46 protein-coding genes, 1 tRNA gene and 1 pseudogene are annotated in these 52,235 nt (G+C 68.9%); 34 read left to right on the top strand and 14 right to left on the bottom strand.

What is annotated here, in order from left to right:
- The first annotated feature begins 811 nt into the window (after positions 1-811).
- From BM236_RS16985 to BM236_RS19540, 7 genes are all read left to right on the top strand, one after another.
- A complete protein-coding gene (locus tag BM236_RS16985; RefSeq protein ID WP_342714201.1) occupies positions 812-2,227 on the top strand; it encodes a dipeptidase in 1,416 nt (471 codons plus the stop codon).
- Positions 2,228-2,365: 138 nt separating this feature from the next.
- Positions 2,366-2,671 carry a hypothetical protein gene (locus tag BM236_RS19630; protein ID WP_425434212.1) on the top strand — a complete coding sequence of 102 codons (306 nt, stop codon included), beginning with the start codon at positions 2,366-2,368 and terminating at the stop codon, positions 2,669-2,671.
- Positions 2,569-2,985, top strand: a complete 417-nt coding sequence (locus tag BM236_RS19625; protein ID WP_425434211.1) for an acyl-CoA dehydrogenase family protein — start codon at positions 2,569-2,571, stop codon at positions 2,983-2,985. The genes BM236_RS19630 and BM236_RS19625 overlap by 103 nt, the downstream gene beginning before the upstream one ends.
- A gap of 259 nt (positions 2,986-3,244) precedes the next feature.
- Positions 3,245-4,570, top strand: a complete 1,326-nt coding sequence (locus BM236_RS16975; RefSeq protein WP_139230146.1) for an amino acid permease — start codon at positions 3,245-3,247, stop codon at positions 4,568-4,570.
- Positions 4,567-5,757: an amidohydrolase gene (locus tag BM236_RS16970; RefSeq protein ID WP_091126278.1), complete on the top strand. Its 1,191-nt coding sequence runs from the start codon at positions 4,567-4,569 to the stop codon at positions 5,755-5,757. The genes BM236_RS16975 and BM236_RS16970 overlap by 4 nt, the downstream gene beginning before the upstream one ends.
- 76 nt (positions 5,758-5,833) lie before the next feature.
- Positions 5,834-7,318 carry a class I adenylate-forming enzyme family protein gene (locus BM236_RS16965; protein WP_091126275.1) on the top strand — a complete coding sequence of 495 codons (1,485 nt, stop codon included), beginning with the start codon at positions 5,834-5,836 and terminating at the stop codon, positions 7,316-7,318.
- Between the two features lie 871 nt (positions 7,319-8,189).
- Entirely contained in the window at positions 8,190-8,315 is a 126-nt protein-coding gene (locus tag BM236_RS19540) for a hypothetical protein (protein ID WP_281247691.1), read from the top strand.
- Positions 8,316-8,323: 8 nt separating this feature from the next.
- On the opposite strand, the gene BM236_RS16950 is transcribed toward BM236_RS19540, so the two are convergent.
- From BM236_RS16950 to BM236_RS16940, 4 genes and pseudogenes are all read right to left on the bottom strand, one after another.
- Positions 8,324-9,712 carry an L-serine ammonia-lyase gene (locus tag BM236_RS16950; RefSeq protein WP_091126273.1) on the bottom strand — a complete coding sequence of 463 codons (1,389 nt, stop codon included), beginning with the start codon at positions 9,710-9,712 and terminating at the stop codon, positions 8,324-8,326.
- Positions 9,709-9,918: pseudogene (locus BM236_RS19270) on the bottom strand (thiolase family protein); the annotation flags it as partial. The gene BM236_RS16950 and the pseudogene BM236_RS19270, both read right to left, overlap by 4 nt.
- A 91-nt stretch (positions 9,919-10,009) precedes the next feature.
- Positions 10,010-10,369 carry a thiolase family protein gene (locus tag BM236_RS19265; RefSeq protein WP_217645389.1) on the bottom strand — a complete coding sequence of 120 codons (360 nt, stop codon included), beginning with the start codon at positions 10,367-10,369 and terminating at the stop codon, positions 10,010-10,012.
- A 65-nt stretch (positions 10,370-10,434) separates the two neighbouring features.
- Entirely contained in the window at positions 10,435-11,400 is a 966-nt protein-coding gene (locus BM236_RS16940) for an alpha/beta fold hydrolase (protein ID WP_091126271.1), read from the bottom strand.
- Positions 11,401-11,759: 359 nt separating this feature from the next.
- On the opposite strand from BM236_RS16940, the gene BM236_RS16935 reads away from it, so the two are divergent.
- The 5 genes from BM236_RS16935 (at position 11,760) to BM236_RS16915 (ending at position 17,100) form a co-directional block, all read left to right on the top strand.
- A complete protein-coding gene (locus BM236_RS16935; protein ID WP_091126269.1) occupies positions 11,760-13,436 on the top strand; it encodes an ABC transporter substrate-binding protein in 1,677 nt (558 codons plus the stop codon).
- A complete protein-coding gene (locus BM236_RS16930) occupies positions 13,433-14,407 on the top strand; it encodes an ABC transporter permease (RefSeq protein WP_091126267.1) in 975 nt (324 codons plus the stop codon). Before BM236_RS16935 ends, BM236_RS16930 begins: the two co-directional genes overlap by 4 nt.
- Before the next feature lie 218 nt (positions 14,408-14,625).
- Positions 14,626-15,315, top strand: a complete 690-nt coding sequence (locus BM236_RS16925) for an ABC transporter permease (protein ID WP_245750397.1) — start codon at positions 14,626-14,628, stop codon at positions 15,313-15,315.
- Between the two features lie 13 nt (positions 15,316-15,328).
- Positions 15,329-16,297, top strand: coding sequence for an ABC transporter ATP-binding protein (locus tag BM236_RS16920; RefSeq protein WP_175507725.1), 969 nt, complete (start codon positions 15,329-15,331; stop codon positions 16,295-16,297).
- Positions 16,261-17,100 carry an ABC transporter ATP-binding protein gene (locus BM236_RS16915; RefSeq protein WP_139230145.1) on the top strand — a complete coding sequence of 280 codons (840 nt, stop codon included), beginning with the start codon at positions 16,261-16,263 and terminating at the stop codon, positions 17,098-17,100. Before BM236_RS16920 ends, BM236_RS16915 begins: the two co-directional genes overlap by 37 nt.
- Positions 17,101-17,143: 43 nt before the next feature.
- On the opposite strand, the gene BM236_RS16910 is transcribed toward BM236_RS16915, so the two are convergent.
- Together BM236_RS16910 and BM236_RS16905 are read right to left on the bottom strand one after the other, a co-directional pair.
- A complete protein-coding gene (locus BM236_RS16910) occupies positions 17,144-17,815 on the bottom strand; it encodes an enoyl-CoA hydratase-related protein (RefSeq protein ID WP_091126259.1) in 672 nt (223 codons plus the stop codon).
- A gap of 183 nt (positions 17,816-17,998) precedes the next feature.
- Positions 17,999-18,913, bottom strand: coding sequence for a LysR family transcriptional regulator (locus BM236_RS16905; protein WP_091126256.1), 915 nt, complete (start codon positions 18,911-18,913; stop codon positions 17,999-18,001).
- Between the two features lie 138 nt (positions 18,914-19,051).
- Between BM236_RS16905 and BM236_RS16900 the strand changes: the two genes are divergently transcribed.
- The 3 genes from BM236_RS16900 (at position 19,052) to BM236_RS16890 (ending at position 23,043) form a co-directional block, all read left to right on the top strand.
- A complete protein-coding gene (locus BM236_RS16900) occupies positions 19,052-20,173 on the top strand; it encodes a diaminopropionate ammonia-lyase (RefSeq protein WP_091126255.1) in 1,122 nt (373 codons plus the stop codon).
- Between the two features lie 713 nt (positions 20,174-20,886).
- Positions 20,887-22,302 (top strand): sialidase family protein, encoded by a 1,416-nt coding sequence (locus BM236_RS16895; RefSeq protein WP_139230144.1) that lies wholly within the window; start codon positions 20,887-20,889, stop codon positions 22,300-22,302.
- Between the two features lie 336 nt (positions 22,303-22,638).
- Entirely contained in the window at positions 22,639-23,043 is a 405-nt protein-coding gene (locus BM236_RS16890) for an ester cyclase (RefSeq protein WP_175507724.1), read from the top strand.
- Between the two features lie 63 nt (positions 23,044-23,106).
- Here BM236_RS16890 and BM236_RS16885 read toward each other — a convergent pair whose 3' ends face one another.
- The 6 genes from BM236_RS16885 to BM236_RS16865 form a co-directional block, all read right to left on the bottom strand.
- Positions 23,107-23,577 carry a hypothetical protein gene (locus BM236_RS16885; RefSeq protein ID WP_139230143.1) on the bottom strand — a complete coding sequence of 157 codons (471 nt, stop codon included), beginning with the start codon at positions 23,575-23,577 and terminating at the stop codon, positions 23,107-23,109.
- Positions 23,578-23,681: 104 nt separating this feature from the next.
- The gene (locus tag BM236_RS16880) at positions 23,682-24,074 is read right to left on the bottom strand and encodes a VOC family protein (RefSeq protein WP_091126244.1); all 393 of its coding nucleotides are present in this window, start codon (positions 24,072-24,074) and stop codon (positions 23,682-23,684) included.
- A gap of 89 nt (positions 24,075-24,163) precedes the next feature.
- A complete protein-coding gene (locus BM236_RS16875; RefSeq protein WP_091126242.1) occupies positions 24,164-25,618 on the bottom strand; it encodes an MFS transporter in 1,455 nt (484 codons plus the stop codon).
- Positions 25,619-25,715: 97 nt separating this feature from the next.
- Positions 25,716-26,159, bottom strand: coding sequence for a hypothetical protein (locus BM236_RS16870; RefSeq protein ID WP_139230142.1), 444 nt, complete (start codon positions 26,157-26,159; stop codon positions 25,716-25,718).
- Complete coding sequence (locus BM236_RS19100; protein ID WP_175507723.1) at positions 26,125-26,277, bottom strand: hypothetical protein; 153 nt, start codon at positions 26,275-26,277, stop codon at positions 26,125-26,127. The genes BM236_RS16870 and BM236_RS19100 overlap by 35 nt, the downstream gene beginning before the upstream one ends.
- Positions 26,277-27,473, bottom strand: a complete 1,197-nt coding sequence (locus BM236_RS16865; protein ID WP_091126237.1) for a flavin-containing monooxygenase — start codon at positions 27,471-27,473, stop codon at positions 26,277-26,279. Before BM236_RS16865 ends, BM236_RS19100 begins: the two co-directional genes overlap by 1 nt.
- A 430-nt stretch (positions 27,474-27,903) precedes the next feature.
- Here BM236_RS16865 and BM236_RS16860 point away from each other — a divergent pair, with 430 nt between their 5' ends.
- From BM236_RS16860 to BM236_RS16790, 14 genes are all read left to right on the top strand, one after another.
- Positions 27,904-29,433: an MFS transporter gene (locus BM236_RS16860; protein WP_091126235.1), complete on the top strand. Its 1,530-nt coding sequence runs from the start codon at positions 27,904-27,906 to the stop codon at positions 29,431-29,433.
- Positions 29,434-29,551: 118 nt separating this feature from the next.
- The gene (locus tag BM236_RS16855) at positions 29,552-29,776 is read left to right on the top strand and encodes a heavy-metal-associated domain-containing protein (protein WP_091126232.1); all 225 of its coding nucleotides are present in this window, start codon (positions 29,552-29,554) and stop codon (positions 29,774-29,776) included.
- 59 nt (positions 29,777-29,835) lie between these two features.
- Positions 29,836-33,153 carry a heavy metal translocating P-type ATPase gene (locus BM236_RS16850; RefSeq protein ID WP_091126231.1) on the top strand — a complete coding sequence of 1,106 codons (3,318 nt, stop codon included), beginning with the start codon at positions 29,836-29,838 and terminating at the stop codon, positions 33,151-33,153.
- 156 nt (positions 33,154-33,309) lie between these two features.
- Positions 33,310-34,065, top strand: a complete 756-nt coding sequence (locus BM236_RS16845; protein ID WP_245750398.1) for an ABC transporter ATP-binding protein — start codon at positions 33,310-33,312, stop codon at positions 34,063-34,065.
- A complete protein-coding gene (locus BM236_RS16840) occupies positions 34,065-36,596 on the top strand; it encodes an ABC transporter permease (protein WP_091126227.1) in 2,532 nt (843 codons plus the stop codon). Before BM236_RS16845 ends, BM236_RS16840 begins: the two co-directional genes overlap by 1 nt.
- 274 nt (positions 36,597-36,870) lie before the next feature.
- Positions 36,871-37,482 (top strand): flavin reductase family protein, encoded by a 612-nt coding sequence (locus BM236_RS16835; protein WP_091126225.1) that lies wholly within the window; start codon positions 36,871-36,873, stop codon positions 37,480-37,482.
- Entirely contained in the window at positions 37,479-38,186 is a 708-nt protein-coding gene (locus BM236_RS16830; protein WP_217645388.1) for a cysteine hydrolase family protein, read from the top strand. Before BM236_RS16835 ends, BM236_RS16830 begins: the two co-directional genes overlap by 4 nt.
- Positions 38,187-38,493: 307 nt before the next feature.
- Entirely contained in the window at positions 38,494-38,913 is a 420-nt protein-coding gene (locus BM236_RS16825) for a GNAT family N-acetyltransferase (protein ID WP_091126219.1), read from the top strand.
- A 300-nt stretch (positions 38,914-39,213) separates the two neighbouring features.
- Positions 39,214-39,771 (top strand): GNAT family protein, encoded by a 558-nt coding sequence (locus BM236_RS16815; RefSeq protein ID WP_139230141.1) that lies wholly within the window; start codon positions 39,214-39,216, stop codon positions 39,769-39,771.
- Between the two features lie 35 nt (positions 39,772-39,806).
- Positions 39,807-40,001, top strand: coding sequence for a heavy-metal-associated domain-containing protein (locus tag BM236_RS16810; protein ID WP_139230140.1), 195 nt, complete (start codon positions 39,807-39,809; stop codon positions 39,999-40,001).
- 51 nt (positions 40,002-40,052) lie between these two features.
- Positions 40,053-42,983, top strand: coding sequence for a helix-turn-helix transcriptional regulator (locus BM236_RS16805; protein ID WP_091126210.1), 2,931 nt, complete (start codon positions 40,053-40,055; stop codon positions 42,981-42,983).
- Positions 42,984-43,285: 302 nt separating this feature from the next.
- Positions 43,286-43,927, top strand: coding sequence for a GrpB family protein (locus BM236_RS16800; RefSeq protein ID WP_217645387.1), 642 nt, complete (start codon positions 43,286-43,288; stop codon positions 43,925-43,927).
- A 328-nt stretch (positions 43,928-44,255) separates the two neighbouring features.
- Positions 44,256-44,945, top strand: coding sequence for an aspartate/glutamate racemase family protein (locus BM236_RS16795; protein WP_091126209.1), 690 nt, complete (start codon positions 44,256-44,258; stop codon positions 44,943-44,945).
- 36 nt (positions 44,946-44,981) lie between these two features.
- Positions 44,982-45,575, top strand: coding sequence for a GNAT family N-acetyltransferase (locus BM236_RS16790; RefSeq protein ID WP_091126206.1), 594 nt, complete (start codon positions 44,982-44,984; stop codon positions 45,573-45,575).
- A 540-nt stretch (positions 45,576-46,115) separates the two neighbouring features.
- On the opposite strand, the gene BM236_RS16785 is transcribed toward BM236_RS16790, so the two are convergent.
- Positions 46,116-47,102, bottom strand: a complete 987-nt coding sequence (locus tag BM236_RS16785; protein WP_091126205.1) for an ArsR/SmtB family transcription factor — start codon at positions 47,100-47,102, stop codon at positions 46,116-46,118.
- A gap of 56 nt (positions 47,103-47,158) precedes the next feature.
- On the opposite strand from BM236_RS16785, the gene BM236_RS16780 reads away from it, so the two are divergent.
- From BM236_RS16780 to BM236_RS16770, 4 genes are all read left to right on the top strand, one after another.
- A complete protein-coding gene (locus BM236_RS16780; protein WP_175507722.1) occupies positions 47,159-48,412 on the top strand; it encodes an MFS transporter in 1,254 nt (417 codons plus the stop codon).
- A 304-nt stretch (positions 48,413-48,716) separates the two neighbouring features.
- A complete protein-coding gene (locus BM236_RS19095; RefSeq protein ID WP_175507721.1) occupies positions 48,717-50,288 on the top strand; it encodes a molybdopterin-dependent oxidoreductase in 1,572 nt (523 codons plus the stop codon).
- 100 nt (positions 50,289-50,388) lie between these two features.
- Positions 50,389-50,460 (top strand) — tRNA-Glu (locus BM236_RS19090).
- Positions 50,461-50,558: 98 nt separating this feature from the next.
- Positions 50,559-51,335 carry a maleylpyruvate isomerase family mycothiol-dependent enzyme gene (locus BM236_RS16770; protein WP_091126199.1) on the top strand — a complete coding sequence of 259 codons (777 nt, stop codon included), beginning with the start codon at positions 50,559-50,561 and terminating at the stop codon, positions 51,333-51,335.
- Positions 51,336-51,426: 91 nt separating this feature from the next.
- On the opposite strand, the gene BM236_RS16765 is transcribed toward BM236_RS16770, so the two are convergent.
- Positions 51,427-51,735: a hypothetical protein gene (locus tag BM236_RS16765; protein ID WP_091126196.1), complete on the bottom strand. Its 309-nt coding sequence runs from the start codon at positions 51,733-51,735 to the stop codon at positions 51,427-51,429.
- Positions 51,736-52,019: 284 nt separating this feature from the next.
- Here BM236_RS16765 and BM236_RS16760 point away from each other — a divergent pair.
- The coding region (locus BM236_RS16760) for a helix-turn-helix domain-containing protein (RefSeq protein WP_139230138.1) at positions 52,020-52,235 on the top strand (216 nt) is incomplete at its 3' end.

Here is a 52,235-nt window from a genome sequence, read left to right as displayed (position 1 = left end):
TCACCCCGGTCGAGTTTGAGATGATCTACGCCGCCGCAAACGCGGCCTGATTACTGCAAACCCCGAGTGTCAACCAAAGCGGGGGCAGACCCCCTTGTGCTCTACGTCGCGTTGGAAGAGCGGACGGAAGGGCCAGCGTGGGCAGGGCGGATAGGGGCGGTTCTGGCCGGAGTCTCACTGGCGCTCTACGGAGTCCTACAGGCGGTCGACGGGGTCGGTAACAAGCAGGTCGACCAGGCCTGGATGAATGCGACCTCGTCACAGAAGCCAACGCGGTTCGCAAGCGCTGAGGCGATGCGATGGCTCGAGTGGGGCGTCAGTAGCTACCACGCGTATGCCATCGGACTATCCCTCATTCTCCTTGGCAGCGCGGGCTTCGCTGTGCGAGCCCTTCCCCGTGCTGTGCCGTACCTGGTCGCATTGACGGGCGTCGTATACGTGGCCGAGGGCTGGGTGGCCGGCTCGCAGGGCTTCAATGGCACCCACTCGACTCTGATCATCGCCTCGTGGCTCCTAAGCCTGGTCTGGATGGTCTGGTTGACGGTGACAACATGGCGTGCCCCGCACGCGGCCACCGCGCCCAGCCCGGCGCATTAGCGTTTCCCGAGCAGGCGGCCCGTTGATGCCGCCTTAGTGGAGGCGACGTCGGCTGGAGGGCGGAACTCGAAGACCGCAGCAAGCTTCAGGGTGGAGTGCTCTACGGCACTCGCGTGCCACGATCATCCTCGGTGCGCGCCCTATCGAGATAGCGATTGACAGCGCCGCGCGGCAAGATGCTGCGAGTTCTGCAGACCTGTGCACCGACCCTTAAGTGGATCTGCAGGGTGTGCTCGACAAACTCTCGCTTTTCCTTAAGGGTGAGGATTGTCATCCTGAGCCCATGGTGACCGCAGATGACATCCGTGCCCGCGTGGCCGACGTCCTGCCGGGCGTGCACCGGGATCTCGAAGATCTAGTTCGGATCCAGTCTGTGAGCGCCGATCCAAAGCGGGTCAGCGAGGTACGACGCTGCGCGGAAGCGGTGGCGGAGCTGTTCCGCGCCCAGGACTGTGACGCGGTGGACATCGTCTCCGTCGACGGCGGGCTACCCGCAGTCATCGCCCGCAAGGGGGGCCCCGACGGCGCACCCACGGTGCTGCTGTACGCACACCACGACGTGCAGCCGGAGAACGGCCACGCCGACTGGGAGTCCCCGCCGTTCGAGCCGACCGCGCGCGATGGCCGCCTCTACGGTCGCGGCGCCGCTGACGACAAAGCGGGCATCGCCGCCCACCTCAGCACGCTGCGCGTGTACGGCGACAAACTCCCGGTGAGTGTCATCGTGTTCGTCGAAGGCGAGGAGGAGATCGGCTCACCCACACTCGCCACGCTGCTCGAATCCTACCGTCGGATGCTCGAGGCCGACGTCATCGTGATCACCGACTCCACCAACTGGGACATCGGCGTTCCCGCCCTGACGACGAGCTTACGCGGCCTCGTGCGCCTCGACGTCGAGGTCCGCACCCTCACACATGCGGTGCACTCCGGCGGCTGGGGCGGCCTCGTGCCTGACGCCCTGGTCGCGATGTCACGCGTGATCGCGAGCCTGCACGACGATCGGGGAAACGTGGCGGTCCGGGGTCTGCGCAGCGGCCCGGCCGCCGACATCCTCGTCCCGGAGGAGCGGCTGCGCGCCGCTTCTGGTGCCGTCCCGGGCCTCGAGTGGATCGGTGACGGCTCGCCCGTCGAGCGGTTGTGGACCAGACCGGCGCTGAGCATCACCGGCCTCGACGCCCCGAGAGTCGAAGGTGCCAGCAACACCCTCGTGCCGGTGGCACGGGCACGGATCTCCCTGCGGATCGCGCCCACCGACACCATCGATAACGCCGTTGCCTGCCTGATCCGCCACCTCGAGGATCACGTCCCCTGGGGCGCGACACTCACCCACACGCTCCTCGACACCGGAGAGCCGGCCTGGATGGACGCCGTAGGCCCGGTCTACGAGGCCGCGCGCGTCGCACTGACCGACGCATGGGAGGGAACACCACCGGTCGACATGGGCGTCGGAGGCTCCATCCCCTTCATCGCCGAGTTTCGTCAGGCGTTCCCTGGAGCAACTGTCCTGGTCACCGGTGTCGAGGACCCGGGAACCCGGGCTCACGGCGCGAACGAAGGCCTGCACCTCGCCGAGTTCGAACGCGCCGTGCTCGCGCAGGCGCTCTTGCTCAAGCACCTCGGCGACCTCTGATAGACAACTGCCCGATCACGAAGGAACATGCAGCGCGACCTGGTTTGAGGAGGGTCGCGTGCCGAACATCCGCGAGGTCATCAAAGAGCTCGGCTCCCTGGGCGTGCTGGGCACCTGACGGGCTATGGCGGCGCCGGCATGTCCGCCATCGACTACGGCCTCGTGTGCCTGGAGATCGAGGCCACCGACTCCGGGCTTCGGTCATTGGTCTCGGTGCAAGGGTCTCTCGCGATGTCGCGATCGGGCGGACGACGTTCGGATCCCCGACTCCGTCGCCTTCCCGGAGGTCCGTGTGGACTGGCGGCGCCCCTCGCCTGCTCAACGAAGCGCGCTACGGAGTCGTGTGGGGCTCGCTTGGCGCCGCCCGCTCCAGCATCGAGGCGGCCCGGACGTACTCCGTCGAGCGACGTCAGTTCGGCAAGCCGATCGGTGCCTTCCAGCTGACCCAGCAGAAGCTTGCCGACATGACACTGGAGTACGTCAAGGGCTATCTGCTGGCCGTCCACCTCGGACGCCGCAAGGATGCCGGTCTCTTACGACCTGAACAGGTCAGTATCGGGAAGCTCAACAACGTGCGTGAGGCCCTCGAGATCTGCCGCACCGCTGCGACGGCCCTCGGAGCGCAAGGGATCTCCCTCGAGCACCCTGTCGTCCGGCATCAGAACAACCTGGAGTCGGTCCTGACCTACGAAGGGACGGTCGAGATGCACACCCTGGTCCTCGGGCAGGCGCTGACGGGCATGCCGGCGTTCCGCTGACAGCGGCGTCCGTCCGCTGGCCCTTCACGATCGACTCCACGTTTCATCGCTTTTTTCCACTCCGATTCCCCGGAAGCATTGCCGGAGAGCAACGCGGTCCACGCACGTCCGTTCGTCGTGCCGCGTGGGCTTTCCCCTATCCGAGCCCGAAAGGAGCACTGTGAGCGCACAGGCTCGAAGTGACCTCCTCGCAGACGCCGCGACGGACGACGTACCTGACGAGGGATATCGGCGTGGATTGAGGTCCAGGCAGATCCAGATGATGGCGATCGGAAGTGCCATCGGAGTCGGGCTGTTCTACGGCTCCGGCGAGGCGATTGCCGCAGCAGGGCCGGCGGTGATCATCAGCTTTGTCGTCGCCGGGGCCGTTGCCTTCCTCGTCATGCGCGCCCTGGGTGAGCTGGTCGTCTATCGACCGACGTCGGGCAGCGTGATGGACTATGCGAAAGAGTTCCTCGGCCCGTTCGCGGGGTTCGCCACGGGATGGTCCTACTGGACAGCCGCGGTAACCGCCTGCATGGCAGAGCTCACCGCTGCGGGCCATTACATCCAGTACTGGTTTCCGCAGTTGCCGGTCTCCGCGTCGGCGGGTGTGGCCCTCGCGGTCCTCCTCCTGGCCAACAACTTGTCCGTGAGGCTCTTCGGCGAGCTGGAGTTCTGGTTTGCGAGCATCAAGGTCGTCGCCGTCCTGGTCCTCCTCGTGATCGGGGGCGCAGTCCTCACGTTCCACTTCTCCGCACTCGGCGCCTCGGCGTCAGTCACGAATCTTTGGAGTCACGGCGGTTTCGCTCCTCACGGAGGATGGCAGGCCGTGTCCGTCCTCGTGGCTGCCTTCTTCGCCTACACCGGGATCGAACTGGTTGCCTCCACGGCGGGCGAGGCCGTCGATCCCCGCACGAGCCTTCGGACCGCCATCCGCCTCCTTCCCGTCCGCATCGGTGTCGTCTACGTCGGTTCGATCGCCGTGCTCCTGACGCTGATGCCCTGGAGCCGCTACGCGCCCGACAGCAGCCCCTTCGTGCAGGTGTTCGCTGGCGCAGGGCTGCCCGCAGCGGGCGGAGTGATGAACTTCGTCGTCCTGACGGCCGCGCTCTCCGGCTGCAATGCCAACATTTATGTCGCGAGCCGGCTGGTGCGGCGCCTCTCGCTCCAAGGGGCGGCGCCCAGCGCCCTGCAGCGGCTGAGCAGCCGCCAGGTTCCGGCACCAGCGCTCACCTTGACGTCGGCCGCGATCGCACTCGGAGTCGTCGTCAGCGTCGCCGCGCCGACGAGCGCCTTCGCACTGTTCGCTGCCGTTGCGACGTGCGCGGTGCTGGCCGGGTGGACCGTCATCGTCTGGTGCCAGCTTCGCTATCGCGCCGCGGTCAGGGCCGGTCGCCTGCCTGGTCACGACTTCACGATGCCGGGAGCGCCCGTCACCAGCTGGATCGCCCTGGCCTGCATCGGCGTGATCGTGGCCCTGCTGGCGCAGAACCCCGAGACCCGCCCTGCCCTTGTCGTGGGCGTCGGGTGGGCCCTCATCCTCACCGTCAGCTACGCGCGACTCAATCGCTCGAACCTTCGTGAACGGAGACCCCACCTGTGACCAACCATGCGGCCGAACCGCGTGACCGACCGGGCGACCAGCTACGCGAGTGGCGGCGCCACCTGCACCGCTATCCGGAGCTTCCGTTCGAGGAACACGGCACGGCTGCCTTCCTCGTCGAGACGCTGAAGGCATCGGGTGTCACCGACATCGCCACCGGGATCGGCGGGACCGGGGTCGTCGCCACCCTTCGCTGCGGTGACGGACCGGGGGTCATCGGCCTGCGCGCTGACATGGATTGCCTCCCCCTGCACGAAGTCGGGTCGCACGACCACGTGTCGCGCAACCCGGGGGCGATGCACGCCTGCGGACACGACGGCCACATGACGATGGTCCTCGGTGCGGCGGCAGCACTGGCGTCGGGCGCCGGCTTCGACGGCACGGTGCGCTTCGTCTTCCAGCCGGCGGAGGAGCCGGGACGCGGGGCACAGGCCATGATCGACGACGGGCTGTTCGAGCGCTTTCCGCTCGACGCCATCTACGGTCTGCACAACGCTCCTGGACTGCCCGTCGGTCACTTCAGCACCCGCAGCGGACCGATCCTCGGAAGCGAGGACAACTTCGAGATCCGGATCATCGGACGCGGCGGGCACTCCTCCATGCCGGACAGGGTCGTCGATCCGCTGGTCATCGCCGCGGAGATCGTGACCGCCCTGCAGACCGTAGTCGGCCGCAACGTCCCGTCGAGCGAGCCGGCCGTGCTCTCGTGCACGGAGCTCATCACCGACGGCTCTCGCAACGCGATCCCGACCCACGTCGTCGTCCGCGGTGACACCCGCAGCTATTCGGCGGACGTCAGCGAGCTCCTCGAACGACGCATCCGTGCGCTGGCCGAAGGGATCGCACGAAGCCACGGGGCGACCTGTGACGTCACGTACACCCACGAGTTCCAGCCGACGGTCAATGAGGCAGCGTGTGTCGAGGCCGCCGCTCGGGCGGCGAGCTCCGTCTTCGCCGACGTCGACGCGCAATGCGAGCGCCGCATGGGGAGCGAAGACTTCGGCGTGTTCGCGCGGACGGTGCCGGGCTGCTTCGCGTTCATCGGCAACGGGGTCGAGCCCGGGCTCGGAGGCAGCCCCCTCCACAGCAGCGAGTACGACTTCAACGACGACATCCTCGAGCTCGGTGTCCGCTACTACGTGACCCTCGTTCGCTCGGTCCTGCGACAGCCCTCCTCGAGCACCTGACACCGATCGACGACCAGACGAGGGCGGCGTCGTCCTCGAGACCACCTTCCGCCATCCACACCAGGAGCGCCCCACCATGCAGCTCGTCTCTCTCCCCGAAACTCGTGCGCAGGCCGACCCGGACGGCAGAGCCGTCTCGGACGCGACGCGGACCCTGACCAACGCCCAGTTCCGCGATGAGGTTCGGGCTGCGGCGGAGCATCTCCGTGAGCTGGGGATCGGTCCAGGCGCGGTGGTTGCCCTCAGACTGACGAACCGGATCGAGTTCGTCACCCTGCTGTTCGCCGCCTGGCGTCTGGGGGCGACGATCACACCGGTGAATCCGAGCCTGACCGCAGGAGAGGTCGAGCGCCAGCTCACCGACTCAGACGCCCGGCTCGCGGTGATCGAAGACGATGCGGCTCCCGTGTCGAGCACCGAGACACTCAGGGTCGGTGACCTCCGGCGTACGTCGCGCCGAGCGTTGGAGGTGCCGCGCACCGATCCGCGCGACCTCGCCCTGCTGATCTACACCAGCGGGACCACCGGTGTGCCGAAGGGGGTCATGCTGGACCACGCGAACCTCGACGCGATGATCTCCATGGGTCGCCTCGTCCTCGAGCTCGGCGCCGCTGACCGCTGCCTGCTCATCCTGCCGCTGTTCCACGTCAACGGCATCGTGATCAGCGTCCTCCTCCCGCTCTGCGCGGGAGCGAGCGTGGTCATCGCGGAGCGGTTCGACCCGACCGACTTCTTCGACCGGGTGGCCGCCGAGCGGCCGACGTACTTCAGTGCGGTGCCGACGATCTTCGCCATGCTCGCGGCGCTGCCGCCGGACGTGGCGCCCGAGACCTCCACGGTGCGGTACGCGATCTGCGGCGCCGCGCCGGCCGCGCCTGCCCTGCTGGAGCGCTTCGAGGCGCGTTACGGGTTCCCGGTCGTGGAAGGCTATGGCCTGTCCGAGGCGACCTGCGGGGTGACGATCAATCCGATTGCCGGCCCGCGTCGACCGGGCACCGTCGGGTCGGCCTTTCCCGGCCAGGAGGTGCGCATCCTGGACGGTGACGGCTCCGAGGTCCCGCTCGGGGTTCCCGGCGAGGTCGTGGTGCGCGGACCCAACGTCATGCGGGGCTACCTCGGCCGCCCCGAGGAGACCGCCAAGGTGCTGGTCGACGGATGGCTCCGGACCGGTGACCTGGGCTACCTCGACGGCGACGGCTACTTGACGCTGGTCGGCCGATCCAAGGATCTCATCATCCGCGGAGGCGCGAACATCTATCCCAAAGAGATCGAGGACGTCCTGGCTGCGCACCCCGCCGTGCAGGAGGCCGCCGTGATCGGTGCCCCCGATCCGGTCTGGGGCGAGGTGGTCGTCGCCTACGTCGAAGCCGCTCCGGGCCACGTGGTCGATCCGGTGACGGTGGCGGTGCACTGCGAACGTCATCTGAGCGGCTACAAGCGTCCCGTCGAGCTCCACGTGCTCGACGTGCTCCCGCGCAACGCCCTGGGCAAGGTCGCGAAGCCGGCGCTCCGCGAGCGACACGCGGCAACCGAGGGCGAACCTGCAGGGAGCGGCGTGTGAATGGTCCAAAGGTGCTTGATCTCCCGACAACGATCTCCTGATTCGTCGCTGACGGGATGACGGTGGCCCGCGAGGGTGCCGGTCACCTGATCCCGTTCGGCGCCGCCCACGAGATCATCCGCCAAGGCCGCCGTGAGCTCACGCTCTGTCGGGTGACACCGGACCTGCTTGCCGACCGGCTCGTCGCTGCCGGGCAGGGCCGGCGACCGAACGCGGGAAGGACGCCGTGCACGCGGCTGACGCCTGATGACCACAGAGGTGCGCCCGTTCGCGGATGTGCTTCCGTCGAGCACGGAGTTTCTGACCTGCGTGGCCGCTCGGCAGCTCGCGGATACACGTCGTGTCTTTCGCCGGCGTCGGCCTCCCCACGCTTGCGGTCGACCTTGCCCGCCGCACGACGAACCCGGAGTTGGAGACTCGCGCCGAAGGGGTGGCGGACTCGGTGCTGGTGTCGGGTGCCGCTGCGGTGATCTCGATGCCGGCCCTGTTCGGGTACGTCCTCCAGGGTGGAAACATCGACGTCGGCTTCGTGGAGCTGCGCAGGGGGACCGCTACGCGGCCTCAACACGAGCGTCATCGGCGACTGGGGTCGCCCGACCGTTCGTCTGCCCGGGTCTGGCGGCGCGGCGGAAGTCATGCGCAACGGCGCGTGAGTGCATCGTCCTCAGGCGGCACGACCCTGACTCGCTCCCGGCGGAGCTGGACTTCTGCACGTCCCCCAGCCCGGTCCGCGTTGCCAGCGAGGACGTGCGCATGGTCCCGAGCGGCCACGGCGTGTCGAGGTGATCACACCGCTGGCGGTCCTTCGGCGTCCGGACAAGTTCGGCGAGTTCGAGATCGCCGAGGTGCACCCGGCCACACGGTCGAGTAGGTGCGAGCTGCCACCGGCGGACCGATCCGGGTCGCGGCGACCGTCACCGAGACGGCGCGGCCGACCGTCGAAGAAGTGCGCCTCCTTCGTGACGAGATCGACGTCGTGCACCTCTATCTCCGGTGAGGCGCGCCTCAGCACTCGACGACGTTGACGGCCAGACCCCCGCGTGAGGTCTCCTTGTACTTCGCGTCCATGTCCCTGCCGGTGTCGCGGACGGTCCTGATGACCTCGTCGAGGCTGACCCGGTGCGAGCCGTCGCCATGCGTCGCGAGGCGAGCGGCGTTGATCGCCTTGACCGACGCGATCGCGTTGCGCTCGATGCAGGGGATCTGCACCAGGCCGCCGATCGGGTCGCACGTCAGCCCCAGATGGTGCTCGACGCCGATCTCCGCAGCATTCTCCACCTGGGCGGGCGAGCCTCCGAGCAGCTCGCACAGGGCGCCCGCGGCCATGGCACAGGCGGACCCGACCTCACCCTGGCACCCGACCTCCGCGCCCGAGATCGATGCGTTGAGCTTGAAGAGGATCCCGATCGCTGCGGCGGTGAGGAGGAACCTGACGACGCCGTCCTCGTCCGCGCCGGGGACGAAGCGCATGTAGTAGTGGAGAACCGCCGGCACGATCCCGGCGGCCCCGTTCGTCGGAGCCGTGACCACACGGCCCCCGGAGGCGTTCTCCTCGTTGACGGCGAGCGCGAAGAGGTTGACCCAGTCGAGCACGCGCATCGGGTCGTCCGGGTCCGGGGGATGATCGCTCGTCGTGAGCTTCTGATGGAGGGCCGGCGCCCGCCGACGCACCCGGAGTCCGCCCGGAAGCTCGGTGTCGTCGTCACGCCGGCACCCGGCCCGCACGCAGGACTCCATCGCGTGCCAGATCTCGAGCAGGCCGGCCCGAATGTCGGAATCCGAGCGCCAGGCGCGCTCGTTCGCGAGCATCACATCGCTGATCTGCCATCCCTGCGTCGTGCAGATCTCGAGGAGCTCGGAGGCGGTCGAGAAGGGGAAGGGGACCTCGACCCGGTCGGGATCTGCCTCCAGCCGTCCGGCCTCGGCGGGATCGAGAACAAATCCCCCACCGACGGAGAAGTAGGTGCGCTCTTGGAGCAGCACGCCGTCCTCGGCGTACGCCGTGAACCGCATCCCGTTGGGGTGCTCCGGGAGCGCGCGCCGTCCCTCCAGCACAATGTCCCGGCCGGGGTCGAACCGGATCGCGTGCCGACCGCCGAGGAGCAGGTCGCCTGTGGCAGCGACCGTGCTCACCCGTCGATCCACGTCCTCGACCTCGACGGTGGCCGGATCCTCACCCGCGAGGCCGAGCAGGACGGCCTTCGGCGACCCGTGCCCGCGGCCGGTGGCGCCCAGGGAGCCGAGGAGCTCTGCCCTGACACGGGCGACCTGCTCGAGAAGCCGCCGTTCGTCCAGGACATCCACGAAGCGCTTCGCCGCCTTCATTGGGCCGACGGTGTGGGAGGACGAGGGCCCGATGCCGATCGAGAAGATGTCGAAGGCGCTCAGCGTCATGACGAACCTCTCGCCGCCTCGCTGCGGTTCGCGTACGAGATCATCGCGTCGCCGGCATGGATCGCGCCGTCCGCGCGGAAGGTTGGCTGGAGGGCCGACAAGGTCTCGACCGTCGCGCCGCGCCGAAGACCCTGGTCCATCGAGAAGGAGCTGCCGTCTGCGAGCAGCACGGGGACGAGCTGACCATCGAACGCGCCGGAATCGACTGCTTCGACCGCTCAGCGACGCCCAACCGGTCGAGGACCGTCTGTCCGTACGGCAGACCGCTGGATCTGGCGGCACCGAGGGGGACGCGGCTCATCGACTTGACACCCCCGCCACCACCAGGTCGAAGGCGCCGGACATCACCGCGTGTGCGGCCTGGTCGATCACCTGCTGGCTGGACCCGCAGGCGCGGTTGAAGGTGACCGCGGGAACGGTGTGGGGCCAGCCGGCGGCCAGGACGCCGAAACGGCCGACGTTGCCGGACTGATCGCCGAGCTGCGTGACGCAGCCCCCGACGACGTCGTCGACGTCGGCGGGGTCGATCCGGGTCCTCGTCGACAGCTCGCGCAGCACGATCGCCGTCAGGTCCACGGGGTGGATCTCGGCCAGCGAGCCGTTGCGGCTGCCGATGGGAGTGCGGATCGCCTCGACGATCACGGCCTCACGCAGCACTGATGGATCGCTTCTCGCTCGTGACCCGGAGGCTTGAGGTCTTGGCTGCGGTTTGACGCACGTGATCAGAGGCCCGCCTGACGGATCAGGTCATCGAAGATGACCGCGACCTGGCTCCACAGCGAGAGGTGGCCCTCGTCGTCGTACAGGTGCGCGACCGCGCCGGCCACATGGGCGGCCAGCCACTGACCGTGGGCGAACGGGACCGTCCAGTCGGCTGTTCCGTGCCAGATCGACACGGGAACGGAGATGTCGCGGAGCTCGATGCCCCACTCGCGCGTGAAGGCGAGGTCGTCCTCCACCCATCCCTCGATCCCGCGGGCGACGCCCCGGTTGATCGAGGCAAGAAGACGCGAGGCGAAGTCGCCGGTCGCATAGGCTCTGTCCGGAGGCGAGGCAAGATCGCCCAAGCTTTCGGCGACGCTCTCGGCCGAAACGGCTCGGAACTTGGCGGCCTCCTCCTCGAGGAGCGGGTCGAGCTCTCCGCGCCCGGCGATCGCGGCCTTGTATTCGACGATGTTCTCCGCGCCCATCCCATCGAAGAACTCCAGCCCGGTCGCGTGGAACGGTGCCACCCCAGCGCCGACTGCGGCTGCGCGGCACCGCTGGGGAAATGCTGCCGCGCAGGCCAGGGCATGGGGGCCGCCACCAGACCACCCGAGCGTGATGAAGTCGTCGCAACCGAGATCGTCCAGGACGCCGGCGACGTCCGTGGCGATATCGGCGACCCGTCGACCCGGGTATGCATCGGAGGTCCCGTACCCCGGTCGACTCGCGACGACGAGTGCGAGCCCGCGCTCCCGGGCGACGTCCGACAGGTAGGCGTAGGGCACCGCCGCGCCGGGCGTGCCGTGGTGAAACACCAGTGGGAACCCATCGGGGTCGCCCTCGACGAGGTACTCGACGGTCCGTCCACCCGCGACGGTTGCGACCCGATAGCCTTCGAGGTCGATCGCGTCAGCTGCGGTGCTCGTGTCACTGGTGCTGGTCACCGCAAGATGACCGTCCGGGGCAGGGTCAAAGGTCGACATTTACGTATCCGTTCGGGAGTGGGATCAACACGGGCCGCGTGCCGGCCCGTGGAGCTCGCCCGACCACGCCCACCAGCGTGGCGGCGCGCGGCTGACCGTCGAGCGTGGTCGTGCCTGTCTGCGATGTCAGGCGGTGGTGCGACTCGTCCTCCATCGTGGCCGCGACTGCGGCACGAAGAAAAGCGACAGACCGCGGGCAAGAGGTTGAAGCAGAAGCGGATGGTCGGCTCCGCAGCGACGGAGCGACGGCCGCGTGCGCTTCGTCCGTGTTCGCTTCACGGTTGAGGCCGAACATTGCCGCTTTTCTTCAGACCTCACCGGTGAACAGGATTCGGCTACTCCACCTCGAAAGGTCTCTCATGCTGAAGTCACGTCACCACGCGCCGCGCCTCACCAAGCGCCTCGGAGTCGCGCTTACGAGTGCATCGCTCTCCGTCGTCCTCTTAGCGGGTTGCGGAAGCGATGGTTCAAGCTCGAACGGCGGAGGCGCTGGTGTCCTGCGCATCGGTGACGCCTCGTCCAAGATCGACTCCCTGAACCCGTTCGTCGGCCACAACGGCTTCGCCACTGCGACGTTCCGCGTGATCTACCCCTACTTGCTCCAGTACGACCAGTCGCAGAACATCGTGGGGGACTTCGCGAAGACGACCGCAGTGGCCGATGGCGGGAAGACCTTGACGTTCACGACACACGATGGCGCCAAGTGGTCCGACGGTAAACCGCTCACCGCTGCCGACGCGGCCTGGACGATCAACACGTTCGTGAGGCTCAAGGACGGCGCGGCCGCTACATTCGCTCCGTACGTCACCAACATCGTGAAGGCCTCGGCGCCCACTCCCACGACCCTGACCGTCGAGTACAGCACGCCTACGGCCACTGCTCAGGACGGCCTCGCCTCGCTCCCCATCCTGCCCGAGCACATCTGGGAACCCATGGCGGCCGGGAGGGGCGAGCAGCTGGCGAGCTTCGCCAATGCGTCGCCGGTCAGCGCAGGCCCGTTCAAGCTGACCCAGTACACGGAGAACCAGTTCGCGAACTTCGCCACCTACAAGGGGTATTACGGGCCGGCGCCGAAGCTGAAGGGCTTCGGATTCCAGTTCTTCACCAGCAACGACGCGATGCTCAGCGCTCTGCGCTCCCACGAGCTCGACGTCGCCTACGAAGTCCCTCCCACAGCCGTTTCGCAACTGAAGGATGACAAGTCGCTGACGGTCAACAACGTCGCGGGACTGGACACCGACGTCCTCGGTTTCAACTCCAGCTCGTTCCAGGACGAGCACTCCGAGCTGAAGGATCTCCGCGTGCGTCAGGCCATCGATCTGGCGATCGACAAGAAGTCCCTCATCGACGTGGTGGCCGACGGGTCAGGGATGACCACGGGGACGATGGTGCCTCCCGCTCTCAAGCAGTGGAACAACCCTGCAGTGGCGGCCACTCCCTTCGATCTCGCCAGCGCCAACGCTCTCCTCGACTCGATGGGATTCGCGCGAGGAGCGGACGGCATCCGGACCGTGAACGGTCGGCCGATGTCGTACAAGCTGCTCTTTCCGTCGGTCGCGACCGGCGCGCCTCGAGTGGTTACCGAGGTGGTCAAGCAGCTCGCCGCGATCGGCATCAAGGTGGATGCTCGATCCTCCGACTTCCCGACCTTCCTGCAGGCGATCTACGGGCCCGAGAACCACTACCGCAACTGGGACATGATGATCACCGACTACGCGTTCGGTTATGACCCTTCCGGCTACCTGTTCTCGTGGACGTGCTCGCAGCTCGGGGGCAACAACCTCGCGGCTTACTGCGACCGGGACTATGACGAGTTGTTCGCCCGACAGAGCACGCAGACTGGGGCGGAGCGCGTCAAGACCGTGCAGCAGGCCCAGCTTCGCTTCGCCCATGAGAAGCCGGTCATCCCGCTCTACGTGGCGAACGCGATCAGCGTCGCACGCAGTATCGGCAACCTCCCCGAGATGACCAGCTCGCCGCTCGTGGTCGTGAACTACATGTCCAAGACCTGGATCGAGCAGGCCACGATCGGATGAGCACGTCACTCGTCAGGACGACCGCCGTGCTCGGGCGGCGGTTGGCGGTCGGGGCCTTGGTCACCGTGGCAGTCGCCGTGGGGAACTTCTTCCTCTTCCGTCTGGCACCGGGGAACGCAGCCAACCTCGGACTGGTGCCCAACGCGTCGCCTGAGCTTCGACGCTCGCTGGAACGCCAGTTCGGTCTGGACCAGTCCACCGCCGCGCAGCTCAAGGCCTATCTCCTGCAGCTGGCTCACGGCAATCTCGGAATCTCGTTCGGCAACCGTCAGCCGGTGGCCGCCAACCTGTGGACGGCGCTCGTCAACACGGTGACCATGGTGGTTCCAGGTCTCCTGCTCGCGCTGGCGCTGGCGGTCCTCACCGGGGTCTACGCCGCGTGGCGCCGCGGTTCGGCCAGTGACCATGCGCTGCGCGCCGTTGCGCTGACCATGTTCGCGATCCCGGGCCAGTGGTTGGGGATGGTGCTGCTGTACGCCGCGCGCGGTCACCTGCCGGCCGGCGGCATCTCCGATCCCTTCCTCGCCGGCGCGGGCTTGCAGGCGCAGCTGGTCGACCGGGTGCAGCACATGGTCCTGCCGTGCCTCACCTATGCCCTGATCGTTTACGGAGCCTTCATGATCGTGCTGCGGACATCGCTCGTCGAGACGCTGTCGGAGGGATACATCCTGGCCGCGAAGGCGCGTGGACTGAGCAACCGACTGATCCTGCGTCGCCATGCCCTGCGCAACGCGCTGCTCCCGTTGGTCACGCTTGTCGGGCTGACCATCGGGACGCTGGTGGCCGGTGTCATCCTGGTGGAGAGCGTGTTTTCCTGGCCGGGTCTGGGTGAGTCGATCTACAACGCGGTCAACGCCCGCGACTACCCGATGCTGCAGGGGGCGTTCCTCCTCCTGACGGTCGTCGTCGTGCTGAGCAACCTCGTCGTCGACGCCGCGTACAGCTATCTCGACCCGCGGGTGCGGTCGTGACGGCGGCGACGGTGAGCCCCGCCCACAGGAGGGGCATCGGCCTCCGTGTCCGTGACCAGAAGGCAGCCACGGCGGGGGTGGTGATCATCGCCGCGTTCGGCCTCCTGGCCGTTCTCGCGGACGTGATCGCGCCCTCGTCCGTCCAGCAGCAGGTCGGGCCGGTCTTCGGACGACCTTCAGCAGACCACCTCCTGGGGCTGGACGACAGCGGTGCGGACATGCTCGGCCTGGTCCTGGTCGGGACGCGCGTCAGCATGCTCGTCGGCCTCGCCTCGACGGTCATCGCCGTGGCCCTCGGTGGAGTCGTCGGGGTGGTGGCGGGCTATTTCGGCGGGCGGGTCGACGCGGTGCTCATGCGGCTGACCGATGTCTTCCTAGTCGTGCCGATCTTGCCGCTGATGATCGTGGTCGCGGCCTTGTGGGGGCCGAGCGTCGGCCACGCGATCCTGATCATCGGCCTGCTCTCATGGACCCCGACGGCGCGCGTGATGCGGTCACAAGTCCTCTCGACCCGGGAGCGCGCCTTCGTCCGCCGCGCGAAGGCGCTCGGCGCGAGCCACCTGAGAGTCATCTGGCACCACGTCTTCCCGCGGGTGCGCGGCCTCCTGGTCGCCAACTCGGTGATCGTCCTCGCTTCGGCAATCTTCTTCGAGGCCGCACTCGCGTTTCTGGGCCTCGAGAGCGTGTCCACGACCTCTTGGGGCACGTTGATCGCGAACGCGTTCAACCGCGCGGCATCCAGCGCGGGAGCGTGGTGGGCCTTCGTCCCTCCAGGCGCCTGTATCGCGCTGATGGTGCTCGCGTGCAGCCTCGTCGCGATGTCGCTCGAGGACGTCGGGAGCGCACGCGTGCCCGAGTCGCACATCTTCGCCGGCAGATTGGAGGTCATCCGCAGCGATGGCCAGTGAAACGCTCCTAGAGGTGCGCGACCTCAACGTCTGGCTGCCTGCGGCCGCCGGAGCTCCCCGGGTCCACATCGTGCGCGACGTCTCGTTCACCGTCGGACGAGGGGAACGGCTCGGTGTCGTCGGGGAGTCCGGCTGCGGAAAGTCGACGACGCTGCTGTCGCTCGTCGGACTCCTCCCGGCTCGCGCTGCGGTATCGGGCTCGATCCGGCTGGACGGCGTCGACCTGCTCGGGGGAGCATCCCCACGCGGGGAGCGCCTCGCCACCGCGCGCGGACGGGACGTCGGGGTCGTGCTGCAGAGCAGCATGAACACCCTCAACCCGGTCTACCGCGTGGGCCGGCAGATGATGGAGGGGCTCCGTCCCGAGGTTCGCACGGACGCGCGTCGGGCACGTGCGCGTGTCCACGACCTCCTAGAGAGGGTCGGTCTGCCGCCTCGTGTGGCGCGTGCCTACCCTCACGAGCTCTCCGGCGGTATGCGTCAGCGCGTCGCGATCGCTCTTGCCCTTGCGCCCGAGCCGAAGCTGCTCCTCGCCGACGAGCCGACCACGGCGCTGGACACCATCGTCCAGGCACGCGTCATGGAGGTGCTCGACTCCTTATGTGCAGACGGCCAGCTGTCCGTCATCCTCGTGTCCCATCACCTCGCGCTCGCGGCTCGCTTCTGCGACCGGCTCATGGTCATGTACGCGGGCCGAGCCGTCGAACACGCGGGGCGGGACACGATTTCGACCCGGGCAGGCCATCCCTACACGCGGCTGTTGCTCGCGGCGACTGCCGACATCGGCATGCGGAAGGACGACGTGGTCTCGATTCCTGGCGCTCCGCCCAGCCTTGCGCTGGCGCACGAGGGTTGCCCGTTCGAACCGCGTTGTCCGGAGCGTTTTGGGGATTGCGCCGACCGTGTCCCCACGCTCGATCAGATCGGAGTCGACCACCACGTCGGTTGCTTCGCGAGGCAGACGAAAGGCCATCTGGCATGAGGCCACTGGGACTCAACATCAGGGACTTGGTGATCGACTACCCCGCGCGGCGGGGCGGGGCCAAGACTCGCGCCGTCGACGGCGTGAACCTGCGGCTCGACCGGGGAGAGTTCGTCGGCATCGTCGGCGAGTCGGGCTCGGGGAAGTCCTCGATCGCCAACGCGATCATGGGCCTCGCGTCGGTGACATCCGGTGAGATCTCACTCGGCGACACCGACCTCACCGCGCTCCGAGGCAAACGGGCACGGCACGCCCGCCGCGCTCTCCAGCTCGTGATGCAGGACCCGTTCGAGGCTCTGGACCCCCACCTGAGTGTTCTTCGCCTCGTCGAGGAGCCGCTCATCGTTCACAAGATGGGCCGGTCCAAACAGGAGCGACGCAGCCGGGTTCGCGAGGCGCTCGAGCAGGTCGGCTTGTCGCCCGCAGAGGACTTCGAGGGGCGCCGCCCGCACGAGCTGTCCGGCGGTCAGCGGCAGCGTGTGTGCGTCGCGGCCGCGCTGATCGTCAACCCCGACGTGGTGATCGCGGACGAACCTGTGTCGATGCTCGACGTCTCGGTCCGCGCCGGCGTGCTTCACATGCTCGACGCCTCACGCCGTCGCGGCAACGCCGTATTGATGATCACCCACGACCTGCCGACCGCGGCGGCATTCTGCGACCGGCTGATCGTCATGCACCAGGGGCGGATCGTCGAAGAGGGGCCCTCCCTGCGGGTGGTCCAGGATCCGAGCCATCAGTACACGCGGGAGCTCCTCGACGCAACGCCGGCCCTCGGCGCCCACAGCCCGTCCGCGGGGAGCTGACCCGGCGCGGACGAGGGCGCCGAGCCGGTCGACGTCGCTCGCCCTAGCCCGCTCGGTCGAAAGTCGTCTCGGCGGCGAGCCGCTCCACGACTGCGGCGTACATCGTCGCCTTGATCGTGCCCAGGGCCTCGGGGTCCTTGCCTACGAGCGACCTCACCCGAGCCACCGCTGTTCCGAGCAGGTCCGCCGCCGGTGCGATGTCGTCGACGATTCCCGCGGCGAGGGCCGCCGTTCCCGTGAAGCGCTGCCCGGTGGTCATCACGGCGACGGCGGTACGCGGCGTCAGCTTGGCCTGGAGCAGGGCAACCATACCCGCCGAGAACGCGACGCCGAGGTCGACCTCCGGGAGGCAGAAGTAGCCGCGGTCTGCTCGCATCACCCGCCAGTCGTGCGAGGCGGCCAGCATGGCGCCCGCGCCGAAGGCGTGTCCGGAAACGGCCGCCACGGTCGGCACCGGAAGCGTGAGCACACGCGCCAGCAGCGCCTCGATGCGTCTGGTGTGCGCGGGGTGCTCGTCCGGGTTCCCCTGCACCAGCTCGAAGTCCAGGCCGGTGGAGTAGAACTTGTCTCCTCCGATCGTCACCAATGGAGCGGGCGATTCGACGACCTCGTCGAGCGCAGCGTCGACGGACCGGATCCAGTCTGGAGAGAGGCGGTTCTCATCGTCGCCGAGGTGCAGGACGTGGACGCCGTCTCGGTTCGCCAGCGTGGGCATGGATCGTGATCTCCTTCGTCGTCTTCGCCACGGGGACGCCCGTGGCCGCCACGAGTCTCGGGCGACGAGGTGTACCGCGAAAAGCGAGGGAAATCGGCTGGAACCGTGAAGGAGAAGCGTGCCGACGGCCCGCCTCGGCACGTTGCCGTGCTGGTGGCGACCAGCGGCCGTGTCCGGAGTGGATCAGCCCGATGCGAACGTAGCGGCCGCCTGCTCGAGCGCCGACCTCATCGCCACGACGGCGGTGCGGTTGCGCGCGGCTTCGCGGTAGGCCAGGAGAACCTGGCGGCTCTCCATCTCCGACGAGGCTGGCAGCGTCCGGAGACTCGAGGTCGCCAGATCGAGTGCGAGGCGCGGCAGGACTGCGACCGCCAGGCCGGCCTCAACGAAACGCAACTGCACCGCCAGGTCCTCTGACGAGCACACGATCCGTGGCTCGAACCCGTGCTGGCGGCACTGGTTGACGACCCACGTACGGGGCACGGAGTCCGCAGCCTCCACGGCCCATCCGGCCGAGGCCAGCTGGGCGATGACGTTGCGTCCGGGGTCGACCGACGCGAACGTCGCCTCGTCCATCGCCAGCCATAGCGGATCGTCGAGTAGGTGGTCGAAGGCGATGCCGGGGGTGGCGGGAACGGGAAGCCCCGGGTAGGCCTCGGCGATCACGAGGTCGAGGTCGGCCGCCTGGAGCGCCGGGAGTGTCTGTTCCGGTTCACCTTGTCGGAACTCCACCGTCAGCTCCGGATGTAGCTCGCGGAGGATCGCAACGGCTCGGGGAACTAGCGTCATCGCGGCCGATTGGAACGCGGCGAGTCGTAGCACCCCACGTGGCTCTTCGAAAGACCTTGAGATGTCGGCCTCAGCCTGCTCCACGAGGTCGAGTATTCGGGCCGCATGCTCGACGAGGATGATGCCCTGCGGCGTGAGGTGCAGCCGGCGCCCGACTGGTTCGACCAGGGAGACCCCCACTTCGCGCTCGAGTTGGCGGATCTGCTGCGAGACGGCCGATGTGCTGTAACACAGGTGTTCGGCGACGGCCGAAAGCGTGCCTCGACGGTGCAGTTCGCGGAGCACCTTGAGTCTCGTGATGTTGATCATCGGTCTCCTCGTCTCACAGCGGACCACAGCGCGGCTCCACGGTCTGAGTCTCCGCTCGCCAATAGTGAAGCAGTTGTGGATAGAAGTGTCACGGAAGTGTCGCTTTCTCTTCAAGGTTGGATCGAGCATCATGAGGCCATGTCGTCGCCTCGCTGGTATGTGAATCCTTCGGCGCGTGAGTGGCGGACCCCACCGCCGCGATCTGCACGCAAGTTCCACCAGGCATTGCCCGGCTACCGGTCGACGCCGTTGACGTCGTTGCCCTCACTGGCCGCCGAGCTCGGTGTGGGGCACGTCCTGTTGAAGGACGAGTCGCACCGCTTGGGGCTTCCGGCCTTCAAGATCCTCGGTGCTTCTTGGGCGACGTGCCGCGCGCTCGCCGAGTCCTTCGAGCTGGACGTCGAAACGATCAGCGTCGGCGCGCTGAAGGATCACATCGGAACCGAGGTCGCACCCGAGAGGCGCCCCGTGCTGGTGACGGCGACCGACGGCAATCACGGGAGGGCGGTCGCGCGGGTCGCGGCGATGTTGGGTCTGGCCGCGCGGGTCTACGTGCCCAGCGGTGTCGGCCACGCGGCTATCGAGGCCATTCGTGGGGAGGGCGCCGAGCTGATTCTGCTGTCTGCGGACTACGACGACGCAGTGCTGTTCGCGGCACGTTCCACCGAGGAGAGCGATGTCGACGTTCTCGTCCAGGACACGTCGTGGGAGGGCTACGTCGACGTTCCGCGTTGGATCGTCGATGGCTACACCACGCTGTTCCAAGAGGTGGATGAGACGCTCTCCGAGCGGGGTCTTCCGGCTCCTGCTCTGGTCGCCTGTCCGGTAGGCGTCGGGGCCTTCGCACATGCGATGGTCGATCATTACCGCTCTGGGGACGCCACGCCCTCGCTCTTGAGCGTCGAGCCCGACGTTGCTGCTTGCCTGGCAGAGTCGCTCCTGGCCGGTGAACTCACGACCGTCAAGACCGACTTCACCGTCATGGCAGGCATGAACTGCGGGACGCCGTCCACGCTGGCCTGGCCGACACTGGCCGCCGGGATCGACTCGGCAGTCAGCGTGTCCGACGAGGCGTGTCGCCGAGCCGTCGCTGACCTCGCCGATCTGGGGCAGGACGTCGGCCCCTGTGGTGCCTCGACTCTCGCTGGTGTTCGCCAAGCCCTCGCGTCTTGTGATCGGCGGGAATTGCTTGGGGTGGAGGCGGAGTCTGTCGTCGTGTTGATCAGCACCGAAGGGTCTACCGCCAATTCGTTGCTCTGATTCCACAAGTTTCGGACTCAGCCGCCGGCTCGGCCGTGCGCCGTGCGGCGCCGGGCTCAAGGCGCACCGCCGCGCAGTGGCGAGCGGGACGAGGGATAACACGTTCCACCGCGCTGAGCCTCGTTCATTCATGACCACCGACGGCCAGCACGCAAGCGGCCGGACCAATCGTCAAGCCGAGCCGTCGGCGGCTTCGCCGGTCATCGGCTGGGTGATCGCGCCGCCGGAGCTCGTGTCGAGCGATGGCGGCGTGAAGCGTTGTGTGCATGGCAGCCTCCTAGAGCAGCGCAAGTGCAGTGGAGTGCCATCGTCGGATCCGGCAAGGAGTGATCGCGCCGGTGATTTGGCCGGGTCCCATTGTGGTCGGCCGTCGCATGCCCCTTCGACCCGCTCTCAACTTCGGGCGTGTGGCTCGCACGTAGCACAACGTGCCTGCAACATCCGCTCCCGGCTCGTCGGCGATTGGACACAACTGCTTCAAGTTCTGGGCCGCATCTTGCCGCTGTTGCGCACTCGCGAACGTCGCGACGATTACCACCGGTACCTCGGGCGGTGCTGGCGATGACCAGATGCCCAGTTCCCTTGCCCGTTGTGCTTCGTAGCCCACATCTCAATTCCAACGCCGTCGTGCGCGAGGCAGAGCGTCCCCGCACCGACGAGCGCTCGAAAGGAAAGCCGAATTGAACATCCATCACTTGGTAGCCGGACTGGCGATGTCCGCGCTCGCAGCACTGCCGACCGGGGCCAGAGCCCAGGTCGCACCAACCGCCGGACCCATCGCACCCACTTTCACGAACACGACGTTGCTCTCGCCGACCTCCCCAGCGGCGTTCCCCCTGCTACCGGGCGCGACAACCGGGCCACATGCAGGGCAGTCGGGCAACAGCGAGCCGGCGATCGCCTTCGGCGGACCAGAAAACGTGATGGTGGTCGACGGACTCGGCCAGATGTCGGTCCAGGTGAACCTCTGGAAGGGTCACTTCGGAGAGAAGCCGCCGGCGTACTTCGGTGCAATGGACACGTTCCTGCCGAGCAACGGAGCCGGCCGGACCACCGTCGGCGACGGCGACGGGGACGTGGAGGTGACAACGGCAGGGACGGTCTTGCTGGCCGACCTCGACACCACCGTCAACCGTGGCGTGCTCGGCGGTCACGCGCCGCTCGATTCGGCGCAGTTCGGCATCTCCGTGACGCGCTGCCCGGCGGGGGCATCGGGGCCATCCGAGTGCACGGTCATCCCGATCGACGTGGCCGGTGCTGACCGCCCGTGGATCACGACGAACGGGACGAGCGCCTGGCTGTCCTACCATGACGCCGCAGAGAGCCAGTCGATCCGGGTTTGGCGCTCGACCGATGACGGTCGGACGTGGAGGAAGGTGGCCAGTCCGATCCTGGGTCAGGGCCAGGCGACCGGCGACGCAATGGCGGACAACCGGCTGGGGCCGATCGTGGCCGACCCGCAGAGCGGCGACGTCTACCAGGTCTTCATGGCCGGGGAGGCCAGCGTCCAGAAGGGGACGAGCGAGGACGACTACAACAATGTCTACGTCTCCCGCTCGACCGACGGCGGGAAGTCGTGGACGGCCCAACTCGTGTACCACGCGCCCCGGTTTACCAATCTGTCGAACTTCTGGCCCACGCTCGCCGTCGATCCCGCGACCGGGGTGCTGTGGACAGCCTGGAGCGACCAGCATGGAATCTGGGCCAGCTCCTCGTCCGACAAGGGCGACAAGTGGAGCACGCCACTGAAGGTGTCGGCCGCTCAGCTGAACACGTCCGTGATGCCATCCGTCGCCGCACGGAACGGCAAGGTCGACGTTGTCTACTACGGCTCGACCGCCGCCTCGATCGACGACGCCAACGCCGTCTGGAACGTCTACGACGCGCAACTCAAGGGCGGCGTCTGGTCGAACGGGCTCGTCAGCAACGCCCCGAACCACGTCGGCAAGGTCTGCCTCAGCGGGGAGGAGTGCACCAGCGACCGCGAGCTGCTTGACTTGTTCGAGGTCGCTGAGGACCCCGCCAGCGGCAAGGCGGCTGTGATCTACACCGCCACCACGATCGACACGTGGACACTGGACGGCGTGACCCACCCGCTACCGCAGGTCGTGCTCGCCTACGAGCAGTAGAAGGTCCGAGGTTCGGCCGCTGGGCGCCGGACTTCCCGCTCCCTTCCTTACAGGAGCACCGCTGGCTGGCGGTCGGTTGACCGCCAGCCAGCGGCTCCGTTGTACCGCTGAACTGTGCCGGGAACCCGAGACAGCCTTTCTGCCCTTAGCGCTCGGCCGCGCACCTCCATCAGCACAACCACACCAAACACTCAGCATGCCCACCGCTGAGCGGAGTGTGTCTCACCACATTGAGACCGGCCCGATCGGCGGGCAGCGGCATACAGGTCAGCGAGGCAAGCGATGAACGACCATACATCCCCTTCGAGTCCCGTCTTCGGCACGGCCGCAATGCTGGTGACGGCCTTCTACACCGACTTGTGGAACAGGTGGGACGACCGCGCCGTGGACAGCGTCCTAGCGCCCGACTTCGCGTTCCGGGGCTCACTGGGCACCCAGACCCGAGGGCGTGACGAATGGCGCCGCTACCGCGACCTCATTCGCGCCGGGTCTAGCGACTTCCACAACGAAGTCGTCGCGCTTCTCGTGGACCCGGTCGTCGAGGAGGGCCAGGAGCGGGCTGCCGCCCGCCTGCTGTACACCGGCACACACGACGGGACGTTGGCTGGTGTGCCAGCTTCAGGGCGCCGGTTCGCCTATGCAGGCGGAGCCTTCTTCACGATCGGCCGCGGTCAACTCACCAGCGCCTGGGTACTCGGCGACCTCGTCGGGCTGCATGCCCAACTCAACGGGGACATCTGACCGGTTCCGGCTTTGCGCGGCGTGGGGGCCACGGCAGTCCCGCCGGCGCGACGGGCCGGGCTGTCAGCTGCTGACGTCGATGCCGGTCAGGATCGCGACCGCAACAGTGCCGGCAACGACCACGTCGACGACCGCGCAGAACGGCGGCCACCAGCGGGTGTTCGCAACGAACTGGGTCCGGTGCTGCCAGTAGTCCTTCAACCCGTGGGCCACAAGACCCGCGACGAGGAGCCACGCCGTGCCGGTCACTCCGGCTGCCGCGACGACGAGGAACCCGCCCGCCACGACGGATTCGACCGCGATCACCTTCGGCCGACCGTCAGCGACGCTGAACCCGATGTAGATCGCGGCGATGACCGCCACGCCCATGCCGTACACCGTCGCTGCTGGTAGCCACCAGAACGCGAACGGCGTCAACGCCTGCAGCACACCGACCGCGGCCCCAGCGAGCATCGGGGTACGCAAATCCCTCTGGCTCGAGGTCGATGACAAGCGCGAACGGGCCGGGTCGGGCACAGGCTGGTGTGCGGTCATGACGTGTCACCTCCGATGGTCGGCATGCTGCCACTGGACTCGACGTGGGGCTTGCCCAGCCGTAGCTCTTTACCTCATTGAACGTGAGGGGGCCGGCCGTGCGACTAGAGACGCTGCGCCGGGCAGGGCTTCCCGGTTGCCGGGACGGCGCAGAACCGGTTCCCCTCGGGGTCGGTGTAGACCGACCACCGGCCCTGCGGCTCGTTCCAGACCAAGGTGGCGCCCAGTTCGATCAGATCTTGAGGCCCGAACTCGTCATCGAGCCGCACGTCGAGGTGTACCCGGCCCACGGGCTCGGCCAGGTCTCCAGCCGGGCTGACCCACACGTGGAGGCCGTCGCGCAGTCCGAGCAGGACCGACTCATGATCGGCGAGCGTTCCGGCGGCAATGGCGGTCGCGTCGGCGGGGTCGACGGGCAGTCCGAGCGCGGCGGACCAGAACCGGGCCAGCTCAACGGGCCGGCGGGCATGGATGGTGATGGCTTCGAGGTGGGGCACGGAGGTGATTCCTTCCTTCAGAGTTGTCCGAGGCCGGGGTGGTGATGTGGGGGAACGGTGGGCGTCACTTGGGTTCGGGACCAGTCCTGTCAGCGGCGCACGATGGTGAGGGCGAGGGCCGCGGTCGCGAGGGCGACCGCCGCGGCGGCGGTAAACGCAGCGGTGAATCCTGCGGTGAGATTGTGGCCTGCCGAGAGCGCGATGGCCGTGAAGGTGGCGGTGCCCAGGGCAGCACCGACCTGGGTTGCGGAACCGGCGAGACCCGACGCCAGACCGGTGAGGGTTTCGGGGGCGGCGGAGGCGATGACCATCGTGGTCGGCGTGAAGCTGAGCGCGACACCGGTCGCGACGAGCAACAGTCCGGGCAGGACCGCAACCGGGTACCCGAGCCCGGTGGGTCCGTATGCCATCCACAGGTGGCCGACCGCGAGGATGCCGAGGCCGGCGACCATGCTGCGCCGTGGGCCGATCGCCCGGAGCACCCGCGGCAGCACGGTGAGGTTGACGACGAATCCCATCACGGAGGTCGGCACCATCGCGAGACCGGCGTGCTCCGGCGACAGGGCGAGTGCCTTCTGGAGGTACAGGGCGATCAGCACGAACGTCGAGGCCCGCGCGGCGCCCCCGAGAACGGCGAGGGCGACGCCAGTCGTCAACACCGGGGAGCGGAACAGGCCGAGCGGAACCAATGGGTCGGTCGCGTGGCGCTCGATCGCAATGAAGGCGACCAGCAGGACTGCGGCCGCGCCGAGCGCGACGAGAACGCTCGATGCGGTCAGGCTGTGGTCGGCGGCACCGAGCCCACCGTGGACCAGCGCGACGACCGTTCCCGTGATGGTGATCGCGCCGGCGGCATCGAATCGGCGGCGGGCGCCCCGAGCGGTGTCATCAAGGACGCGGCGAGCCAGGACGACCGCGCTGACAGAGGCGGGCACAGTCACGAGGAACACCGAAGACCAGCCGAACGTGCCGGTCAGCAGTCCTCCAGCGAACACCCCGGTGGCCCCTCCGACGGCGGAGGACGCGCCCCACAGGCTCATGGCGCGAGCGCGCTGCTCGCCGGGGAAGTTGAGCATGAGCAGCGACATCGCAGCCGGGCTGAGAGCGGCGGCGCCGGCGCCTTGGATGACGCGACCGGCGACGAGCATCCATTCGTTGACCGCAGTCGCCGCCATCAGGGTGCCGAGGGTGAACGCCGCCGATCCAGCGATGAACATGCGGCGCCGGCCGAGCAGGTCCGCGACGCGGCCGAAGAGCAACAGCAGGCCACCGAAGGTGAGCACGTAGGCGTTCACGATCCAGCTAAGCCCTGTGGCACTCAACGACATGTCGGCCTGGATCGAGGGCAGGGCGACGTTCACGATTGAGGTGTCGAGCATGACGACGAACTGTGCGGAGATCAGCAGACCGAGCCCGATGGTTCGCCGCCGGTTCTCGGCCGGCGGGAGGCTGGCTCGGGCGGTCGTCGGAGCACTCGTCGGGCTGCTGGCCGTCGCGACGCTAGTGGGGCTGGTGGTCGGGCTGATGGTGGCGGTGCTGGTCATGGCTCTCACCTGGTGGAGGAATAGTCGTGGGCTCGGACTGTGGTGCCTTCACCGTTTCGTCCGGAGGGCTTGGCTCGCACCGGCGAGATCACCGGGATCACCGCGCAGGGAGGTGGTCGGACGGGAGATGGCCGCGCGGGAGATCGCGAGACGGAAGGAGATCGGGACGGCCCGACCACGGCCGCGGCGCGCCGTGGAGCGATCCGTTAGGCGCCGGTGGCTGAAGGTCGGTTTGTTGCCGGTCGAGCCAGGCGACCGCGTCGGCGACGTCGTCGACGTTCCAGGAGTGGTAGCGGGCGACGGCCGACGGCGCGTACGTGAGCACCCACGATGCCTTGATGTCCGAAAACAGGATGACGTGCTTGCCCTCCGAGACGGCGCGGTCAATTTCGACCGGGACGCCGATGCTCGCCATGCCAGTCGGCAGGAACGTCACGACGGCGGCCGCGTTCTCCGCGGCGACCCGGTTGATCCGCGCGAGGGTGTCGTCCGGTTGCGCCTGGGATTCACGCGGAATGCGTCCCCGGGGTCGAAGACCCACTTCGCGACCCGGCAGTGATCGCTTCGGTCTTCAACTGCTCGATCGCCTCGAACAGGCGCTCGGAGGTCTCCGGACCCTGCTGGTCGATCGGGTAGGCCGGGTAGATGCCGCCGTCCATCACGCCTCCTCGGCTGACGGGTCCGTGGCGCCGGCGCTGTCCCGAGCGGTAGTCGTGTCAGCAGCCCGGGCAGTGATGTGCTCGGCAAGCGACGCGGCGTCGTCCTTGACGAAGCCGAGCAGCGCCGAACCGCGGCTGTGCTGCCACGCCAGTCCGATGAAGCACAAACCGGAGACCGGACTGATGCCGCGGTTGTGGGCGGCGCCGGTGTCGGTGACGGCTCCCTGGATGTCGATCCAGGAGTAGTCCGACCGGAACCCGGTCGCCCAGATGATGGTGGTTGGGCGAGTTTGGGTGTCGTCGGCGAACGTCACGGTGTCGCCCTCGGTGGCGGTGAGGCGGGGGCGGATGTCGACGCCGGCCGCGCGGAGGTGCTTCATCGGGCTGCCGATGACCAGGTCGCCTCGCGTGCGCATTCGGCGCGCGAGGCGGGAGTCGGCGGTCTTGGCGAGGAGTCGGGTCTTAGTGAGCCACCAGAACAGATCGCGGCCGAGGATGCGTTGCGGAAGCTCGAGTTCCTTGGTCCCGAGCGCGAGTGTGACGGCAGAGTCGTCGGAGTGGTCGCCGGTGCGGTTGTGCGCGAGCTCGAGCGCGATCTGGCGGCCGGAGTTCCCGCCGCCGACGACCACGACCCGGCCGGGCCGGATCTGCGCTGGGTTGCGGTACTCGGCGCTGTGCAGCTGCACCACGTCCGTGCCGAGACCGGCGCTGACCGCCGGAGTGACCGGGGTCTGGAACGGTCCGGTCGCGACCACGACCTGGCGCGTGTGCAGCTGGCCCTGGGGCGTGTAAGCGATGAATCCGTCCCCGTTCCCGCCGTTGCGGTGGACGCGCTCGAGCCGGGTGACAGGGGTGCCGAGCAACACCGGCAGGCTGAACCGGGCGGCGTACGCCGTCAGATAGTCGGCGACCTGCGTGCGGGTCGGGTACGTGTCCGCCGGCGTTGGGAACGCCATGCCGGGCAGCCCGTCGTACCGGGCGGGAGTGAACAGCCGCAGCGAGTCCCAGCGGTTGCGCCACGAGGCGCCGAGCTCGGTCGCGGCGTCGACGATGAGGAACCGCAAGCCCGCCCGTCGCAGGTGGTAGCCGATGGCGAGGCCGGCCTGGCCGGCGCCGATGACAAGCACGTCGAGGGCGTCATGGTCGAACGGCGTCGCCGGCCGTTGGCAGTCGTGCCGGGTGCTGCGAGTGGTCACGGTCGTCTCCTCCGTGTCGATCGGTCGTGTCGGCTTGACGCGGGTCGCGGGCAGAGCCGCTGGAACGAGCTGCCCCGTCCCGATGCCAGGACGCTATGGACGCAGCCGGGCCGTTCACACCGGGTGAATCGCCGGGTTCCGGAGGGCCGCCGACGCCGCCGGGCGGACACCGCCGGGCCGACACCGCCACGTTGATCCCCTGCGGTTGCCGGCGCGCTTCGCGCGCGGCACCGGAGGCGCTGACGGGTGGCTCCAACGCAACGCCCGGGGTGTCGGGGACCCCGTCTGCGGCGCGCCGCACCAGGACTCCGACGCCTGGCACCCGGATCCCGGCGATTTCGCCAGCGCGAGGAGCGCCGGTCGCGACAACGCTCAGAGACATCACTGGCACCACCGCCAGCCCGGCCCCATCCGCTTGAAGGAGAAGACGATGTCCACGAAGTCCACCGAGGCCACCGGACCCACCGAGCTCCACCCACCGGCGGCCCATGGCCACAGCCACGGCGACAGCCATGGGCACAGCCACGGGCACAGCGCGGCAGCCCAAGAAGGCGACGGGCCGCGCAAGCCGTGGGCCGTGCTGGCCCTGATGCTCGCCGCGCAGGTGATGGTCGTTCTCGACGTCAGCGTCGTGAACGTCGCCCTGCCCAGCATCGCGACCGACCTGCACCTCACCTCCACGGACTACCAGTGGGCGGTCAGCGCCTACGTCCTCCTCAGCGGCGGCTTCCTGCTGCTTGGCGGCCGGATGGCCGACCTCTTCGACCGCCGCCGCATGTTCCTGACCGGCCTCGCGGTCTTCACCGCCGGCTCGCTCGCGTCGGGGCTCGCCGCCGCGCCTCTGGCGCTGATCCTCTCCCGCGGTGCCCAGGGCGCCGGAGCCGCGATGCTCACCCCCGCCGCGATGTCGATCGTCATGACGACGTACGCCGGCCGGCAGCGCGCCACCGCCCTCGGGCTATGGGGCACGGTCGCCAGCATGGGCATCGCCGCCGGCGTGCTCTTCGGCGGCATCCTGACCACCGTCTTCGACTGGCGCGCGGTCTTCTTCATCAACGTCCCCGTCGGCGCCGCCGTCCTCGCTGGTGTCCTCCGGAAGGTGCCCGCCATGCCCGGCACCGGCGGCCGGCGGCTCGACATCTCCGGCGCACTCACCCTGGTCGCCGGCCTGGTCGCCTTCGTCTACGCCGTCGAGTCCATCACCAGCCACGGCTGGACCGCACCGCAGACCCTGGTCGCCGCCACGGCCGCCGCCGTGCTGCTCGCTGCGTTTACGGTGAACGAGCGCAAGGTCGCCGATCCGATCGTCCCGCCCGCCACGTGGCGGATCCGGTCGCTGATCTCCGCCTCGGTCGTCATGGCCGGGGTCACCGGCGCCGTGGTCGGCGTGATCTTCCTCAGCTCGCTCTACCTCCAGCAGGTCCTCGGCGCCTCCCCCCTGGTCGCCGGCCTGGAGTTCCTGCCGCTCGCCGCGTTCATCACCCTCAGCGCCGCCGTCGCCTCGAAGGTCCTGCCGCACGCCGGAGCGAAGAAGCTCATCACCGCCGGACTGGTCATGTCCGCGGCAGGTGCGCTGGTGCTCGCCTCCATCGACACCGACCCCAGCTACCTCACCGACGTGCTGCCGGGCTTCGCGCTACTCGGCCTCGGCGTCGGCCCGATGTTCGTCGCCATCTCGGTCGCCGCGATGAGCGATGTCCCGCAGAAGCAGTCCGGCGTGGCCTCGGGACTGATGATGACCGGCCACGAGATCGGTGCCGCCCTCGGCGTCGCCGCTCTGACCGCGGTCGCCGGCGACCTCACCACCCGGGCGGGGATCATCACCGGCACCCACGACGCCTACCTCGCCGTCGCGATCGGGCTCGTGGCGCTGCTGGCGCCGACCGCCCTGCTGCCCGCCCACGACCGGGCCGCCGCCGCAGCAGCCGGCTACGGACACGGCCACGGACACGGCCACTGATCCCGGCGATTCTCCCGGTGCCGGGCGCACCGCCCGGCACCGACGCTGGGAGCACCCAGCAAGCACCACCTCCACGCCCCGCAACAGACAACACACCGACACATCGAAGGAGAAGCACATGAGCACCAACATCCCGACCACCAGCCGGACCTATCGGGTCGTCGGCATGACCTGCGGCCACTGCGTCGCCGCCGTCCAGCGCGAGGTCGGCGCCATCGACGGCGTCACCGACGTGGCCGTCGACCTGCCCACCGGCGACGTCGTCATCACCAGCACCCACCCGATCGACCACGCCGCGATCAGCGCCGCCATCGATGAAGCCGGCTACGAGCTCGCATCCTGACCACCCTTCCCCTCCCCGCAGCACACCTCCCACCGCAACCCCGCATCGAGGAGACCGAGATGACCGCGACCACCACCCCGACCGTGACCACCGCACCCACGGCGACCGGCGCCGAGGTCGAGGTCGAGACCACCCTGACCATCGAGGGCATGACCTGCGCCTCCTGCGTCGGGCGGGTCACCAAGGCGCTGAACCGCGTCGAGGGTGTGGCCGCGGCCTCAGTCAACCTCGCTACCGAGACCGCCACCGTCACCCATGACCCCGCGCTGGCGCCGGTCACCGACCTGACCGCCGCCGTCGTCCGGGTCGGCTACACGGCCACCCCGAAGCCGACCCGGACCTCGGACGCCACTGAGCCCACCGCCACGGAGATCTCGCCCGTTGACGACCTCGACGCCCGCCGCGACCGCGAGATCGCCCGCCTGGCCCGCCGCTGGCGCGTCACCCTCGTCGCGGGCCTCTCCCTGATGGGCGTCATGTACCTGCCGCTGCACTTGGACACCATGGACTGGCTGATGCCGCTGATCATGGTGATCGCCACCGCTGTCCAGGTCTGGGCGGGTGGCGACATCTACCGCCACGCCTGGGCCGCGGCCCGCAACCGTGCCACCACCATGGACACCCTGGTCGCGCTCGGCACCGGCGTCGCCTACGGCTACAGCGCGTTCGTCACGCTGTGGCCCGGGAAGGCCCAAGCCTGGGGGCTCCCGCTGCACTTGTACTTCGAGACCGCGCTGGTCGTCATCGCCCTCGTGCTGATGGGTCGCTGGCTGGAGCTGAAAGCCAAGAAGCGCACCGCCGGCTCCATCAAGGCCCTGGTCGGGCTGGCGCCCACGACCGCCCGTGTCGTCCGTGACGGGGCCGAGGTCGACGTGCCTATCGATCAGGTCGCCGTTGGTGACGTCGTCCGGGTCCGCCCCGGTGAGAAGGTCCCCGTCGACGGCGTCGTCTTCGAGGGCTCCTCAGCCGTGGACGAGTCAATGCTGACCGGCGAGAGCGCGCCGGTTGCCAAGCGCCCCGGCCTGGAGGTCATCGGCTCCACGCTGAACCGGACCGGCAGTCTGCTGGTGCAGGTCACCGCGGTCGGCGAGGACACCACGCTCGCGCAGATCATCCGCCTGGTCGAGGAAGCCCAGGGCGCGCAGGCTCCCATGCAGCGGCTCGCCGACCGGGTCTCGACCTGGTTCGTCCCGGGCGTGCTCGTCGCCGCCGCGCTCACGTTCACCGCCTGGCTGTTCTTCGGCCCAGAGCAAGACGCCCTGGTCAACGCCGTCGGCACCGCGATCGCCGTCCTCATCATCGCCTGCCCGTGTGCCCTGGGTCTGGCGACTCCGACCGCCGTCATGGTCGGGACCGGCAAGGCCGCCGAGCTCGGGATCCTCATCGGCGACGGCCAGGCCCTCGAGACCGCGCGCCGGATCACCGCCGTCGCCCTGGACAAGACCGGCACCATCACCTCCGGCCGCCCCGAGGTCGTGGGGATCTCCGCCCTCGGTGGCTGGTCCGTGGACGAGCTGCTCGCCTTGGTCGCTGCCGCCGAGCTCGGCAGTGAGCACCCGGTAGGCGAGGCCATCGTCACCGCCGCCCGCGACCGTGGCCTGCCGCTGCCGCCGGCGACCGGCTTTGAGGCGATCCCTGGCCACGGCATCACCGCCGATGTCGATGGACGCCAGTTGCTGGTCGGCAATGCCACACTGATGGGCCGCCACGGCATCGATGTCACCGCGCTCGTCGCGGCCGCCCACCGGTCCGCCTCCCAGGCCCGCACGCCGATGTACGTCGCCGTCGACGCCACTACCGCTGGCTTGATCGAGGTCGCCGACCCGGTCAAGTCGACGTCCGCCGAGGCCGTCGCCGCTCTGAAGGGACTGGGCCTGGAGGTGTGGATGCTGACCGGCGACAACGTGGGCACCGCCCGGGCGGTGGCCGCCGAGGTCGGGATCGACCACGTGCTCGCCGAGGTCCTCCCGGGCGAGAAGGCCGACCGGGTCGCCGAGCTTCAGGCCGCCGGGCACGTCGTCGCGGTCGCCGGCGACGGCATCAACGACGCTCCCGCGCTCGCGCGGGCTGACCTCGGGGTCGCGATCGGCACCGGCACCGACGTCGCCATCGCCGCGTCCGACATCACGCTCGTCGGCGGCGACCTCAAAGGTCTGGTGAACGCGATCGAACTGTCCCGCGAGACCGTGCTCACCATCAAGCAGGGCCTCGCGTGGGCGTTCGCCTACAATGTCCTGCTCGTCCCGGTCGCCGCCGGCGCTCTGTACTGGTGGGACCAACTCTTGCTCGACCCGGTCCTGGCCAGCGCCGCGATGGCGATGAGCTCGGTCAGCGTCGTCACCAACGCCCTGAGGCTCCGCCGCTTCCGCCCCGGCGCCGACACCCAGACGCTCGCGGCCCGCATCGGCCGCTGGTCCTATCTGGCCGCGATCGCCGTCGTCGCCCTCGCTCTCGGCGCGGGCTTCACCTGGCTCTCGCGCACCGACCGGGCCGAGCGCGGCATGAACGGCACCCTCGCGTGGTCCGAGGGCATGGGCATGCCGATGCGGCCCGCCATGAGCACGATGGAGGAGACCGACGTGTCTGCGATCAGCACCCACGACGCCGGCCTCGACGTGGAGATCGTCACCGCCGCCCCGGTGAAGCCCGGAAGGCGGGTCACTGTCTTCATCGCGATCCGCGATGCCGCTACCGGGGAGGGCATCGGCGACCTCGTCCGCACTCACCAGGTGTGGATGCACATGATCATCACCCGCGACGACCTCGGAACCTTCGCCCACATCCACCCCAAACCCACTGACACCCCCGGCACGTACACGGTTGAGGCGACCTTCCCCACAACCGGCGCCTACACCGTGCACACCGAGTTCCGCCGCCAGGGCCAGATGACCGACGTGCTCGACACGCACCGGATCACCATCGCTGGCTCAACCCCGGCGCCGGCCACCATGCCGACCGCCGACGTCCGTAGCTCCACCGGCCAAGGCGTCCGGGTCACGCTCGACGGACAGGCGCACCTCGGCGAGACCAGCGACTTCACGCTCCGGTTCACCGACATCGCCGGCCGACCGGTCGACGACCTGCAGCCCTACCTCGGCGCAGCCGGGCACGTGGTCGTGATGCGCGCCGACGGGTCGACGTTCGCGCACCGGCACGCCGAGACCTTCGACGATCAGGGCCGCCCGGTCTTTGCCCTGCCCGGCACGACGTTCGGCCCCGAGCTGGATCTGCACGTGAACTTCGACCGGCCTGGCGCCTACCGGCTCTGGGCGCAGTTCCGGCTCGGTGACGGGACGGTCATCACCGCCCCGTTCGTCGTCCACGTGGCCGACCACGACCAACCCGCGCCGGAGGTCGTCACGGCGAACGCCGGCTAACAGCCGAAGCCGAACATCCCAGCAAGCCCCGGCACCCCACCCACCAGCCAGGAGGACACCGTGTCCACACTCGAGCGAAACGACCGCACCCACCTCTCCACCGGCACAACGACAGCAGCCACCGGCGATGGCCGCCCGGCCGCGCGCAGCGAGGCGCTGACCAAGGTCTACGGCGACGGCGAGGCCCGGGTCACGGCGCTCGACGGCGTCTCGGTGGAGTTCCACCCCGGCCAGTTCACCGCCATCATGGGCCCCTCAGGATCCGGGAAGTCGACCTTGATGCACGTCATGGCGGGCCTCGACGCCCCGACGTCCGGGCAGTCCTGGATCGGCGACGTGGAGCTGAGCGGCCTGGGCGACAAGGGACTGACCAGGCTCCGCCGGGACCGGATCGGGTTCATCTTCCAGGCGTTCAACCTGATCCCCACCCTGTCCGCGCTGGAGAACATCACCCTCCCCATGGACATCGCCGGCCGCAAGCCCGGCCAGGCGTGGCTCGACCAGGTCATCGACACCGTCGGGCTCCGGCCCCGGCTCTCGCACCGGCCCGCTGAGCTTTCCGGTGGCCAGCAGCAGCGCGTCGCCTGCGCCCGGGCGCTGGCCAGCCGCCCGGACATCGTGTTCGCCGACGAGCCCACCGGCAATCTCGACTCCCGCACCGGCGCCGAGATCCTCGCCTTCCTCCAGTCCTCGGCCCGCACCCTGGGCCAGACGATCGTGATGGTCACCCACGACCCGGTCGCCGCGGCCTACGCCGACCGCGTCGTTTTCCTCGCCGACGGCCGCATCGTCGACGAGATCGACGCCCCCACGGCCGACCGCGTCCTCGAGCGCATGAAGGCCTTCGACCGCACCGAACCGACCACCACCCGCGGCAGCATGGGCGGCCACGACCGGGATGGAGCCGCGTGATGCTGCGCACCGCGATCCGCAACCTGCTCGCACACAAGGCGCGCCTGGTGATGAGTGGGCTCGCCGTCGTCCTCGGCGTCGCGTTCGTCGCCGGCACGTTGACCTTCACCGATGCGCTGAACAACACCTTCACCGGCATCTTCAAGGGCGCCGCCGCCGACGTCAGCGTCGAACCCAAGGCAGCCTTCAACACCGGCATGGCCGGCATGGACATGAACTCCGCTAGCGCCTCCCTGCCCGCCTCCCTGGTCGAGAAGGTCGTCGCCGTCGACGGGGTCAGCGCCGCCACCGGCTACGTCCAGGCCGACGGCGTCTACGTCCTCGACACCAACGGTCACGTCGCTGACACCGGCGGCGCACCCGGCATGGGGATCAGCTGGACCACAAACCCGGAGCTGAACTCCGCCACCCTCGTCGCCGGCCAGGCACCGACCTCCTCCGACGAGGTCGCGATCGACACCGGCACCGCCGACGACCTCGGCTACCACGTCGGCGACCACGTCACCGTGCTCACCCCTGGGCCGCGCCTGCAAGCCACGCTCGTCGGAACCTTCCGGTACGGGCAGGACGGCGGGCTGGCCGGCGCGTCGATGACCGCGTTCGACACCGCGACCGCACAACGGCTGCTCCTCGCCAAGGGGCGCTTCAGCGAGATCGGCGTCACCGCCGCGGACGGCATGAGCCACACCGAACTCGCCGACCACCTCACCGCCGAGCTCGGCGCCGGTTACCAGGTCAGCACTAAGGAGCAGAAGGCCGCCGATCGGGCCGCCTCCCTCGAGGATTCGCTGAAGTTCATCAACACCTTCCTGCTCGTCTTCGCCGGCGTCGCCCTTTTCGTCGGCAGCTTCCTGATCTTGAACACGTTCTCGATGCTGGTGGCGCAGCGCACCCGCGAGCTCGCGCTGCTCCGAGCGCTCGGCGCCAGCCGCCGCCAGGTCACCCGAACTGTGCTGATCGAGGCGGTCGTGCTCGGCCTGGTCGGCGCCACCGTCGGGCTCGGCGGCGGTTACGCCCTCGCCTTCGGGCTGAAGGGCATGTTCGGCCGGTTCGGACTCACCATCGACAGTGGACTTACGTTGACCGGCGCCACCGTCGCCTGGTCCTACCTGATCGGCAGCGCAGTCACGCTGGTAGCCGCGTACCTGCCGGCGCGCCGCGCGGCGAAGGTCCCCCCGGTCGCCGCGATGCGCGCCGACCTCGTCACCACTCCGCGCCCGCTGCGGGTTCGCACTATCTCAGGCGTCGTCGTCGCCGCACTGTCCGCAGCCGGCCTCGCCGGTGGCGCCGCCGGCGGGACGCTACCGCTCGTCGCGGTCGGCGCCCTCGGCCTCCTCGTCGCGGTCATCGTGCTCAGCCCGGTGCTCGCGGTCCCGTTCGTCCACGGCGTCGGAGCCTTCCTTCCACAGTTGGCCGGCACCACCGGCCGCCTGGCGAAGGAGAACGCGCTGCGCAACCCCCGCCGCACCGCCGCGACGTCCTCGGCGCTGATGATCGGGCTGGCGCTGGTGACCGGGTTCGGCATCCTCGGCACCTCCGCACGGGCCTCCATCGACCGGACCGTCGACGACGTGCTTCGCGCCGACTACGTGGTCTCCGCGGCCATGGGACAGCCGTTCACGCCCCAGGTCGCCGACCGGGTCCGCCACATCGACGGCGTGGAGTCCGTCGCCGTCGAGCGGTACGGCACCGCCGAGATCGACGGCCACCAGGGCTACTTCTCCGCCTACGACCCCGCCCTCGTGGGCGACGCGCTCGCCATCGACATGACCGACGGGAAGCTCAACGGCCTGGCTGCGGGCACGATCCTCGTCTCGGCGAAGGAAGCCGATCGGGCCGGGCTCTCGGTCGGTGACTCGGTGAGGTTCGAGGTCGCGAACGGGCAGAGCCGCCAACTGAAGGTCGCCGGGTTGTACGGCGACGACAACGGGCTGGGCCCGTACGTGATCGCGATGGACACCTACCAGGCGACCGGCGGCGTCCCGCTCGACCAGAACGTCTACATCACCCTCGATCGGTCCGCTGACGCGACCGACGTCCACAAGGCGCTGGACCGGGTCGTTGACGAGTACCCGGTCGTGCAGTTACGGGACGCCGAGGGCTACAAGCAGGACAAGCGCGCCGGCATCGACCAGCTGCTCACACTGATCAACGCCCTGCTCGCCCTGTCGGTGCTCATCGCGGTCCTCGGGGTGGTCAACACCCTGGTGCTGTCGGTGATCGAACGGACCCGGGAGCTCGGTCTCCTCCGCGCCCTCGGCATGGACCGGCGCCACGTGCGCCGCATGGTCCGGCTCGAGGCGGTCGTGATCTCGCTCTACGGCGCCGCGCTCGGCATCGCCCTCGGCACCGTCCTGGGCCTGGCCCTCACCACGGTGATGCACGACCAGGGTCTCGTCGCGACCGCCGTTCCGGTGCCGCAGCTGGTGCTCGGACTGGTGCTCGGTGGCGTCACCGGGCTCGTCGCGGCCGCCATCCCCGCCCGCCGGGCCGGACGGCTCGACGTGCTCGACGCCATCAGCGCGACTTGAGGACGGACAGGAGAGGAGGTCCGGCACGACTCGGCGACGCCGAACCCCACGCAGCGATCGCGCGCGCGCCCACCACGGCCCTGTGGCGCCGTCCGCCGCGGCCCCAGCCGATCCGCCGCCCGGCGACTGGTGGCAGCCATAGGCGACTCGAGCTACGCCGACAGCCACCTAGTCCAGAGCTACGTCGGCTTCTGCGCCAACAGTCACCCAAGAGTCACCACCGACGCCCCACCCCCGCCCACACCACTTCGCACAGCAACGGAGGTCCCAGAGCTTGTCCAGCACGCCGCTCACCCACACCGTGCTCGAACCCAAGGTTCTCTACTTCGGCACACCGGTCTCGGTGATCAGCAGCCTGAACCCGGACGGCACCACCAACATCGCACCAATCTCCTCGTCCTGGTACCTCGGCCGCACCGTTGTGCTCGGAATCGGAACCAGCGGCCAGACGCTGCCCAACCTGGCCCGCGAACGCTCTTGCGTCATCAACTTGCCCGCCGCCGAGCACCAACCTGCCGTGGAACGCCTCGCGCCGTTGACCGGCCGCAGCCCCGTCCCGCCCGGAAAGCGGGAGCAGTACCGGTACGAGCCGGACAAGTTCACCGCAGCAGGACTTACCTGCGCGCCGAGCGACCTGGTGACTCCGGCCCGCGTCGCCGAGTTCCCGGTACACCTGGAGGCGACCGTCGCGGCCATCCACGAGCCCGCCGACGACGACTTCGCGATCGTGGAGGCTCACGTGGTCCGCGTGCACGTCGCTACGGATTTAGTCGTCCCCGGCACCCAATACGTCGACACCGACGGATGGCGTCCCCTCATGTATGTGTTCCGCCACTACTTCGAACTGGGCAGCCGACGCGGCCGCAACTTCCGCGCCGACCAGTGAACCGGACGAATGACCCCAACCATCAGAAAGGCACCCGGATGAGCACCACTGACAACAACTTTGAGCTCCTGCCCGAAAACGCCGAGAGCCACCCAGATCACGCGGGCCGCGCCGGCCGTGGCGGCGCCGACCCGACCCGGTATGCGCTCGTCGTGGTCGACGCCCAGGTCGCGTTCGACGACCAGCGGTTGGGCCCGCGGAACAACCCCGACTGCGACGACAACATCGAACGCCTCGTCACCGCCTGGCTCGAACGGAAGGCGCCGCTGGTCTACGTCCGCCACGACTCCGAGGACCCTGGCTCGCTGATGCATCCGAGCAACCCAGGCAATCGGCTCAAGCCCTACCTCCAGGCTGAACCGGACCTCCTGGTCACCAAGCAGGTCAACTCCGCCTTCCACGGGCACCCAGACCTGCACGCCTGGCTGTCGGCCGCTGAGATCGAAGGGATCGTCATCTGTGGCATCACGACCAACCACTGCTGCGAGACGACGGCTCGAGTCGGCGGCAACCTCGGCTACCGGGTGTTCTTCGCGCTCGACGCCACTCATACCTTCGACCGCGAAGGGCCCGATGGAACGGTGTTGACCGCTGACCAGCTCGCTCAGGCAACAGCCACCAACCTGCACGGTGAGTTCGCCACGGTTGTCACCGTCGACCAACTCCTGGCTGACCGCTTTCGCGGCCACAACCTGAGCGGCTAACCGCAGCGCTTCCGTCGCAGCAAAGGCGCCGATCCCGGTGATTCAGCCGGTGCCAGTCCGGCCGGCCGCCGCGAGGGTTGACCTCAGTCGGCTTACGCGACCGACACCCCCCGAGACCCCCACGCCCGGCCTACCGCCCAGGCCAAACCACATAGGAGAGTCATGGTTGAGAAGCCCGACACCACCATCAGCCTGAGCGCGCCCCCGACCACCGACGCTGAGACCAGCACCACCACCGGCACCAGCACCAGCACCACGGTCACCGTCCGGCGCCGCCGGCGTCGAGGACGCCACTGTCGTACGCACCATGCTGGTCGAGCTCGCCACCCACGAGAACTCCGCACACGCGGTCCAGGCCTCCACCGAGGCTTGGCGGCGGATGCTCGCTCACCCCGCAGTCGTGGTGCTGATCGCCTACGTGGGCGAGCAGCCGGTCGGCTACGTCAGCGGCATCCGTCAGCTCAACCTTTGGGTCGGCGAGGACATCTTCGCGATGGACGACCTCTACGTCCGCGCCAAGGCGAGGGACCGCGGGATCGGCGGGCGGTTGATGGCCGCCCTGGCCGAGTTCGCCGCCGAAAGCGACCTTCTCGTCACCTGGGGCGTACGAGAAGACAACGACGCCGGTCACCGGTTCTACCGGCGCCTCGGCGCCACGCTGCGCACCAAGATCGTCGCGTCGTGGCAGCCGCACGCCTACCGGGCCTACCTCGACGCCCGCTCCTAACCGACCTGAACGACCCGCCGCCCCCGAGGTCCCGGCCCTCCCAGCTTCCCGGGCTCCCGCGTTTCACAGAACCAGGAACACCCTCATGCGAATCCCGCTCGCCGCTACTTCCGCAGCGGCCCTCATGACACTTAGCGTCGCCCGTGCCCCCGCGGCAGTCACGGCCGCCACGGAGACAACGGTCACCCCGTCCACCGGCCACAACCACGGCTTCAGCAACCCGCCCAACGAGGACGCCCGCCAGCTGCGGAACCTCACCTCCAAGGTGCTGTCGGCGCTGCACGTTCACGGAGCTTGGTCATGAATGGCCCGCTACGTCTGCGACGGCTGACCGCTCGTGACCTTCCCGCCCTCCAGGAGCTGCTTGAGGCAGACCCCGGCTACACCATGCGGGTGACCGGCGAGGCACCGCAGCCCAACGCCGCCGCCGACCTCCTAGTCGGTCGGCCGCCGGGCCTGCCCCCGGACCAGAAGGTCGTCCTTGGCGCGTTCGGTGAAGACGGGCTAGTCGCGGTCATCGACGTCCTGCGCGGCTGGCCCAACCCCGTGTCGGTCCACATCGGACTGCTGCAGGTCCGCGCGTCAGGCAAGCGACAAGGCGTCGGTCGGCGCGCCCACGACCTGCTCCTGGCGCGCGTTGCCGACTGGACCGAAGTCACAACACTTCGTGCCGCGATCGTCGGCTCCAACGCAGCCGAGGCCGAGCCATTCTGGGCCGCGCTCGGTTACCAGCCTACCGGCGAGCCAACGCGTTACCAGGCCGGTGCCACCACCACCGACGCCACCGTCTGGACCCGATCCGTTCACTCCAAGAACCCCGCCCCCAGCACCGCTCAGTTCCCACGGAGGACCCGATGATGCGAGGAACGCCACGAACCTTCGTGGGCCCCACCGTGTTCACCCTCGACGGCGCCTTCTGCGTCCATATCGCCGACGACGTCCGCGCGCGGATCGGCGCGATGCCCGGGATTAGCGGCTGCGAGCTGGACATCCCCGCTCGGGTGCTGCTCGTGACTGCGGAAGCGCCGGTCGACCGCGCCGAGGTCCTCGCCGTGCTGCGCACCACCGGCTGCCCAGTCCGAGGATGACCACCGCTTCGCGCTCCGCCGGAAGCCCGCACACCAGCCGGGGTGCGGTGGATGGAGATAAGTCCTCCACCTGGCGGCGGCCGACCTGGTGAGCAGGCACCTTCCTTTTCGGACTCGCGAACCCAGCAAACCTGCCGTCTTCACGCCGTGTCGCGAACTGGTGGGGAAGTTGGCGCGATCTCGACCACCGCGTCCCGCGCCCTCACTAGGCTGACCGACGTGTCAATCGGGGAGGGCGTGTCCGGTATGACCGAGGTGCTGCGAGGGAGGGAGCGCGAACAAGCCGCGCTCGCCGACGTGGTGGACCGAGCAAGATCCGGCCACGGGTCCGCGCTCCTGCTGCAGGGCCAGCCCGGCGTGGGAAAGTCAGCGCTGCTCGAGCACACCATCGCCACCACCGACGGCATGGTGGTGCTGCGCACCCGAGGTGTGGAGTCGGAGGCTCCGCTGCCGTTCGCAGCGCTGCACCGGCTACTGCGCCCCACACTGAGCCACCTTGACCGCATCCCAACCCGGCAGGCCGACGCACTCCGCGCCGCGTTCGGCGAGAGCAGCGACGACGTCGGCGACCGCCACCTGGTCTTCCTCGGCACGTTGAACCTGCTGTCGGCCGTGGCCGAGGGCGAGCCTGTCCTGGCGGTCGTGGACGACGCGCACTGGCTCGACGACGCCTCCGCGGCCGCGCTGCAGTTCGCTGGACGCCGCCTTGAGGGTGAGCCGATTGCGATCATTTTCGCGGTCCGCGACAACGAGACCGGACAGTTCGACCCCCGTGACCTCACGCTCCTCAGCGTCGGGGGAGTCGACGAGACTGCGGCCGTGGCGCTCATCGCCGACCAGGTCGACACCCCGGTCGCCGAAGGGGTCCGCGCCGAACTCCTCGAGGCCACCGGCGGCAACCCGCTCGGACTGGTGGAGCTCACCCGGGCGCTAAGCCAAGCCCAGCTCTCGGGGGCCGAACCGCTGCCTGAGCGGTTGCCGTTGACCGCCGGCGTCGAGCGCGCCTTCCTAGACCGGTACCGGCGCCTGCCCGAGGCGGCACAGACCCTGCTGCTCCTCGCGGCCGCCGACGACTCCGGACGGGTCGTCACGCTCACCCGCGCAGCTGCCCGCATCGGTGTCGGTCCGGAGGCTCTCGACGCGGCCGAGGAGTCCGGACTGCTCAACGTTGGCGACGGCGGTGTCCTCACCCTGCGCCACCCGCTGGTCCGCTCCGCGATCTACGGCGCCGCCACCAGCGGCCGCCGGCGTCAAGCACACCGCGCGCTCGCCGACGCGCTCGCCGGCACCCCCGACGAAGACCGGCGCGCCTGGCATCTGGCGGCCTCCGTGGACGGCCCCGACGAAGCGGTCGTCGCCGCACTGGACGATGCCGCTGAGCGGGCACGTCGACGCGGCGGGCACGAGGCCGCGTCCTCCGCGTGGACCCGTGCCGCCGAGCTCACCGTCGACCCGCAGGAACGTGCAGTCCGGCTGTTCGCTGCGGCGGGCGCCAGCGTCGCCGCCGGCCAACCCGCCGACGGCGACCGGCTCGCCCGCACCGCCCTAGTCGACGCCATCGACCCGTTGCTCCGATCGGACATCCTGCTTCTCCAGGGCCAAATCGAGTGGAACACCGGGTCCCTGGACGACGGCTACCGGATCGTGTGCCAGGCCGCCAGCACCGCCGCTCCACATGACCCCGAACGAGCCCGGATCCTCGCGATGCTCGCAGCCGCTCTCGCCTCCTTTGGTGCCCGGTCCGTGGACGCTCCGGACCCCGCCACCATCACCTCGCCCCCCGGAGCCGACGCCGGTCCGGAGCAACGAGTCGCCGGTTGGCTCCTCCAGGGGTTTTCAGCGGTGCTCCGTGACGAGTGGGCTACGGCCGCCGACGCGTTCCGGCGCGCGTGGGACACCCCGATTGGACCGGATGCGCCACCGATGCTGCACCACAACCTCGCCATCGCCACCATGCACCTCGGCGACGACGACCGCGCCATCGCCCTGCACGACCTGCAACTGCAGCGGGCCCGCGACGCTAGCGCCGTCAACATGATCGAGCACGCCCTCACCCGCGGTGCCGTGTCTCGAATCGCAACGGGCGCGTGGGCCGATGCCGCCTCCTACGCCGAGGAGGCGGTGCTGCTAGACCGCAACCTTGCGCTCGACGAGCTGATCACCTTCCCGCTTGCGCAGCTCGCCGTGATCGCGGCCCTCCGTGGTGACCCGCAGGCGCCGCAGCGCCTCCAGGCGCTGGAGCAAGCGCTCGAGCAGCACCCGCCGCACGGGACGATCGCTGGGCTCGTCATCGGCCTCAGCCATTGGGCCGCGGCACGACAGGCAGGCGTCGCACCCGCCAGGGCCCTCCATCACCTCGAGCAGATCAAGCTGCCGGCCGCCCGCTGGCTGTCCGCCATAGACCGGATCGAGACCGCGGTCCGCGCCGACCGGCGTGACCTGACTGAGAAGTCGCTCGAAGAGCTGCGCACGTTCGCTGACGGCAGTGGGATGGCATGGGCGTGGGCCGCGGTCCACCACTGCGAAGCGATCCTCGGTGGCGCCGATGCTGAGGAGCACTTCCGTCAGGCGCTGGACTGGCACGCCCGCTCCTCGAGGTTGCCGGCGAAGGCACGAACGCAGCTAGCGTTCGGCGAATACCTGCGCCGGCACCGTAGACGCACCGATGCGCGGGTGCCCTTACGAGAGGCGCTGGAGACGTTCGAGAGCCTGGGCGCCACCTTGTGGGCCGACCGGGCCCGGCAAGAGCTGCGGGCATCAGGCGAGACCGCACGCCGCGGCAACGATCTCGTGGCGACCGAGCTGACCCCGTCTGAGGCGCAGATCGCCGCGCTCGTGCGCCAGGGCTTGTCGAACAAGGACGTCGCCGGACGGCTGTTCGTCAGCCCCCGCACCGTCGACTTCCACCTGCGCAACATCTACACCAAGCTCGGCATCACATCACGCACCGAGCTCGTGGCAATGACGTCAGACCCTGCGTGACCGCCCGACCTGCCGAATTCATCCGGTGCAGGGGCACAACGCAACCTGGCGATTTGCCCGGTGCCGATCCCATCGCCCGAGGGAGACGATGGAGCTCCATTCCCGGCCCGAAGGAGCCGGAAACGAGAGATTCACGGAGCCGTCATGACCGCCACCTATCTGATGTGTCCCGAAGCTGCCCGCCACGAGGTCACCCGCCGTCTCCGCGCCGCTGACGACGAGAGCCGCCGTCGGATGGCTCGCCGCTCGACCAGTCGCCTCAGGTTCCGCATCTCGCCGTCCATGGCTGCCTAGGGGCAGCTGTGCCGACCCATCCTTTATGGAACCGGTTCGAAATCCCGTCGGAGGCGGAGATTCGGGCCGCTCGGGTCCACGCCCGTGCTGCGGCTCCCGCACCGGTCGAGGTGGTGCCGCCCGACCCGGCATGGGCCGGTTGGTACGCGACCGTACGTGACCGAATCGTCGACGCGCTCGGCGTCCGAGTTATCGCCCTTGAGCATGTCGGCTCCACAGCCGTGCCCGGCCTATGGGCGAAGCCGGTCATCGACATCGACCTCACCGTGGCGAGCCCCGCAGCCGAGCATGATTGGCTGCCCGATCTCGAGCGTGTGGGCTTCCAGCTCCGGGTCCGCGAACCGGACTGGGAGGAGCACCGCATGCTGCGCGGACACCAGCCTCCGACGAACCTGCATGTGTTCGGGCCAGGGGCGCGGGAGCCTCGGCGCCACGTGATGTTCCGCGACTGGCTCTTGACCCACGGCCAGGACCGCGAGCGCTACGCCGCTGTGAAGCGGCGAGTCGCTGCTCACGGCTTCGAGGATGCGATGCTCTACAACAACGCCAAGGCGTGGGTGGTCTACGACATGTACGAGAAGATCTTCGTCGCCGACCCACAGCACAGCCACGATCCTCAACCGCGACCGGCACAACAGACCGAGCGGTGAGGGACCGGCCATGCGCATAACTCGCGAGGTACCTCGCTACTGCCGGACTGCCCACTGGCGGGGGGCCTCGCTCTGATCCTGGCGATTTTCCCGGCGCCACCTCGGCGACGCGGGGAACACGATGGAGCTCCGCTGCCGGCCATCAAGGAGCTGGGAAGAATGAGAACCGAGGAGAGCCCGTTATGAGCACCATGTATCCGGCGCACACGGAGGTCGCCCGTTACGAGATCGCCCGCCGACTCCGCGTCGCCGACGACGAGCGGCGCCGTCGGCTGGTTCGGCAATCGCTCCGCTCCGGCGGCCAGATCAGCGCTGACAGGGCCAGCCGATGAAGCGCCTCGGCCTGATCGGCGGCATGAGCTGGGAGAGCACGGCGCTCTACTACCAGCTCATCAACCAGGGCGTTGCCGAACGGCTCGGCGGTCTGCACTCGGCGGATTGCCTGCTCGCGTCGGTCGACTTCGCACTCATCGCACGCCTTCAAGACGAGGGCCGGTGGGAGGCAGCCGGCGACATTCTCGCCGAGAAGGCTAGAACGCTCGAGGCAGCTGGCGCTGACCTGCTGGTGCTCTGCACGAACACGATGCACAAGGTCGCCCCCGCGATCGAGGCGAGCGTCGACATCCCTCTGCTCCACATCATCGACATCACCGCAGAAGCCGCGCGGAGCCACGGGCTTCACCGATTGGGGTTGCTCGCCACCGGCTTCACCATGGGGCAGGCGTTCTACCGCGACCGGCTCGGCACGCATGGCCTCGAGACACTCGTCCCCGACAGCGAGGGCCGAGAGCTTGTGCACCGGATCATCTACGACGAATTGTGCCGTGGCATCGTCACCGACGACTCCCGCCGACGAATGCGCGCGGTCATCGACGACCTGATCGCGCGGGGAGCAGACGGTGTCATCCTGGGTTGCACCGAGATCGAGCTGCTCATCCAGCCCGACGACAGCCCCGTACCGCTGTTGGCCACCACCGCTCTGCACGCTGCCGCCGCCGTGGACGCCGCGCTCAGCTGATCATCCTCGCGACTCACAAGGAAGGAATCAGCGTCGATGACCCCCGACCCGCCTGGCGGTGCGGACCCCTCCGCAGAAGCGACGACGGTAGTGGACCTGCTCCCCGGCTACAATGCGCGACCGCTGTCCATCAGCGACGCGGCCGCAATCGCGGATGCCTACGCGCGCAACCGCGAGCACCTCGCGCCCTGGGAGCCGACGCGACGTCCCGAGTTCTTCACCGAGGCCGTGCAGCGCGCCGACGCCGAAGCTAAGCTTGCCGCCGCCAACGCCGGGCAGCAGGACCCTTGGCTCATCTGGCACGACGGCGAGGTGGTCGGCCGCGTGAACCTGACCAACATCGCCCGCGGCGTCTTCCAAAACGCCTCGCTGGGCTACTGGGTGGACCACCGCCACACTGGACGTGGCGTCGCCACCGCCGCCGTCCGGTTCGCAGTCCAGCGCGCCACCGGCCTCGGTTTGCACCGGCTCGAGGCCGGCACGCTCGCGGACAACGAACCCTCCCGGATCGTGCTCCGCCGCTGCGGGTTCACTGAGTACGGCCGCGCCCCGCAGTACCTGTTCATCGCCGGCGCCTGGCAAGACCACGTCATGTTCCAGCGCATCTTGCACACCCGGGATGCGCCCTGAGAACGAGCGGACTTCACTCTGCGAGATGCCGGCGCACCGTCGCCGACTGCATCATTCGAGGCACCCGCCTTTTGGCTTAGGGGAGACCCGTGGGATAAAGGATCGTCTCGCGGCCGGCGCCCACGCCGGCATCTCGGCCGGGTTGCTCGCCACCGGCGCCGCGAGCTCACCGCCTCGGGGACCTGCGGGGCCGGTCACGGCCGTGCGGGCTCCCGCGCGCATGGTCGACGTTTCGCCCGCGGTGCTCGTCGACAGCGGCGCTGCTCTGGCGACGACCACCTGGCCGACCGCACGCCGCCGGCGCAGGGATTCCGCGTCAGGCTCGACGCCGAAGTGCACGATGACAAGCTGCGCCCGGCGCTCGCCGTTCCCGCGCGAGCGAATTCGATCGCTCCCAGGCCCTTCTGAACATGGATGCGTCGGGCGCTTGCTGAGTGCCGACTTTGTCGCAACTCATGTCCTGAAGGGCTGCTGCGACTCGACCCTGGCCGGCACAGGGCGAAACCGCTGCCCTGCTAGTGCTGGACCATGGTGGGACGATCATGGTTCGAGTCGTTCTGCGCCGGCCGCCGCGAGCAGGTCATCTCCAAGTTCGCTGCGCAGGTAGAGCACCGATCGCCCGTGTCGGGCGGACGTGAGCAAACCCGCGTCGCGCAAGGCTCGCAGGTGTTGGTTGATCGCCGAAGCTGTCACGCCGAGTCGGACCGCCAGTTCCGTCGAGGATGCCGGCGCGTGCAGGGCAACCAGGAGTTGAGTCCGGGAACGGCCGATCAGTGCCATCAGCGCGTCTGGGCCGCTCGAAACTTCGCTCTCGAAGAGAGCGGCAACTCCTCGAGCGGCGTACATCACCAACGGTGGCGCATCGGGCGAGATGGGCGCCGAGGCGCTCCGTACAAACATGGACGGCGCCAAGGTCAGCCCCGTGCCCGTAGTCGTGTGCCGGTAACCGATCGGGGTCCGTGTCGCGACCCGCACGACGTTGCCGCGGAGACTGAGCGCCGGAGCGAAGTCGGCGAACAAGCCATGCAACCCCGCGGACGCCAGGAGGCGCCCGCGGTAGACGATGTCGGCCTCGAGGAGCGCCCGCATCCGCGGCCACCATGGCTCAAAACATGCCGCCCAATAGTCGGCCAGCGCCGCCGTGATCCTCCCCATCACCTGCTCCGGCGAGCCACGCAGAGGTGAGGGCACCGCGTTGGGATCGGGGTGGACGCTGGCGATGTCGGCGAGCATCGTCTCCGGCCGTGTCCGCGCGGCCGCGTCTAGTTCGTCCTCGAAGCGCGTCAGCGGTGATCGTGGATGGGGTGTGAGGAAGTCCAGGACCCAGAACCTCTCGTTGGTGAGGGCGAAAAGCATCTCAGCGTCCAGCTCGGATCGTGCTGCCATGGTCCGCCGCACCCACGGCAACATCAGCGGGTACCTGCCCGGGTCCCGGAGTGTCCGGAGCGACAGCGTGGCCTCGCCCAAGGGGGAGATCGCGAACCGCACGTCGCCGAGATCAGTCCCTGCGAGGTCGTACTCGATCATGAAGCGGAACGCTACATCTGTGGCGACCCCTGTGCTGGGGCTGGCAGAACAGTCTCGTGATCAAACGCGTCTTTCCCGCTGAACCCGTCTACCGCGCCCTGGCTTTGGCGACGGTACCTGCGGCCCTCTCTACCGGACTGTTCATCAGCGTGAGCGTCCTCTACTTCACGCGTGTCGTCGGGCTGGGGGCGGGCATCGTCGGGACCGGCCTGACGGTGGCGGGAGCTGTCGGTGTGGCCACCTCCTATCTGGGAGGGCGCTTGGCCGACCGACTCGGTGCTGACCGGGTTCAGCTGGGTGCCAACGTTATGCAGGCCCTGGCCCTCCTCGCCTTCACGTTCGTGAACTCGGCGGGGGCATTCGTTGCTGTCGCCTGCGCTGCGGTCGGGGCTCAGCGTCTGCAGCGGGTTGCTACAGGCGCGCTGCAGGCTCGATGGTTCACCGGCGAGGATCGGGTGAAGGTTCGTGCCCAACTCCGGGTTGTCACCAACGTGTCGATCGGCCTCGGAACCTGCCTAGCAGCGATCGCCTTGACTCTCGACACAGCCTCCGCATACCGGAGCACGGTGGCAGCCACCGCCTTCCTGGCCGCCGCGGCCACCATTCCGCTGTTCGGCCTGCGCGGCCGAGTATCTGGGCTTGCCGTGGCGTTGCAGGCAGGCGACAGACGGGGAAACGCTGATAGGACCGTCCGCTCACCGCTTCGTGACCGGACATACCTGTCTATTGCGGCGCTCAACTCGGTGGTTGCGATGCACTTCGGCATCCAGACCGTGGCACTACCGCTGTGGATCACTCGGTCGACCGACGCGCCCGCAGCGATGGTCTCAGTCCTGATGGTGGTAAACACCGCCTTCGTCGCGCTGTTCCAGGTGCGAGCGTCACGGGGCACCCACGACCTCCGACGCGCAGGGCAGACCGTTCGACGCGGAACCCTTGTGCTCTCTGCCGGATGTCTTGTGCTCGCGGCTGCCGGGGATGTCGGCGTGGGAGTGAGCGTGGTGCTGCTGATCGTGGCCGAGCTGTTCATCTCTTCGGCAGAGGTGTGGTGCGAGGCCGGCGGGTGGGGGTTGGCGTTTGAACTGGCCGACCCGGCGAACGCCGGTGCGTACCAAGGCGTGTCGCAGACCGGATATGCGCTCGGCGGAATGGCAGCACCGGTGGTCGTCACCGTCACCGCGGTTCAGCACGGACTTGCGGGGTGGGCACTTTTAGCCGGCATATTCGTGGCGGCAGGGCTGATGGTCGCCGCGCAGGCAGAGCGTGCCGCTGGGCTGAGGCGACGTCTAGAGGTCGATCTGGCCGCGTGACTCGGTCCGTTCTGTTAGGGACCAGCTGTGGGCGGTGAAGGTAGGAGCCTCCGGTCAGGTGGGCACCGAGCCTGCCTGGTGTGTGCGGCGCCTGCGTCGTGCTCCGCCGATGCGGGTTCACCGAGTACGGCCGTGCCCCGCAATACCTGTTCATCGCCGGCGCTTGCCAGGACCACGTCATGTTTCAACGCATCTTGCATACACACGACGCGCCCTGATAACCGTTCGCACCCCCATCTGCGCGATGCGGACAGACTGTCGGCGGGCGCATCATGCGGGCACCTGCTTTGGGAGGGAGACAGAGATGACCAAGGACCGTCTTGCAACGGACCCCCGCATCGGCATCTGGGCCGGATTGCTCGCGACCGCTGCCGGTGAGATCGCCGCCTCCGTAAGCCGCCGTGGCCGGTCACCGGCCTCGGGACTCGCGCGCGGCATGGTCGATGTCTCGCCCGCGATGCTTGTTGACGGCGGCGTCGCCCTGGTCGGGCAAGCCGACAAGCCTGGCCTCGTTGTGATCGCGACCAGCGCCAACGCCGCGGCCGCGGCAGTCGGTGCCGCCGTCGCCTCCCGCAGCGCTGTGCTGGGTGTCGCTACTTCCACGTTCCCGCATGCGCTTGGCGGGCTGCTGGCCTTGCGGCACGGTGACGCCTCAACGTCGGGCACAGCCGCGGCGACTGCCGCCGGAGTCTTCGTAGCCTCGGCGGCCATCGCGCCGGTGAAGCCGGCACCGCGGTTTGCGCTGGCCACTGTCGCGGCTGCAGGTGTTGCGGCGGTCGTCGCTGACCGGCGTTCTCGCCGCGGCGCCGCCGACCAACTCCGGACGCGAGCGAAGCTCCCCAAGCCGGCACGGCCACTGTCGCCGTTGACTTCTGGCGAGGTGACCCGACCGCGAGGTGTCGCACCGCTGCTATTCGAGCCCGACCAGTTCCCGGTCATCGACATCACCGTCCCCGAGCCCCGGGTCGACCTCGACGCTTGGCAGCTGCAAGTGGACGGCGAGGTCGCAGCGCCGTTCGCTCTAACGTTGCCCGAGCTCCTAGCGCTGCCCCTGGAGGAGCGGGACATGCTCATGATCTGCGTGCACAACCCAGTTGGTGGTGACCGGATGGGCTGTGCACGCTGGACCGGAATTAGAATCGCGGACTTGCTGGACCGAGCCGGTGCTCCGGCCGACCAGGGCTGGCTCGTGGTCGAGGCGGTCGACGGTTACTCCAACGTGTTGCCGCTGGCGGAAGCGCGGGAGCGGGCGTTCCTGGCGGTCGGGATGGCCGGCCAGCCGTTGCCGCGCGAGCACGGCAGCCCGGCCAGGCTGCTGGTGCCGGGACGCACCGGCCAGGACGGTCAGACGAAGTGGATCCGGCGCCTCACCGTGACGAGCACGGCACCATTGTCGTACTGGGGCAAGCGGGGCTGGCTCGACGGCACATACCCGGTGCATCCGTCCGCCCGCATCGACGTCCCCAGCGACCACGATCGAGTCGATGCGGGCGAAGAGGTCGCCCACGGCTATGCGTGGGCTTCGCCCGCTGGTGTCGATGCGGTGCAGGTGCAAGTCGACGACGGGCCATGGCTGGACGCTGACCTAGGCGTCGACCTGGGCCCTGAAGCGTGGCGGCCATGGTCGCTTCCTTGGCACGCAGTGCCCGGGCGTCATCGGCTCCGGGTGCGGTGTCGCGCGGTTAGCGGCGACTGGCAGGACGAAACTGCCGCGGCGCCGTACCCGCACGGGGTGCGCGGTGTCCACACTGTCACCGTGCATGTCGGGGGCAGTTTTGTACGGCCCGTTGCCTACCGGTTCGCCGAGGAAGCGAGGACGAGGCTTAGTTGGGGCCTCCGCAGCGTGGCCGCCTGGCGGAACAACCCCTCACAGTAGGGCGGCGCCAGTCCGGCCCCTGAAGCGGTTTCGACCTCCCCGTCGGACGTGCCTAATGCGTGTCGACGTCTCCGCGCCGGCTTCGATGGAGGTGCCTCTGACCTGCGCAAACGGCCGGCATGGGCTCCGCCCTTTCACGGCGGTAGCGCCGGTTCGAATCCGGTAGGGGGTGCAACGTTCCGCTGGACGCTCACTCTCGCGCTCGTCGCCGCTCGGGCAGTGGGAACGCGGGGGCGGAACATCTGGTCACGGTGTCAGGTTGCTCAGGACATGACTGAACTCCTCGACCGCGTCGTCAACGTCCTCCGTGCCGAGCACGACGTCCTGGTCGCGCTGGTGGCCGACCTGGAGTCCGGCCGGTTGACGGGCCCGAGCGGGGCGGACGAGTGGACCGTCGCCCAGGTGCTTTCGCACCTCGGCAGCGGTGCAGAGATCGGTCGAGCACCCATCGCGCGGGCTGCGGGCGAGCCGGTCGAGGCCGAGCCCAACCAGGCGATCTGGGCTCGCTGGGACGCCGCGAGCCCTGAGGACCAGGCGAGCGGGTTCGTCGAGTCCAACGGTCGTTGGCTGGAGACCGTCGAGGCGCTGACCGCTGAGCAGCGGGCAGGGCTCCTCGTCGACCTCGGCTTCCTGCCGGAGCCGGTGCCGCTCGTCACGGCGCTCGGCATGCGGCTCAACGAGGTCGCCAACCACTCCTGGGACGTCCGGGTCGCTCTCGATCCCGCGGCCGAGATCGCGGGGGAGTCGGCGCAGGCACTGGTTGAGCTCTTCCAGGGACCGGTCGCCTTCCTGCTCGGCTGGCTCGCGAAGGAGCGCCCCGAGGCTGAGGTCACCGTGGCTGTGCCCGCGGTCGACGCGACGCTGGTGCTCACCGAGCAGGTCTCGCTCGACGGCGCCGTGGCAGCACCGACGGCGACCCTCGACGGCCCGGCCGGTGCGTTCGTCCGCCTGCTCAACGGCCGGCTCAAGGAGCCCTACACGGACGGCGTGAGCGTCAGCGGCGGCGTCGGTCTCGACGACCTGCACCGGATCTTCCCCGGCTTCTGAGTCGCGCGCGGTCTCGCCACGGACGCGCTGAAGTCCGTGGCACTAGCGGGCACGTCGAGCTGATCCAGCATTGCGCTGTCAGCGGTCAGGGTCAGCTCTCCCGCTGCTCACGTCGAGCGTGGAGGCGCTGCTGCGCGGCCTCCAGGTACGCCAGGCAGGGGGCGTCGGCGTTCGGGTGCTTCTCCTTCAGGTGGAAGATCCATCGATCCATGGCCGCCATGAATCCGTTGTCCTCGCCGGGGCGATAGGCCGACCAATTCCGATCGGCCTTCACGGTGCACTCGCGGCAGCTGATCTTGTAGACGAACTGGCCGTCGCCGCCCACGTCGATCTTCACGTTGGCGAGGTCGCCTGCCTCAGCGGCGGCCTTCCTCTCACGAGCGGAGCGGCTCGCCGGCATGTCGACCTCGGGTCTGATCGGAGGATGTGGTGCAGACGCCTCGGCGGCGCCGTCATCGCGGTGGAACTCAACCGTAACCGCGGGTCGCCGGGTGCGACGACCAGGACCGACATCGGGCTGACCTCCTCCCAGGCGACGGGTCGCCACTCGTCCGACTAGGTGTGATGCCCAGGCACGTTGGTCGAGATCGTGTGACGACACGATCTGAGGTGTAGGTGGGTGAAGGCCTCCCCGGTGTGGAGTGGAGCTGTTGAGAAACCGCTCCGCCACCAAAGGAGGCCTTCGTGTCCCACGCTACTCATGCCAACGCCGCCCTGACCCCTCGCGCCCGCCTCAAGATGGCCCGACTCATCGTTGACGGGGGCTGGAAGATCCCGCGCGCCGCCGAGCGCTTCGACGTGTCGTGGAAGACCGCGAAGAAGTGGGCTGATCGCTACGAGGCCGAAGGGCCAGCCGGGATGCTGGATCGGTCCTCCCGTCCGCACCGTCAACCGAACCGG

Source organism: Nocardioides terrae (assembly GCF_900112345.1).
In the GTDB taxonomy this organism is placed as follows: Bacteria; Actinomycetota; Actinomycetes; order Propionibacteriales; family Nocardioidaceae; genus Nocardioides; species Nocardioides terrae.
The sequence above is the reverse complement of the archived record's forward strand: the minus strand, read 5'-3'. Positions and strand labels throughout refer to the sequence as shown.

Excerpts from the sequence above, each read along its gene's own strand:
- BM236_RS19630 (WP_425434212.1), top strand. The coding sequence starts at position 2,366 with ATGTCCGCCATCGACTACGGCCTCGTGTGCCTGGAGATCGAGGCCACC.
- BM236_RS16975 (WP_139230146.1), top strand. The coding sequence starts at position 3,245 with ATGATGGCGATCGGAAGTGCCATCGGAGTCGGGCTGTTCTACGGCTCC.
- BM236_RS16965 (WP_091126275.1), top strand. The coding sequence starts at position 5,834 with ATGCAGCTCGTCTCTCTCCCCGAAACTCGTGCGCAGGCCGACCCGGAC.
- BM236_RS16950 (WP_091126273.1), bottom strand. The coding sequence starts at position 9,712 with ATGACGCTGAGCGCCTTCGACATCTTCTCGATCGGCATCGGGCCCTCG.
- BM236_RS16940 (WP_091126271.1), bottom strand. The coding sequence starts at position 11,400 with ATGTCGACCTTTGACCCTGCCCCGGACGGTCATCTTGCGGTGACCAGC.
- BM236_RS16935 (WP_091126269.1), top strand. The coding sequence starts at position 11,760 with ATGCTGAAGTCACGTCACCACGCGCCGCGCCTCACCAAGCGCCTCGGA.
- BM236_RS16930 (WP_091126267.1), top strand. The coding sequence starts at position 13,433 with ATGAGCACGTCACTCGTCAGGACGACCGCCGTGCTCGGGCGGCGGTTG.
- BM236_RS16925 (WP_245750397.1), top strand. The coding sequence starts at position 14,626 with ATGCTCGGCCTGGTCCTGGTCGGGACGCGCGTCAGCATGCTCGTCGGC.
- BM236_RS16910 (WP_091126259.1), bottom strand. The coding sequence starts at position 17,815 with ATGCCCACGCTGGCGAACCGAGACGGCGTCCACGTCCTGCACCTCGGC.
- BM236_RS16905 (WP_091126256.1), bottom strand. The coding sequence starts at position 18,913 with ATGATCAACATCACGAGACTCAAGGTGCTCCGCGAACTGCACCGTCGA.
- BM236_RS16900 (WP_091126255.1), top strand. The coding sequence starts at position 19,052 with ATGTCGTCGCCTCGCTGGTATGTGAATCCTTCGGCGCGTGAGTGGCGG.
- BM236_RS16895 (WP_139230144.1), top strand. The coding sequence starts at position 20,887 with ATGTCCGCGCTCGCAGCACTGCCGACCGGGGCCAGAGCCCAGGTCGCA.
- BM236_RS16885 (WP_139230143.1), bottom strand. The coding sequence starts at position 23,577 with ATGACCGCACACCAGCCTGTGCCCGACCCGGCCCGTTCGCGCTTGTCA.
- BM236_RS16875 (WP_091126242.1), bottom strand. The coding sequence starts at position 25,618 with ATGACCAGCACCGCCACCATCAGCCCGACCACCAGCCCCACTAGCGTC.
- BM236_RS19100 (WP_175507723.1), bottom strand. The coding sequence starts at position 26,277 with ATGGACGGCGGCATCTACCCGGCCTACCCGATCGACCAGCAGGGTCCG.
- BM236_RS16860 (WP_091126235.1), top strand. The coding sequence starts at position 27,904 with ATGTCCACGAAGTCCACCGAGGCCACCGGACCCACCGAGCTCCACCCA.
- BM236_RS16855 (WP_091126232.1), top strand. The coding sequence starts at position 29,552 with ATGAGCACCAACATCCCGACCACCAGCCGGACCTATCGGGTCGTCGGC.
- BM236_RS16850 (WP_091126231.1), top strand. The coding sequence starts at position 29,836 with ATGACCGCGACCACCACCCCGACCGTGACCACCGCACCCACGGCGACC.
- BM236_RS16840 (WP_091126227.1), top strand. The coding sequence starts at position 34,065 with ATGCTGCGCACCGCGATCCGCAACCTGCTCGCACACAAGGCGCGCCTG.
- BM236_RS16825 (WP_091126219.1), top strand. The coding sequence starts at position 38,494 with ATGCTGGTCGAGCTCGCCACCCACGAGAACTCCGCACACGCGGTCCAG.
- BM236_RS16815 (WP_139230141.1), top strand. The coding sequence starts at position 39,214 with ATGAATGGCCCGCTACGTCTGCGACGGCTGACCGCTCGTGACCTTCCC.
- BM236_RS16805 (WP_091126210.1), top strand. The coding sequence starts at position 40,053 with ATGGAGATAAGTCCTCCACCTGGCGGCGGCCGACCTGGTGAGCAGGCA.
- BM236_RS16795 (WP_091126209.1), top strand. The coding sequence starts at position 44,256 with ATGAAGCGCCTCGGCCTGATCGGCGGCATGAGCTGGGAGAGCACGGCG.
- BM236_RS16790 (WP_091126206.1), top strand. The coding sequence starts at position 44,982 with ATGACCCCCGACCCGCCTGGCGGTGCGGACCCCTCCGCAGAAGCGACG.
- BM236_RS16785 (WP_091126205.1), bottom strand. The coding sequence starts at position 47,102 with ATGATCGAGTACGACCTCGCAGGGACTGATCTCGGCGACGTGCGGTTC.
- BM236_RS19095 (WP_175507721.1), top strand. The coding sequence starts at position 48,717 with ATGACCAAGGACCGTCTTGCAACGGACCCCCGCATCGGCATCTGGGCC.
- BM236_RS16770 (WP_091126199.1), top strand. The coding sequence starts at position 50,559 with ATGACTGAACTCCTCGACCGCGTCGTCAACGTCCTCCGTGCCGAGCAC.
- BM236_RS16765 (WP_091126196.1), bottom strand. The coding sequence starts at position 51,735 with ATGCCGGCGAGCCGCTCCGCTCGTGAGAGGAAGGCCGCCGCTGAGGCA.